We start from the raw sequence: 57671 nt of genomic DNA, 5'->3' as shown, positions 1-57671 counted from the left end.
AATATCCAGGAAAAGGGAGTAAACCTTTCAGGTGGTCAGAAGCAAAGGCTGGCATTGGCGAGAGGAATTCTGGCCGCCCGAAGTAGTGATATTGTACTGCTAGATGAACCGACCAGCAGCGTCGATCCTAAAACCGAAGCATTGATTTATGATAATATGTTTGCAGAATTTTCCGGGAAGGCGGTAATCTCCACCCTACATCGCCTCCATCTGTTAACCAAATTCGACTACATATATATCCTCCGTGACGGGCATATTGCAGATGAGGGTACATTCGCCGACCTCCGCAGGAATAGTACAGTTTTTCAGGACTTGTGGAGGCACCAGGAGGCGCTTGCGGGGAAGTGACTAACGGCGAATTGTGCTATTTTTATATTCCATTACTGAATACTTGATTTGAACATATTATATTTGAAGTTGGAATCTTACTCAACCTAATGAAAAAAATATCACTTACGCTCTTCTTCGTTTTGTTTCATTTTTGTGTTTTTTCACAGACTCGATACTTTAGGACGAACCTGAAGGGTATAGCCTCAATTACTTCCGACGATCAAGTTCCTTTTTGGATGAGGAGTATACAATACGGAAGTATTCCTCTTACCGGCCCATCTGTAAGCCTGATAGGTTCAATCCACAAGGATTATGATACTACAAAAGCAAGATTTGCAGATTGGGGCGCTGGAATTGAGGGTAGACTAAATGCAGGCAAAGGTTCAGAAGCGATTCTCGTAGAAGGTTATGCCAAGGCGAAACTCGGAGTTATCGAGTTAAAAGGTGGCAGGATGAAAGAATTTTTCGGTCTTACCGATACTCTTTTGACAACAGGAAATTACGCCATGTCTGGCAACGCGTTAGGCATCCCAAAAATTCAAATCGCTATACCCGAATTCTATCCCATCCCTATTTTTGGAGAAATATTTGCGATTAAAGGATTGTACGCGCAAGGCTGGCTGGGAGATAAAGGAATTCAGTTTAAAAGAATTGATCATGCAGTAACATACTTCCATCAAAAGGCATTCTACGTAAGAATTGGTAAGCCTGAATGGCGACTGAAGCTCTATGGTGGTTTCAACGACCAAGCCTTCTGGGGGCATGAGGCTGAAATATTCGAATCTTTCATCTTAACAGGTTGGGAAAAATACTGGTCTGTGGTATTTGGCAAAAACTGGGCTCAAAGCAAAGTTGGAAACCACGCCGGCAACATTGATTTCAGGATAGATTATGATTTTGATAATATTAGAGTTGGCGTTTACCGACAGAATTTCTACGAAGTCGGAGGACTTTATCACTTAGCCAATATCGCTGACGGAATTAATGGCTTAACTTTGCAGAATAAGGCGCCTCATGTAAATAATTTTTATTGGAAAAGGTTTGTGTTTGAGTTTCTTTACTCAAAAAATCAAGCAGGTGAAGCGTGGTCTAAACCGACAACAACGGGCAATGAAAACTATTTAAATCACGACCTTTATACCGAGGGTTGGTCATACAAAGGTCTAGGGCTTGGCACTCCGTTCATTACGCAGGCTGGTAACGCTGCGCCAGGCCAATATTCAATTGACAGAAATTTTTTTATTAATAATAGAGTGGCAGCTGTCCACCTGGGGATGGATTTGTCATTTGGACGATGGAGCTCACTTGCAAAGTTCTCCTTTTCTAAAAACTTTGGCACCCACGACACAAGGCTATTTAAAGAAGTTGATCAATTCTCCGCTTATTTAGACAATCGAAGAAAACTGAAAAACAACTGGGAGGTTGGAGGCACACTGGCTTTCGATTACGGGAAATTGCTTAATAATTCGACGGGCCTAATGTTCGTAGTTTCTAAGTCTTTCAATTAATTGCGCCAGAGGCTCCTTATAGATAGGCGACTTGCGTACGCTATACAAGCAAGACAAACACGACACTCATCTAACAATATTTGTTCCAGTTAATAGTTCTTGAAATATTAAAAATTACTCCGTTTCCCGTACACGAAAAAAAACTTCACTAACCAACTCAGAATAATGCTACAAGAAGCTCATATTTCTCAGCTAAAATTCAAACTGTTTCGAAGAAGATGGCGAGCAATTCCATTCTGCTGAGTGGCTTAAAATTAGGAAAATGCAGTTAAGAGCTGGTTGCATATGAGTTTTGATTGACATTTTAACTGCTGCTCCATACAGGAATGGTACAAAAGAATAGTGCAATTTTCCTCTTTTCCCCTTAACGATAAATTTTCCACATAAGATTCTGCAATGCCTACTTTTTTTTATATTAAATTTGCACAACTTTACGAAAAACAAAATTCCGGCTTCATTTGTGTGAAACACGTTTAGTCACAAAAAAGCCAACGCAACATGCTCAACTGGTTATTTGACACAAAGAAAAAGACAGAAGTTAATCTGGGTCATATCGGAATAGACATACATTCCCATATTCTTCCTGGTATTGACGATGGCGTTGAAACGATTGATCAGGCTGTAGCAATGGTTCGCAAGATGCAGGATTTGGGTTACTCGCATGTCGTTACAACGCCCCATGTGATGTGGGATTGTTATCGAAATACGCCGGACATAATTCTTGAAAAACTAGAAGAAGTGCGTCGCGCATGCCTTGTGGCTGGCGTTCACGTTCAAATTGACGCAGCGGCCGAATATTTTATAGATGAGCATTTTAACGAGCTTCTCTCCAAAAACCAAGAACTTCTAACACTGCCTGGAAATCGGTTATTGGTAGAATTGCCATATTCAACCCCTCTACTTAATACTTCCGAAAACCTATTTTCTATTATATCAAGAGGCTACCAGCCAGTATTAGCACATCCGGAACGTTACACCTATTTTTATTCTGATCCCTCAATTTATAAAAAGTTAATCGATCAAGGCTGCGAACTACAAGTAAACATCTTGTCACTAACTGGTTACTATGGTGAGAACATTGCTAAGATGGCCGAGTGGCTTTTAAAAAACAACTTGATAACATTCATTGGCACTGACGCCCATAAAATACAACATCTTGAAATGATACAAAAGGCAAATAAAAACAACTGGCTGACCAAATACTCATTTGGAAATAAAAAACTTATAACTATTTAATGATGCTAATTGAATTTATTCTATATTTGTCCAGACGAACGAATATTGAATAATTGCACATAACTAAGAATATCAAATAAAGCTTGGTGCCGTGTATCATCATCGTAACGTCTTCAAAAAATTTGGCAAGATTCTATTCTATTGTAAAATTTTAGCTATACCAGGCAAAAGCAGCCATTTATATTCAACGTTCTTACTACATCATTTGTTTATGAAATTTCACCCCAAACAATTAACAAAGATTTCCCTCGGCGCAACGTTAGTTTATTTAGCGATTTTCGGGGGAGCTTCCTCATGTATATCCTCAAAGTCAATTGTATATTTCCAAGGCGATTCTCTGCAATTTTCTTCCCAAAATATTACTCAGAAATATACGCCTACAATACAGGCAAATGATATTTTATCCATCATAGTCGGAAGTTTAAATTCTGAGGCTAACGAAGTATTTAACACCCCAAATGTCTTTACGACAGCTAGTACAAACTATTCGACAACTGCCGGCGGAGCAAGAGTACAGCCTTTAGGATACCTTGTGAATTCAGATGGTTCTATTGAGATACCTCTGGTTGGAAAGCTTAATGTTCAGGGGTTGCGGACTACCGACGCTGCAGACTCAATACGGGTGCGCTTACAAAACTTTCTTAAGGAGCCGTCCGTGATCGTTCGTAATCTCAATTTTAAGGTGTCAGTTTTAGGTGAAGTGGCTCGACCGTCGATATATGTGATTCCTGACGAAAAAATAACATTGCCTGAGGTTTTGAGCTTGGCAGGAGATCTTACAATCTTTGGAAAGCGTGATAATGTGATGGTTGTGAGAGAAGAGGATGGAATTAGAAGTTATGCAAGAATTGATTTGACTAAAAGAGACATTTTTAATTCCCCTTATTACTACGTTCATAAAAACGATATAATTTATATAGAACCGATAAAAACGCGGATCAACGCCACCGATAGAAATGTTCAATTAGTTCCTATAGTTACCTCTATTGCAGCTGCTGTGGGGACACTCGGCATTTTAATTTTGAATTTCACTAAATAGGAAGTCGATTCACTTCATTATAGGAGGTCTACAAATCATGAATGGTCAAAACTCAACAATAGCATCTACCGATTTCTCCAACGAGGATCAGGACTTCAGTCTTAATGAATATATAGGAAGATATCTGAGGTACTGGTATTTATTCCCTATATTTTTATTCTTGTCATTAACCTTGGCGTTCTTCTATCTTCAAATAACACAACCCATATACAAGACAAAGACAAGCATCTTAATTAAGGATGAAAATAAAGGTCTAAGCGGGGCTCAAGGAGATATTTTATCGGAGCTAAGTACCCAATTTGGAGGCAATAAACTTGTTGAAAATGAATTAGAGATTATTAAGTCTCAAACCTTAATGGAACAAGTTATCAAAGAACTTGATCTGGATGTATCCTACACTGCCAAAGACGGATTGCGTACAGTAAGTCTCTATAAAAGGAGTCCTGTAAATATCAAGGCAGAAGTGGTGACGCCGTTTGCACTGGAAGAGCCATTAGTTATTCATATGGAAGACAGTACCCACTTCCGGTTCAATGATGAAGACAAAATCTTTACCTTTAATCAGCGATTTAATAATGCCTGGGGCGCTTTTGTAGTTACTAAGGGGGTTGGTTCCGATTATGAAGATGTTTCTGTCAAATTCACGGATGCCAAAAATCTGGCAGAAAACATGCTAAATCGCTTATCGGTAGAGCAACCGAATATTAAAAGTACGGTATTAGAGCTGAATTACGAAGACTCAGATATTCAGCGATCAAAAGACGTGCTAAACAAACTGTTGGATGTATACGTACAGTCATCTTTGGCCGATAAAAATAGTGAAGCAAGCAACACCTTAAAATTTATCGAAAACAGGCTGGGCCTGATAACAGGTGAGCTTGGTGATGTTGAAAAGGATGTTGAGTCTTACAAAACGAATCAAGGAATTACCGATATTAGCGCCGAGTCACAGCTATTTCTTGAAAATATCAAAGAAAATGACTCGAAGCTTAATGAGGTTAATACAAAAATCAGCATTCTTGAAAGCGTTGATAATTATATTCAAAATGCAGGAGAAGGTGCCGTGGCACCAGCTACCTATATGATCGATGATCCTGTGCTTGTCTCGCTTCTTACCAAATTCAACGAGCTCGAACTACAGCGGGAACGATATGCTCGTACCACTTCACCGAACAACCCTTTACTTCAGACAATTAATACTCAATTAGCGGGCACTAGGCAATCAATTCGCGAAAACGTTCAAAACCTTAAACGTGGGATGGCAGTAACCAAGAGAAATCTTGAAGGAATTAACACCAGATTTTCCGCAGGTTTAAGGAGTATACCAAAAAAGGAGAGAGAGTTTGTTGGAATTAAACGACAGCAGTCTATTAAGGAAGAGCTATACCTCTACCTGCTTCAAAAAAGAGAAGAAACTGCGTTAGCGTATGCCTCTACGGTTACTGACAGCAGATTGATAGATGCACCAATTGCTACTTTTAAACCTATAAAGCCACAAAAACTTTTTATATGGTCTGGAGCTATGGCAGCTGGCTTGATAATTCCATTTCTTCTTATTAACCTTCTTTACATGTTGAACAACACAGTTCAACGTAGGGAGGAGATCGAAAAAATAACTCATTCATCAATTCTTGGAGAAATAGGTGAAATGAAAACGGTTGTGAAAGGGCAACCTGGTGAAGAGTCAATCATTAAAATGACTAGTAGGGGTGCTGTCGCTGAGCAATTTAGAGCATTAAGAACAAACTTACAGTATCTGGGTGATGGAAGTTGCCGGATTCTTATGTTAACCTCATCTATCGGAGGTGAAGGGAAAAGCTTTGTTAGTATTAATTTGGCTGCCAGTTTAGCATACTCGGATAAAAGAGTATTGCTTATTGGTCTTGATTTAAGAAAACCGACGCTTCATGAACGATTAATGGTTCCAAATAAATTCGGAGCGTCGAACTGCTTGATTGGGCAAGGGCATTATGAGGATTTCATACAATCGACTGGTGTCCATCCAAAATTCGATGTTTTGACTAGCGGCCCTATCCCTCCAAATCCCTCAGAATTACTAAGCAATGGGAAATTACCTATCCTTTTGGGTCAATTAAGAACACAATATGACTATATTTTGATTGACTCGCCACCATATGGACTTGTTACTGATTCTGCGCTTATAGCTGAACATGTGGATGCAACCCTCTACATCGTCCGTTTTAACTACACGTTACTGGATCATTTGAAAAGAATTGGAGACTTACAAAGAGCACGGCGCTTCGCAAACCTTTCCGTAATATTTAATGGAGTTAATTACGGTGCTGGATATGGATATGGTTATGGATACGGTGGATATGGATATGGTGGATACGGATACGGCTATTATTCGGAAGAGTCTGATAACAAGAGCCAAAACGTCGGTTCAAAGCTAAAAAAGCTCTTAAAACGAAATTAGACATATGATGAGCCTAAATGACAATAAATCAAATAGGTTCATCAGTCTGAATAATGTTCTGCCTCGACTTTTTCCATTGACGAAGAAAAACTAAAGTTAATTACCAATAAAAAACTTACTCAACGAAAAATTATGAAAATCCGCTCTCTTTTAAAGCTTCTCGACAGACCTGGATTTGTGTTTTCTTCAACATTTAATTTGGTGTGAATAGCAGACTAGGGTTCTTGGATGGTTTTGCTCAGTTTCGCCCTTAATAAATTAGCATCTGCGCTAAGTAGGTCAATTGTTTTGCCGACTTACTTTTAATGCAGAAATCATCGCTAGCGTATAATATCGCAGCAGACTAACAAAGTTTGTCTTGGTAGGTACCTAACTATACTCCCAAAGCGCTGTTTTACGAAATTACTATTTCATCTGCTTGAAGGTTAATTCATTTTGGTGAAAAAATATACAATTGGGTAAAATGCTTTGAGTCCGATTAGTCAACTTTTCATCTAACATTAGTTTCCCAAAATTACTTTGGAGATATATTGATAGAGGACCTATCAAATATGAGGAAACAATCATTGATAAATTGTAACATACTCAACTATGAAAGTTTTAGTAACTGGAAGTGCTGGATTTATCGGTTTTCACACCGTCAACCAACTTCTTAAAGATGGTTTTGAAGTGGTAGGACTTGACAATATAAACGATTACTATTCTCCACAACTTAAATATGCAAGACTTAAGCAGGCGGGCATTGATCAGGACGAAATCAAATGGTACCAGCCTATACGAAGCAAGTTGAATCCTTCATATTCATTTGTGCGAATGAACTTAGAAGATAAACAGCAATTATTTAGTCTTTTTCAAGCTCAAAATTTTGACTACGTTATCAACTTAGCGGCGCAAGCAGGCGTACGCTATTCTATTGAAAATCCAGACGTATATATTCAGTCAAATATTTTAGGATTCCATTATATTCTTGAGGCTTGCCGATATTTTCCTCCACGCCACCTTGTTCATGCATCATCTTCCTCAGTTTACGGAGCGAACGCCAAGATTCCGTTTTCAGAAGAAGATAAGGTTGATACTCCCGTTAGCCTGTATGCGGCGACAAAAAAAAGTAATGAGCTGATGGCACATTCTTACAGTGACTTATATAAACTTTCGATAACCTGCTTAAGATTCTTCACCGTTTATGGACCCTGGGGAAGACCTGATATGGCTCCTATGTTGTTTGCTAAGGCTATTACGGAAGGAAAGCCGATCAAAGTCTTTAATAATGGCGAAATGGAGAGGGACTTTACTTATGTTGGCGACATAGTTACTGGCGTAGTTAGAACTACCACAACCGAATTTACTGGCAATTCCAAATACAGAGTTCTTAACATCGGTAATGGCTCTCCGGTTAACTTGATGGCCTTTATAGATGAGCTTGAAAGGGGCTTAGAGCGAGTGGCTGTCAAAAACTATTTGCCAATGCAAGCAGGAGATGTACCAAGAACATGGGCTAGTCAAGAAAAACTGAGAGAAATTACAAATTACACTCCTAAAGTAGGCTTAAGGGAAGGCATAGCTGAGTTTGCAGCATGGTTCCAAACGTTTTACGAACCCAAGATTCTAGCTGGGTAATTATACTTGTGACTGTCAACAAAATGCAATTTATAAATCAAATTCTGTGAAGGCTTCAAATAAGGTAATTTTAAATACCGGAATATTGTATGGCAGGATGTTACTCACTGTGGGTATTTCCTTATTTGCTACAAGACTTGTTTTGAATGCATTAGGCAGTACAGATTTTGGCATCTTTAATCTGATCGCCGGTATTATTGTGATGCTTTCATTTTTGAATGCTGCCATGGCAACCTCTACTCAGAGATATTTGTCCTATTATCAAGGAAAGAAAGATTTTGTCATGCAGCAAAAGGTTTTCACAAACTCCCTTTTGCTGCATGTTGTTATAGGAACTGTGATAGTACTAAGCCTGGAAATTGCCGGAGTTTACCTTTTTGACGGCTTTTTAAATATCGCAAATGATAGGGTTGATGCAGCTCAAACTGTTTATCACTTCATGTCTGTAACCGTATTTTTTACAATTATATCGGTCCCATTCACAGGTTCGTTGATAGCTCATGAAAACATGTTTTGGGTAGCCCTGGTCAATATTGTGGAAGCGCTATTGAGACTGTTGATTGCATTTCTTCTATATAAACTTTCGGGAGATAAATTAGTGATCTATGGAATACTAACCGCCTCGCTAAGTGTAGTTAGCCTACTAATGTACGCAATCTATTGTTTTAAATCATACAAAGACTGCACATTGGAAGGTCTTTTCAAGATTAATACGAGGCTTATTAAAGAGCTTAGTTCGTTCGCCGGGTGGAACCTTTTTGGCGCAGTTTGCTCATTAGGGAGAACACAGGGGTTGGCTATAATATTGAATCTATTTCTCGGAACGGTAGTCAATGCTGCCTATGGCATTGCCAGCCAGGTAAGCTCGCAATTAAATTTCTTTTCAGCCACTCTCCTAAGAACGATAAACCCCCAGATTATGAAGAGTGAAGGTGCTGGCGATCGGGATAGAATGCTACGGCTTTCAATGATTGCTAGCAAATATGGCTTTATATTGCTCGCATTGATAGGGATTCCCTGTATATTTGAAATGAATAATATATTGGTATTTTGGCTTAAAGATCCACCGAAACAATCAAGTACCTTTTGCCAACTTATCTTACTAGGTACATTGTTCAATCAACTGACAGTCGGTTTACAATCAGCAATTCAAGCTCGAGGAAATATCAAATTGTACCAAGTTCTGGTCGGTACGCTTCTAATTCTTAACCTACCGATAGCATATTACCTTCTTTATTTGGGAAAACCCGCATTCTGGGTATTAGCGAGCTATTGCTCGATGGAGGCAATCGCTTGTATTTGTAGGTTATTATTTGCGAACAAGCTATTGGGGCTCAAATTGATGACCTATATTAAACATGTGATTTACCCTCAACTGCTCCCTTCCCTGATTTCGTGTATTATCTGTCTGGGATCATTGTGGCTGCTCAAATTTGATTTTCGCTTTATAGTTACTGGCATATTGTCAGCAATTGGTTTTATTTTATCTCTTATCCTGTTTGGTTTCGATAAGAGTGAAGTCGCTATTTTTAATAAGTTATTTGATAAAGTACGATCTCTGACTTCTTTCACCACTAGCCGCAGCGTCTAAACACAACTCATGGAGTACGTCTATTATAAAACAAAAAACGGCAATTTCGGCGATGATTTGAATGGCTGGCTATGGCCTAAATTATTTCTGACAGAAAATACCGATGAAAATGATAGTTACTTTCTAGGAATTGGGTCTATACTCAACAAAAACATAGGGCTAATTAGAAATCTAGATTCGGAAAAGAAAAAAATAGTTTTTGGATCTGGCGTAAGACCATCTATAGATTATGATGAATTAAAAATAGATTCGAAATGGGATATAAGGTATTTGAGAGGCCCCCTATCTTCTTATCACCTAGGCAACCAGTATAAGTACATTACTGATGCTGCCTATGCAATAAGACACATACCAAATTTTGATGAGTTTCTGAATCTACCCAAAAAGTACGAGGTGAGCTTAATGCCATACTTCCAATCAGAAAGCTATTTTGATTGGAAGGCTTTGTGTCATAAGCTGGGCTATAATTACATTTCATCTCATTGCACTGATGATGGAGTTGAATATACGCTTAGAGAAATCGCAGCATCTAAATTATTAATAACTGAGGCGATGCATGGAGCGATTCTGGCAGACATATTCCGCGTCCCCTGGCATAGGTTTTCATTCTCAGCGGGACATCACGAGGGAAAACATGTTTCCGATTTCAAATGGAATGACTGGCTCTATTCGATTCAAAAATTTGCCACACCAGTTTCTCATGTACCCTTTTATAAAAAAACCTTTCTTAATTCAACAATCAAAAAACTAAGCGGAGATATACTTTCCGTTGAATTTTATAGAAAATCGAAGTCAAAAGAAGCAATTTTAAAAACGTTATCTTCAATAGATCAATTTACACTATCGAAGGAAGATGTGTTAAATAATATAGACAGCAGTCTACATTATGAGATTACCGATCTAAGGGAATCTCTTATATAGGGCAAAATTTGTAATTCAGACAATGACAAACAATATATGGGAATTCAGCTAGGGTACGTGGTCATTTTTGTCTATGCCTTTCGGTATTTAATTTTGTTAACAACCGGGAGAAATAGGAACTATATCTTCGTGAGTCTATTTCTTGTTTTGGCACCACTAGAAATTACCAAAGGGTTAACCTCATACAACGCAAATGTTGCGTACGGATCTTTCGGATCGACGGTGGTTATATATTTACCATTAGTTATTGCAGTATTCATTTTTGCTTCCCTAAAATGGAAGAATGAAAAAATTCAATATGATAGTAAGTATAATTTCGTTTCTATTACATTTCTCTTCATCGTAATTTCGTTTTTCAATCCATATAGCGTAGCCAATAATGCGACTCTAATTTTTCTAATATTTTTCGCCTCTCACATTTTTCTGTTCTACCTATTTAGCAGGCTAATGACAAAAGATATGATCATAATAGGTGCGTTTGATGGCCTAAAATGGTTAACAATATCTCAACTTTTTCTAGCTATTTGCTTTCCGTTATTGAATATAATCGCTGTAACGAATCTTTTCCATGAAGGTGGTGAAGTTTGGGCGACTCGGTTAGGTAGTCGAGTTGGAGCCGTTGGTTTCTTCAAACATCCGGGCAATTTGGCATTGTACACAATTATGTCCATGTCATTTTTTCTTTCTTGTTATCTATCTGGTTTTCAGCGCCGAATGAGTACGTTGTTAATTGCTGCTTGTGTAGCGACGGTAATTCTCACCTATTCCAGAACAAGTTTTATCGCGCTAATACTAGTTGCATTTTGCACATACTATATATACAAAAATTCCAAAAAGAACATATTCTCGCTAGGCAATATCTTAAAAATTGTCATTCCATCTACCCTTGCACTTTATTGGCTGATTTTCCTTTCCCCATTTAGTTCATCCTTCATAGAGTCAGATGCCAGTAGTCAATACGACAATCGAATGATTCACTTTTTCATGGCATTTAAAATATTCACTGACTCTCCGTTTTTGGGAGTAGGTCTAAATGCACACTTAGGATACATTACAAAGCATTTCGGAATTGTTCAGGCTTTTACGGCAGATGAATTCTATCTCCACAACCCAATTCATAACAGTCATTTGATAGTCTTAGCTGAAACTGGTATAGTCGGCTTTATATTATGGGTATACTTTCTTTTGGGTGGAATCATAAATGCCAAGAATCAAATTGCCGCCGGCTCAAACAGAATATTTTCTTCAACGCTAGTCGGAGTATTGATTGCTTATGTAATCTATGGAATGACAGGCTGGGCTCCAATGTCGCCCAGCATTTTTGCGTTCTTTCTTTTTTACGCATATTTTGCAAAAATGTATTGATCGTTGAATGCATAATTAATGCCCAACAAAAAGTATGAGATTAAAATGAGAGTACTATTTATTTCCATGCCTCCGTTCTTGGATGTTGATTTGTCGTTGGTCAATCATCTTTCAAAGCATTGTGACGTTCACTACTTAATGGATCTACCTCCATATTACCTGACATCCTCTGCATTGAAAATCACCAAAATTAAACCACAAGATGAAATACTCAGCGCCTCCGAATATCCAGAGCTACACCAATTTGCGAGCTTCATAGGACTTAACAAGTGGCATGTAATAAATAGAACTTCTCCAAAGAAATTTGCCTTATCCAATCTCAAACTACAATTTGAGATACGCAATTTCATAGAGAATCTGAATCCAGACGTTATTCATTGTGGGAATTATCTGGACGAAAACTTTTATCTCTTTTTACTTCGAAACAAAAGAAAAATTGTGCTCACTGTTCATGATCCATTTCCTCATAGCGGGGAGGGAACAAAAAGGAAAAGTTTGATATTTAAATTCAATTTCGCTTTCATCAAAAATATAGTTCTTTTAAATTCAACCCAAAAAGAGGCATTCATTGAATCTACTCCTTTCAATTTCTCATCTGTCTTTGTTTCGGCCTTGGGTGTCTACGAATATTTATCTTTATACAAAATAAACCAAACAAAGTCCGACGCTTTTAAAATATTGTTCTTTGGGAGGGTCTCCCCATACAAGGGAATTGACATCCTGCTAGAGGCGTTCTCTTCAATTGGAAGCCCTGTTAATGCCGAACTCATAATTGCAGGCAACGGAAAGTTTTGGTTCGATATTACAAAATATTCTAGCACTCCAAGAATAACAATTTTGAACAGGTACGTTCCAAACGACGAACTTGTACAACTGCTAAGTCAAGCCTCCGTGGTTGTGTGCCCATACAAAGATGCCACTCAAAGTGGTGTCGTGATGAGTGCCTATGCTCTAAATAAACCCGTAATTGGTACCAAGGTTGGAGCAATTCCTGAAATGATTCAGGATGAACATACGGGAATTTTAATTCCGCCTAATGACGTTGATGAACTAGCTAATGCGCTTAGAAGAGTTATAGGAGATTCTTCGTTACTAGCTAAAATGGAAAATAACATAAAAGAAACATACAGCACAGGTGAAAAAGGATGGGAGCGAATAACTCTTGATCTATCTAGTCATTATTTAACTCTATAATTATGAATGTCGTCCCTATCGTTTACGCTTTTAACTACAAAGTAACAATGCCGGCAGGCGTATGTTTTACTTCGCTTCTGAAGGCTGCCAATCCCGACACTTTCTATGATATCCATATCATGCACGGCCCAACTGAATTAGATACACCTTACCAGAGCGAATTAAAAAAATTAGAATCTCATTTCTCCAACTGCAAAATATCTTTTATAAATATCGGAGATATGTTTGACAATGTTTATGTGGCTCGCGGTATTCCTAGATTAACCTATTACAAAATTGTAATATCAGACATGATCCCTCAATACGACCGGGTGCTGTTTTCTGATATCGATATTTTATATACGGGTGATCTTTGGGAATATTACAGTAAGACCGATTTAGACGGCTATGTTATTGCCGCAGCAAAAGCCGCTTACGTAAATGACAAGTATACCAAAGAAATAGGGTGTGATGTAGATAATTATGTTAATTGTGGTTTCCTCTTGTATAATTTAAAGATGTTGCGAGAAAATCCTCAATTTATAGAAGAGCAAAAAAAACTATGTGGGAAAAAATGGGTATTTTTTGATCAAGACATTGCTAACATAGTTTTCAAGGGTAAAATTAAAATTGTGTCACCAAAGTATAATTCAACTTATACATTTTTTCTAAAGGCAAACCAGAAATCGGCAAGGGTCAGACGTATTTATTCCGAAGAAGAAATTCAAGAAGGTCTATCACCCTTGGTAATTCATTACACTGGGATCAATCCATGGCAAAGTTTCTGCCCTAGACACGATATATGGTGGCAAAACTACCGTGAGTCAATCTACTACGACCAAAATTACTATTACAAGCATTATTACAAACTACTTAATCCGCAGAAATCCGTCGTGATTAATCAAATGCTTAGTACATTTTTAACGAATCCAATTAAGAGCTGGTATAGAAAATTAAAACCTAATTCCTAGGTAATGAGAAAGATATTTAATTTAATTCATAGTTACATATCGCCAGTATCTTATGCTAAATCCATTGGAGTAAAATTTGGTGAGAATTTTAGAATTACCGGTCAACCAATTTTCGGTAGTGAGCCATATTTAATTAGCATTGGGAACAACGTGACTCTTACTAAAGGTGTGACTTTCTTAAATCATGATGGAGGAATGGGGCTGTTAAGACAAAAATATGCTGGAATAGAAATAATTAAGCCAATTAAAATTGGTAATAATGTTTTTGTTGGTAGTAATGCGATGATTATGCCCGGAGTTACTATAGGAAGCAATGTAATTATTGGAGCTTCTACCGTTGTCACAAAAAATATTCCAGATAATGTCGTTGTGGCGGGTGTGCCCGGCCGGGTGATAAAGACTTTCCAAGAATACGAAGAAAAAGCGCTCAAAGAGGCCATTTATATTAAAAGTCGTAGTAATGCGAAAGCTAGGATGGTCGAGATAAAACGGGCTTTAGGTATTATCTAATTACTTTTTTTATTATTATCTTGAAGTATTAATCAAGTACTTATTCATGATCCTTACCAGAAAAGACTATAATACATTCCTCGCTGCTGACGCGAAGGCAATGGATATTAACTATTTCTCCTTCAAGGAACGTCTGAAAGCGCATATAACAAATCCTAAATGGCGCTTTATCAAAAAATTGAGAAGAGCTGAATACTACAAAAATTCGAAAGGACCATTTGCTAAGTTGCTATTTGCATATTACTATATTGTGTATAAGCAATATGGTATGAAACTTGGTTTCACCATTCCCATGAATGTATTAGGAAAGGGAATGTCTCTGCCACATTACGGAACTATAGTAATTTCCAAATACGCAAAAATCGGGGACAATGCCCGGATTCACATCTGCGTGAATATAGGGGCGAGTAACGGGGGAGCCCCTGTGATTGGGGATAATTGCTATATGGGTCCCGGAGCAAAAATTTTTGGTGCGATTAAGCTGGGAAATAATGTTAAGATAGGGGCCAATTCTGTCGTCAATAAATCTTTCGAAGAAGATAATATACTCTTGGCAGGAGTTCCTGCTAAAATTGTCAAAAGATTATAGTAAAATAATTAATGTGACTGCTATTTAACCACATGGCAATTGATCTGTTTTGAAGAATTATGAAGGTTATTATCTTATGTGCGAATTACGAACCTGGTGGTGCTCAACGGGCGGCAATAAGGCTTCTTAACGAAATGAATGTGAAGGGACTTGTATGCCAATGTTGGTTTATGCACAAAAAGAGCACGGATTTTACTGAATCACCGCCGATTATGATGCACAACAGCAAAATAGCATCGCCTCTTGATGTTGTGCGAATATGTACTCGGCTTTATCGTAAATTCAGGGTCGAAAAGCCAGACGCGGTCATTTCATTTTTACCATATGCCAACATTTTAGGGCTGTTCGTAGCAATGGCATGCGGGATCAAAATTCGGGTAAGTTCTCACCGAAATCTTAGCGACAAAGAATTAAGCTTGCCTCTCAAAACGCTGGATTATTTGTGGGCAATACTTGGAATCTACACAGCCATAACGGCGGTTTCCAAATCCACAAAAAACTCCTTCAATTATTACGGCAAAAGAATTTTTGACAAAATCAGGGTTATCAATAATGGCATCTCCTTTTACCCATCTGCTCTGAGCAAAAGTGAATGCAGAAAAATACTACAAATACCCGATGCCGCATTTATCATCGGAAATATCGGCAGAATTGTACAACAAAAGAATCACAAATTGCTGATTGACATCTTGCCCAAACTTGGTGACACCTTACTTGTAATAGTTGGGAAAGGAGAACTTCGGGGGCAACTGGAAAACACTGCCAAAGAATTAGGTGTTTTAAATCAGGTGTTCATTATTGAGGAGCTAAGTACTGAATCGATACCTCATTTTCTTAAAGCTATTGATGTCTTTGTGATGCCATCTCATTTCGAAGGAATGAGCAACGCCTTAGCAGAGGCACTTTATGCCGGTCTTCCAATTGTATCTAGCGACGTAGAGTCGCAACGGGATGTACTGATCAGAGAAATTGACGGTTTACGTTCCGGCGTTCTAGTGTCGAATAAGGAGCCGAAAAAATGGATAGACGAAATACTGGCCATCCGCGACAATGATACATTAAGAAAAGAATTATCAGAGAGAGCTTTAAACAGATCAAAGGATTTCACAGTAGGACACATGGCTGATGGCTTCATTGCTACATTGACGTAGTGATAGTTGCGGTTATGGCTTTGCGTTAGAAAAGTTTATTATTCAAATTGCATAAAAAGAATGAAAGTCTTACACGTTGGAGCGAAAAACTATCCTCCCGCCCATGGAGGAACTGAGAGAGTAGTGTACAACATCGTCAACGCTATTGCTTCTGTAGATTTTTACCTCATGGTGGAATGGGATCAACCTCAAACGGATCGGATATCGGTTTTACCTGAGGGAAAAAATTATTTTGGCAAAATGAGTTACATCCTGAATTTTGCCAAAAAAAATGGAATAGATATAATTCATTTTCACAATGAAAAATACATTCCAATGGCAATGATGCTATCCCTGGTATTTCACAAAATTGTTCTTACAGTCCACGGAGTCCATTTTCGCAGCCCTAAGTTCAGTCTTTTTAATAGATTGGTATTTTGGGTTGTCGATATTCTAGGAACGGTCTTTCTGCCGAGAATGGTATATTGCTCAGAATATGATTCAATTGCGTTCTCTAAGTATATTTTTTTTAGAAAAACCTACTACATAAATAATGGAACGAATATTTGTGAAACACCACAAGAGAAAAACGATATCCAGTATCCCGACACTTATATTTATTTAGGCAGGATTACTCCCGCAAAAAACGTAGTCAGGCTTGTTGACGCTGCGACAGAGCAGAAAATAAAAGTTCATTTATACGGAGTTTTAGACAAACAGTGTCCAGACTACTGCGATCTAGTACTTGCAAAAGTCAACGAAAGTGATTATGTTGAATATAAAGGTACCGTTTCTCATGACAAAGTATTTGGAACCATGAAAAAGTATAGGGCGTTCCTTTATATTACAATTATGGAAGGCCTACCGTTAGCGGTATTGGAGGCAGGGTCATGTGATATCCCATTAATTTTATCAAATATTCCTCACCATACATACTTAAAATTTCCAAATGTTAAGTATGTAGATGTTAAAAATCCTCAAATTCCCCGCCCGTCGGAGATTACGTCTGAACGAGCAAACAGAAAACATGTGTTAGACCACTTCTCGAATGAGCAAATGGGTAAGGAATACTTAGAAATATATAATTCGTTCAGTTGATGAAATGGATCAGTTACTTTTTAGCATTTCTTTCTGCAGTATCTGCGTTGGCGCAAAACACCCAATCCAGGCCGCAGAGCCTGATGCCGGAGTATGTAAACTTTTATGGTATAAGCTGGAGAGGCTCAGCTCATGACAACCTAGCATACGCCAGGCAAATGAGTTACAAATACGTTTTTTATCAAAAGGGAATGGAGCTTGACCCCCTTTCAGATGGCATGTATTTCTACATTGAAACACCAGAATACAGCGTCTATAGGAGAGGAATTATTTCAAAAAAGACGTACTCAAAAGATGAGATTAATTTTTATGAATCTCATTGTGTGTTAAAAGACTCTGTTGCTGCGTTCCCCGCTAATCTGGCATCGGGTTGGATTGCTCAACCGGGTTCAGGCGATTTTACAGTATTACTAGACTTCCAGCAACAAGCCGTAATTTCGTGGGCGATCGATAGTATTCTCGATTATACAAAGGCTATACAACTAGTTAATCCAAGGTTTAAGTTTGCGGGTTTCGCCTGGGATGAACCAACTCCGGCTGGCGACTTCTGGGATATTGAGAATGGTAAAAGGATTCATGCAAAATTAGAGAAATGGAATAACGGTGACCACAGCGCAAGACTTTCATCCTCAGCCAGAGAAAAACAATTCCAATCCTATACAGATGGCCATCTGGAGTATTATAAACAGCTATTTTCGGCGACCAGGAAGCTCTATCCACATTCTCACTTTATTAGCGAGCCCTACTCTATTTATGACAGTTGGATTAAACTTATCAAAGATAGGAAGGACGCAAAAGATTTCTCTCCAGATATTCTTTGCCAAGAAGGATCGACTACAATGTTTGTTGATGATAAGAGAATTGCCGCATCAGGTCTGATCACCAAACAGAATATTCTTTGCACTACCCCAGATAAATTTGGTGAAGCAGTAAATCTATTGCTCGCTGCCAAAGCTGCTGTAAATGGATCCGGCTTCACTTGGTACGGCCGTTTCGGCGGGACTGGAGATATGCCTGACTATAAAAATATCACTGAGGTGCCTGCAAGGCTTAAATTAATCCGAGTGATACCTGCTTGGGAAAACAAAAATGGCTCATCGCTTATCAGCAGGGTCTGGGATGGGCAGACCTATAAAAGTAGTAACGCTTTCGCTAGTGCCGATATCATTTATGCTAAAAAGCCAGGGACACAACAGATTTTTGCCGTTTTCTTAACAAGTAATGGTACAATTCATATTCCATCCAATAAGAAGGTTGTTTCGATTTTTGCTGCCAATGACTTGTTCTCCGCAGAGGCGGATGCAATGAACGACTTTCAGATACATGGACAAACAGTAAAAACTAAAACTGATAAAAGTCTCAATAAGGGCTTTATCCTAACAATACGCTAAAAAATAAGATTCTAAACCAGTTTAAGTATTTACTCAAATAAACATATGTTATGTTAAAAGCAGGGATAATCGGATTAGGAAAAATGGGGCTTTCACACGCGGCCATCGTCGGCGCCCATCCTGAGGTCGATCTAGTCGCAGTATGTGACACTTCGTCTATGATATTAGACGGGTTCAAAAAATACACCAAAGTAGTGCCTTATAGTGATTTCAAAAAAATGCTGGATCAGGAAAATCTGGATTTTGTTGTAATCGCAACCCCTACCAAACTACATTACATGATGGTGAAGTATGCCCTGGAAAAAGGCGTACACGTTTTTTGTGAAAAACCATTTAGTTTACACTCTAACGAAGGAGATGAGTTAGCAAAAATTGCTACCAACAGGGGACTTGTTAACCAGGTTGGATATCACAATCACTTCATCGGTACCTTTCGGGAACTTAAAAGATTGATCAAAAGTGGAATTCTTGGTGAAATCGTGAATTTCACTGGCGAGGCCTATGGACCAGTTGTTATCAAAGAAAAAGGTGCTACCTGGCGATCAAAACCAGAAGAAGGCGGTGGATGTCTTTTCGATTATGCATCTCACGTTCTCAATCTGATTCAAGAGATTCTTGGAAGACCCACTGAGATTCACGGCGGAATTCTTAAAAGTATTTATTCCAATGGCGTTGAGGACGCCGTCTATACCTTAATGTCTCTAGAAAATAAAATGAGCGGGGCTTTACTAGTAAACTGGAGCGACGAAACACATCGGAAAATGTCTACGTCATTAACTGTGGAAGGTAAAAATGGGAAGATCATATGCGATGCCACAGAAATCAAAATTTACCTTAAAGAAGCTAGTGCAAAAGAAAAGCTAGATCGCGGCTGGACGACCAAGTATATTACAGATTATGCCATACCAGTCAATTTCTACTTGCGAGGTGAAGAATATAGCGCTCAAATAGATTATTTCGTGAACAACGTCCTTACTAAGGCGTCGGCGCAAATTAACACATTTGAACAGGGGCTATATACTGATAAAGTAATTGAAATGATCATTCAAAAATCGAAGAAACTATAAGATGGATAAGGTACTATTTGGAGATAATCAGTTTTTCGCAGTCAACCACATATCAGACGAAAAATCCCGCGCACAATCAATACGCTTTAAGGAGGATTCTGCGATCATCAAAGTGCTGGATCAGGCAATTGAATCAGGCATTAATACTTTTATGTGTACAACACATGACAGGATCGCAAATATCTGCGAGCATATGCGCCAGAACCCTGCAAAATACGCACATTTTAATGTTTATCCCTGCATGCCGTATGCTCATAAATATGCAAACGCAGTAACTGAACTTGGCATCATGGGGACCATCAAACAATATGTTCCTGGTAATATTTTTGGGACATTCGCAAAAGGAGGGTTAGCCTTTTTTAGTAAGGATTTCAGCAAACTTATGGAATTGCTTGTCGATGCAGAGATGAAAATGTTTAAGGGAATTAATACACCTGTCATTTTCCTCCAGAATGTATTGATCGATATGATATTAGGTTTAAAAATGTATGAGGTTTTTGCCGATTACGATGCTTACATCCGCAAGAAATATAATGCGGAGCCAGGATATATTACAATGAATATGCCGGCTTTGGTTGACGCCCTGCATTCAGTAGGAATCTCCAATCCGGTTATATGCTCGTCAATCAATAAAATTGGTTTTAGAATGTCTGGTGGTCAGGAGATATATGAAAAATATCTGAAAGAAAAGCAATTCCGTGCTATTGCCATGCAGGTATTGGCTGCCGGGGCATTGAGACCAAAAGAAGCCATCGAATATCTGGGCACCCTGCCCAACATCGAATCAGTACTTTTTGGGGCATCCTCAAAGGGCAATATTGACGAGACCAAAGGTCTTATAGAAAAGTATGTTGGATAAAAGATCACAAAGATTATGAATATACGCTCAACGACTTTAAAGGATGTAATTGAAATAATTCCCAACATTTTTTCAGATGAAAGGGGTTTCTTTTTTGAATCGTTTAACGAAAATACTTGGAAGAAGCAGGGACTTCCTTATAGCTTCAAACAAGATAACCAGTCTTACTCAATAAAGAATGTGGTGAGAGGATTACATTTCCAAACCGGTGAACATGCTCAAGGCAAACTAGTACGTGTTATTAAAGGACGCGTACTGGATATTGCTCTGGATCTCAGGCAGGAGTCTCCGACGTTTGGTAAATATGAGCTCTTTGACCTTGACAGCGAAAGTGGGAAGATGATATATATCCCTGAGGGATTCGCTCATGGTTTTGCGGCATTAGAAGACAGCATATTTCATTACAAATGTACCGGAGAATATTGCAAGTCAGCAGAGGCCGGCATACACTGGAACGATTCGTCTTTAAAAATACCATGGGAAGTAGATAGTCCAATTGTGTCTCTCAAAGACCAGATGCTTCCTACTTTTGAGGAATATCTTCAAGGTTCGTATTCAGTAAATTGAATAGCTCGCTATTTCGATTTTAATCCATTATCAAACTGCGCTTACTCAACGTTATGAAGACAATACTTATTACTGGTGGAGCTGGCTTCATCGGATCACATGTGATTAGACGTTTTGTTACTAATTTCCCGAACTATCACATCGTTAATCTTGATGCTCTTACGTACGCTGGAAATCTCCGAAATATAACGGACATTGAGAATTCATTAAACTACACATTCGTTAAAGGCGATATTGTAGATGTCCAATTTCTTCATGAACTATTTGCTCACTATGATTTCTATGGCGTGATTCATTTAGCAGCTGAGTCTCATGTAGACCGATCAATATCTGATCCTCTTGCTTTCGTAACTACCAATGTAATCGGAACAGCTAACCTGCTGGAAGCAGCGAGAAAGGCATGGCAGAAGAATCTCGGTGATCACTTATTTTATCATGTCTCCACCGACGAAGTTTATGGTGAACTACACAATCCTGACGAATTTTTTCTCGAAACGACCAAGTATGATCCCCGGTCTCCCTACAGTGCTTCGAAAGCTTCTTCAGATCATTTAGTACGGGCCTATCACAATACATATAAACTACCGATAGTTATATCAAACTGTTCGAATAATTATGGTCCGAATCACTTTCCGGAAAAGCTTATACCATTGATGATACATAACATCATTAATGAGAAACCTCTACCTGTTTATGGCAAGGGTGAGAATATTCGAGATTGGCTATTTGTGGAGGATCACGCCCGCGCTATTGATGTAATATTTCATAAAGGCGTCATTGGAGAAACTTACAATATCGGAGGCCACAACGAATGGAAAAACATCGACCTTGTTTTGTTGCTTTGTAAGACAATGGATTCAAAGCTAAAACGACCAAATGGACATTCTGAAAAGCTCATTCATTACGTTACCGATCGTGCAGGTCATGACTTACGTTATGCAATCGATGCCACTAAACTCAAAACTGAACTGGGCTGGGTTCCTTCTTTACAGTTTGCCGAAGGACTAGCACGCACTGTTGACTGGTATCTGAATAATACGGAGTGGCTTAATAATGTAACCTCCGGTGCATATCAGAATTATTATCAGGAAATGTACGAAGGCCGGTAGCGATTTTTGGTAGATTTTACAATTGTTATTAAACGTTAAATTAAAATGAAAGGAATAATTCTGGCTGGCGGATCTGGCACCCGCTTACATCCATTAACACTGGCTGTAAGCAAACAATTGATGCCCGTTTATGATAAGCCGATGATATATTATCCGCTCTCGATTTTGATGCTAGCCGGTATCAATGAAATATTGATTATTTCCACGCCTCATGACTTACCTCATTTTGAAAAGCTGCTGGGCGACGGAAGTAGAATCGGATGTAAATTTAGTTATGCAATCCAACCCAGTCCGGACGGATTGGCGCAAGCATTCATTATTGGAGCGGACTTTATAGGATCAGACAAGGTAGCGCTCGTTCTTGGAGATAACATTTTTTATGGATCGGGTTTATCGAAACTGCTTCAGTTAAATAACGACCCGGACGGTGGTGTCGTTTATGCTTATCAGGTTCACGACCCGCAAAGATATGGAGTTGTCGAGTTTGACAAAGACTTCAATGCCATTTCAATAGAAGAAAAGCCCGACACCCCGAAATCAAATTTCGCAATTCCCGGCTTGTACTTTTATGACAATGATGTTGTGGAAATCGCCAAAAATGTCAAGCCGTCTTCTCGAGGCGAAATAGAAATAACTGACGTGAACAAAAAATATCTAGAGGCAGGTAAGCTAAAAGTTAGTGTGCTGGATCGTGGTACGGCCTGGCTTGACACGGGTACGTTCGAATCATTGATGCAGGCCGGTCAATTTGTCCAGGTGATTGAAGAGCGCCAAGGTCTTAAAATTGGTTGCATTGAAGAAGTAGCGTACAGAATGGGTTTCATTTCAAAGGATGATCTGGTTACACTTGCGAAGCCATTGGTTAAAAGTGGTTATGGCAAGTATCTTCTGGGTATTGTTAGCGTCGAGTAAATTGATTTGGCTAGAGGTATGTAGGTTCTCCTCAGAAAAACTCACACAATATAGTCCTTCCAACGACTACAATGCCAGTGCGTAGGGAGTTAACCACCATCCCGCACTTACTCCCGGAAATTACAAGACACAAACATATTCGTAATCTGATTTATATTGCTCCCACTGACTAAAAAGGAGGAGGGTGTCTTCTATGTTGAAAAACAAGCTTAGGATTGATTTTTAGCCTACTTGTCGAAAATTTTGGCAGCACCATCTAACCTCCCGTTGAAATGTGTTAACCTGCAAGGTTATCGCATTTTAACGGGATTACTGTATCCGCCTAAGTAAGTGCATCTTTCCTGAGACTATCAAACGTCTTAATATCGCACAATGAAAACATTGGACGATTGATTATGTTTAAAGTTGCGGAAAAAGCGGAAGAGATGCTCCGACTGGTTACTGAACTGGAATCGGGCGAATATGACCGGCAGAGTTTTGCCCGGCTTCATGGGATCAGCGTTAGTAAATTGGACTATTGGCGGGCCCGGTATCGGCGTCAGCATAGCGGTCGATCTGGTTTCGTAGAAATTGTTAATGAGCCAGAACCGGTTTTGCTTGAAATTGTCTATCCGAGCGGAGTGTTGATCCGTGTTAAAGGGGAGCTGGCCACGGCGCGTTTACGTGAGTTAGTTACTTTATTGTAGCGCTGGATGTTTTCGCTGAGCTCTTCGGACCGGTATCTGCTCTATCAAGGTGATTGCGACATGCGCCGAGGTGCCTACTCATTGAGCGGCTTGGTTCGTAACGAACTTGGCCGTAATCCTTTGAACGGTGATGTTTTTGTATTTTTGAACCGCCGCCGTACGTGTATTAAATTACTCAGATGGGAGTCTGGCGGCTTCGTTCTTTTCATTAAGCACCTAGAGAAAGGCACCTACACCCGTCCGGTTCAGCATAGCAGTGAAGGTGTTTTGTCATGGGCCGAGCTGGTACTGATGATTGAGGGCATTGTAGTCAAAAAAAGTCTTCAAAAACCACGATACAAGCTTTTTTAATGGTTTATTAGGAGGATTTTGCGTATTTTTAAACTATGCAAAATGCACTGGAAAGCTTGTCTAGAACCGAGTTGATCGCCCTGATCGGCCAAAAAGATGCGCTTATCGAGCAGAAAGATGCTACTATCCAACAAAAAGATGCCAGCATTCAACAGAAGGAAAGACAGATAGCCAAGCTCCAGCGGATGCTATTTGGGCAGAAGCGAGAACGCTTCGAACAGTCGCCGATCCAGCTCCCGCTGGATTTTGGCGAGCAGCTTTCAGAGCAAGAGATCAAAGAGCTTGCAGAACTGATCAATACAAAGGCTCTGGCCCATAAGGGAGATCAGGCCAAAGAGCCCCGCCAGCCGCATCCCGGCCGTAGCCCGCTTCCCAAGCATCTTCCGGTCGAAGAGATTATCATTGAGCCAGCCGAAGACACCACAGGAATGGTGCTGATGGGCCAGGAAGTTTCCGACAGCCTGCAATATGTGCCATCCCGTTTTTATATCCAGCGCATCATCCGTCCCAAATACATCAAGGCTGCCCAAAGCATTGACCAGGCCTCTGGTTTCGCCATCGCTGCGCTACCGCAGTCCGGATTTGGCAAGTGCATGGCTGGCGCAAGTCTTATTGCACAGATATTGATTGATAAATTTTGGGACCACCTGCCATTATACCGCCAACAACAGCGCTTTAAGCGGGAAGGTATTGATATCGCAGCATCCACGATAGACCACTGGGTGAAGCTGGGTATGCAGCGGCTTGAATTATTGTACGAATACCAAAAGGGGTTGGTGCTACATAGCCCTTATTTACAGGTCGATGAGACGGTAATCAAGGTGCTGGACCATCAAAACAAGAGCGGCAACCGGGGCGCCGGCCGAGCACACCAGGGATACTTTTGGGCGTATCATGACCCTGTGGGCAAACAGACGTTTTTCAAATACGAGCCTACCCGGGCAGGCGCTTATCCTTCGGCTATGCTCAAAGACTTCACCGGATATTTACAAACCGACGGCTACGGAGGATATGGGGCCATATCCCAAAAGGAGAATATTGTTCACCTAGCCTGTTGGGCACATACCCGACGATATGTAAAGAAGAATAATATGCAAAGTTGACCGTACAACATACTGGATATCAGGCAATTGATTTCAATTAACTTTGCATAGTATTTCACTTACCAAACTCTTTGAGCCACCCCATCAAGTTGTTATTTCCCAGCCAGGAAGGAATATTTTCTGGCTTGACTTCCGAGTAAGCCCCCTCCAAAGCCTCACGCTTTTTCCTTGAATCAGCTCTGGCGTATATTTCAGTTGTTTTTACGGAAACGTGACCAAGGATGTCCCGTATATATACCAGATTTACACCAGCTTGCAGCAGGTGCATTGCTTTGCTGTGCCTGATAACATGAGGCGTGACGGCGCCTTTTACCATGTTTTTTATTCTCTGTCGAGCGAGCAATACATATTTTGACAGAATATGGGTGATTCCGGCCCGTGTCAATTTTTCCTTTCTGCTGTTACTGAATAGCGGATATTGGGCTGCATGGGGTTCAAGGAGAGCGTTTTCCGCCATGTAATCTCTAAGAAAACCTACTTGCGCATCCATCAAAGGGACTATGCGTGATTTATTTCCTTTGCCCCGCAATCTGACCGTACATGGGCTGTCAAGGCGTACCATGACTGGGGTGAGGTCGATGATTTCTTGTACCCTGGCACCGGTATCATACATAATCGATAGTAGTGCCAGGTCCCTTCTGCCCCGTTTCTGGGACAGATCTGGGCCATCCAGGATAGCCTTTATTGTATCCAGCGGGAGATATGTGACCGTGGGGGACGCCGTCTTTTTCAACGGAATAGAGAGAACCTGACCAGATGCGTGCAAATACATGGGATCTTCGTATTGAAGATACCTGAAAAATGAGTGCAGGGCTGTCAATCGTGCATTCCTTGTAGAATCGCTGCACCCTCTTTCCGATTGGAGCCAATCCAGGAATGCCAGTATATTGTTCCTGGTTATATCCCTTAGGTCAAGCCTTTCGGCAGCAATACCCTTTTCGCTTTTCATAAATATTACCAGCAAAAGGAAGGTATCTTTGTACGATAGCACCGTATTTGAACTACCCCCACGCTCTCCGGGGAGATACCGGGTCAGGAAGTCGGTCAGGTATTTGGAAAAGCCAGTACTCTTCATAGTGTTATTTTTTAGGGAATACATAGCTGCAGACAGCATTTAAGTCCTGTAAAAGTCCAGGATGCATTTCAGATGTGAGCCTGACGTACTGCTCAGTAGCATCCAAGGACCGATGTCCCAGACAAGCCGACAGTATAGGCAGTGCGTAGTAAAGATCCAGTCCATTTCCGACCATTGTATCCAATGCATGGACGCTGTAGGTATGGCGCAGGTCATGCACGCGAGGGCCCATGCCCTTCCCCCAATGGGGGATGTCCGACTTAGAAAGGATTCTCCTGAACCAATTGTAAACTGTCTTCCTAGGGCATACTTCGCCACTGTGTGAACGGAAAAACGCATTCGCTGACGGCTTCACGTATGCATAAAGATCGCGGTGGATACGGTAACCTTTGCATACTTCAGCGAGCGAAGCCGAAATCGGTATACGTCGGTCACATCCGTTCTTGGTGCCCTTGATAAAAATGGTTTTATCATTTAGGTTCACATCTATATCCCTAAGGGCCAATGCCTCACCCATACGCATACCTGTACCGTATAGCATCCTGAAAAGTGCAGGGATAGCGCTAAGGGAGGTTTCATGGCGACTGCATTTTAACATCAGCTTTTCAGATGCTGTAAAAATGGCTGCTATCTGCTGCCTTGAAAATATATAGGGTACATGACTGCTTTGGATCCTGGGCAGCTTGGGGATATGGGATTTGTATCCCAGCGTGCATAGGAACTCACAGAGTTGGGCAACATGTGCAATCCGGACATATCTGGTACGTGGGGATTCATTGGGTCGGGGCATCGCCCATTTGTCTGCCAGTTCCCGCGTTATGCCGATGGCAGATACGTTTTCGATCAAGATGAAGCGGTCAAAGAGGGAATAGGTGTATCCCATATTAAGGCATTTATAACCAAGCCCTCTTTTCAGGCTGATGTGCCGCTCCATAAACGGGGCGAAGATGCTTTGGTAGTTTCTCATCGCGTTTCCTGTTTTTTCTTTCCTAAAAAAAAGAAGTCGGTTACCCTATCATAGAATGTGGGGGCCACAGGCGGCACCTGTAATGCACAGGGTTCCATCGCCTTGGTGTCGATTCTCACGTAATGCCGTGTGGAATCCGCCGAGCTATGTCCCAATGTCCCGGATATCACATGGATCGGGGTCTTTTGGTCAAGTAATTTCGCAACCAGGCTGTGCCGGAGTATGTGTGTCCCATGTTTTCTTGTGGATGTATCTATCCCTGCAAGGGTGAGGTAATGGCTGGTTATGGTGCTTACTGTAACATTGGTCAACTGGCCATATGGCGGAGTTAGGCACAGGAAGACATAGGGCTGATTGGATACCGGCCTGCCATGTTTGAGGTAATCGATGATCGCCTCGCCGATTTCTGAGGTTAGGGGTAATTCCAGGTTCCGTCCGGTCTTTTTCTGGTCGAGTACAATCTGACACTCATCCCAACACAGATTAGCAAAAGTAAGACCCAGTATATCCGATGCCCTCAAGCCAAGCCGGGCACCGATCAGCATGAGGGCATAATCTCTTTTCCCTTTGGGATTCCCCCGGTCGATAACGGCCAGCAAAGACTGTATTTCCTCCCTGGAATAGACGGATGGCAATTTTGCCTGCCTGATATAATTGACTTTCGGGATGATGCCCGACAAGTCGCGGGTATCCGGGTAAACGCTATGCAGATGCTTTAGAAAATTCCTTATCACTCCGAACATCCCATATTTGGTAGTAACGCTCGTGTCTTTCTGCGATTCAACGAAGGCCACTAAATCCGTCGGCGTGATTGAACCGGCCAGCCCGACTCCTTTCTTTTCCAGAAACACAAACAGAATATGCAGATAAAGCCTGTTGGACGTCAAGGTGCTTGTAGAAAAACCCGACTCCTGCCTGGACGCGATGAAGCTTTCCATAAGATTGCCGATACTACCCGTAAAATAGGGACCTGGGCTTTTTCGCTTCACTGGCACGGAGCCTTTCTCTTGAAATTCGGTAAGATACTGGATCTTTCTGACAACCGATTTTTCATTACGGGTAAGTCCGGAATACGAAAACTGTCCGTAAAGATGTGTCAGAAACTCTTGGCCTACTTGTCTGTTGTAAACCTCCGAACCGGAAGCAGCCATGTATTTGGCAAGCTTACTCCATAAATGGTTGTACTTATCAACCGTACTCGGCGAAAATGCTTGGCCCCGCAGATGCCCATTCGCTGAGATTATCAGCGCGTGGATTTTTATAATGACTTCTGGCATTGTTGAACTTTTTAAATGATACGGGCAGTATTACCCGAACCAAAACGAAAAGTCCAGTTTATTATGTAAAGAAATCTACAGGTAAATAGCCATGAATCAGCAACTTAGATAGAATTGCTTTGCATATTATTCTTCTTTACATATCTTCGCGCGTGCGCCCAGCAAGCAAGATGGATAACATCTTTCCGTTTTCCGTGCTTTTCGTAAACTGCGTAGCCATCCGTCTGCAGATAGCCTCTGAAGCTTTCTAGCATCGTTTTCGCTCCTGCTGATCCTCTTGTGGGTTGATAATCAAAGAGAACTACGCCATCCAAGGGGCTGTGGTACACCCAATAGTATCCCTGATGACAAGCGCCCTTCTTCTCGCTTTCCAGTACTTTTATTGGACTCTCATCGACCTGGAGATATCCTTTTGTCTTGATATCGAAGACTAGTTGCTCGTAGAGCGGTTCGAGCTTGGTCAGGGCTTCTTTGGTCCAGCCTTCAATGGTTGAAGAAGCAATTTGGATGCTGTCCCGGGCAAAACGTTGCTTCTGCCGGTAAAGTGGCAGGTGGTCTTGATATTTATCGGTTAAAATACTGGCAAGAAGTCCGGCAGATGGTATGCCTTTCTCGATGACCCGCTCCGGAAGTTGACCGATTCTGACACCATCACCGTTTTTAGGCGCATACTTATAGCGTATATATCTTTTGATCAAAAAGCGGGCAGGTTCATAATCGAGCTCTTCGGTAACTTCCTTGCCGATACATACCATTTCAGAAAGATCACCAGCGGGGTAAATCTCGATTTCTTCGACAGGTAAATGAGAGGGCAGCGCCGCACGGCCCTTATGATTAGGCCTTTTACGGATATAGTTGATTTTTTCTTGCAGGATTTCTTCTTGCTCAGCAGTCTGCTCGGTAGTGGCTTCAAAGGGAAGCGCAATCTGTGCCGGGTCACCTTCGAAACGTTCACGCTTCTGACCAAACTGCATCCGGCGGTACATTTCTATCTGAGATTTCAGGTAGGCGTTCTCCTGCTCCCGCTGTTTGACCAGGGCGATCAACTCTTCTTTTTCCAGCGATTCCAGAGCCGTTTGCATACTTTAAAAGTACGAAAAAACTACCATTGGAGCTAAAAAAGCGACTTATTGCTGCAAATTAAACCGCTTTCTTCGGCGGCTTTTTAGTATCTGGATTCCCTCGATCATCAGAACTAAATCTGCCCAGAAGATGCTACCCGAGGAGACCTTTTTGGGTATTGGGAATGTACCACTTTCAAGTCTTTTATGATATAGTATGAAGCCTCCGGGCTCCCACCTAAGCATTTTTAGCTGTGTGCGCCTGCGGTTGACAAAAATGAAGACTTCCCCACTGGTGGCCACTCGGCCAAGCTCAGAGTCTACTATGCCACAAAGTCCATCGAAGCCTTTGCGCATATCGCAACTCCCTCGATAAAGAAAATATTGGTGGGATGAGCCCAGACCAAACATCAGTAGAGCCGAATCAGTTGTGAAAGTATAGTAAGATCGTTACCTTGATAACTTACCTTCACACCGTTGGGATAGACGACTTCATAACCTATACTTGGTGTACTATGCAGAGTAGATAGCTCTAAAAATCCAACCCCATTAACAGATTGTTTCTCTTTTCCGACCCAATAGCCAAGTTTGGCCACACCGATTTGGTGTTGTTTGCAAAATTCTCTCTGGCTAAGACCACTTTCACGCCATAACCGGACTAATTCGAACATCTTTTCTGACAGATCCATAACTGATTGTTTTCTGCCAAAAATAACTATCAGTGCTTAGCCGAAAAATATGCGCTTGGTAGGCCGGATACGATGTGCCGCACGAAGAGCCCTTCACAGTACAACCGGTGGATTTCGAAATAAGTTATAAACTTGGTTAAATACACGTTCATAAATGCCGTGGTTAGTAAGCCGGCAATTTAGGAGCACCCTTATTTACCAATCGTGGTGCATATTTATTTACCAGTTACAGCTAACATGCTTGTTTTGCCGATTACACTTAATTATTCTAACTAAGCAGCCCTTTCCTAATATTCAGATTTCTATTGTTCTCTGATTTGTAACAGGCCCCGTTCAAAGGGTAACTTTGGCAATTCATAGCTTTCATTTCTTCCAGCAAAGTGTAATTCTCTTCGGAATCATAATCAGCATCAGCTGTCAGGGATTTTAGGTGGTGCCAAAGCTTTTTTCATGCAGCTCTAAATGCCCCGCCAGGCGTATTGGTGTCACACCTGTTAGATCTTTTATGTGTATTGAGCCAAATAGACCCTTAGCACAAAGTACATATTTCTGAACGGTGAAATGAATCGCGAAAACCGTCTTCTGAAACACGACAAAATTTACAACAATTAGTAGTTGTGAATTCAAAAAATCAACAATTGCGTAGAATTACTTTGTAGTATACGTATAAGTTTGTTATTTTTGTATAGAAATTATATTTGGTAGTGCTCAATTTATTTTTAATATAACATGAGTTAATTATATCAATCCTAGAATTACTTAAATTTTGAACGATAGATACCAAAAGTATGGCATATTTAGACACCTATACCGCACCTTTAACCGCCAGCACCTCAGCGCACTTGCTCCGACGCGCGACGTTTGGACCTACACAACAAGAAATAGCTGATTTTACTGGAAAAACTGCTGTTCAGGCGGTAGAAACCTTGATAAATAATGCCGGTTACACGGCCACACCTCCACCACCTGTTGAGATGGACGAGTCTAGGTCAGATGCCGGTCAGACATTCTTAAATAAACCGTACAACGGTAGCAGGGCCTTCACATACTTTACGTACTTACAATATTGGTGGATAGGTTTGATGACAGAACAAAATGGTTATCCCTCCATTTTAGAAAAACTTACTGCTTTCTGGCAAAATCATTTTGTCGTTGCGTATACTGGTGTAGGTGACTATCGTTTTACCGATAGGTATCTCCGGTTTTTAAGATCCAATGCACTGGGAAATTTTAAGTCAATGACTATTGGAATTACCAAGGATCCCGCCATGCTGATTTTTCAGAATGGTAATGAAAACGAAAAAGCCCATCCGAATGAAAATTACGGACGGGAATTGCAGGAACTTTTTACTGTTGGTCAAAAGGATTTTGCGGGAAACCATAATTACACTGAGCAGGACGTAAAAGCAGCAGCTCAAGTTTTAACCGGTTGGCAGGCTACAAACCGCTACTCGACTTCTACCGCCTCCTTTGACGCTGTCTTTAATCCAGAACGTCATGATACTTCCGACAAGGTATTTTCTGCTAAGTATAATGGAACAATTGTAACTGGTAAAAGTGGGCCGACTGCAGGAGATGAGGAGCTTAGTGAACTGGTTAACATGCTCCTTCGTCATCCGGAAACACCAAAATCGATCTGCAGAAAATTGTATCGATGGTACGTAAATTCCAATGTTACACCAGAAATAGAGAACCAGGTTATAATTCCATTAGCTTCCTTTTTTTCCAGTTCAGAAAACAATTTTGAGATAGCCCCGGTGCTCCGAAAGCTGCTGACGAGCAACATCTTCTTTGATACCATTAACATTGGGGCAATTGTCAAGTCACCAGCTGAATTAATGATTGGCTCACTAAGATTATTCAATCAGCCTGTGCCAAACATAGTATCAGAATATGCGTCATTTCGGGTAATGATGGAGTTTCTGAGATCAAGTATGGTCTCGATGTCATTGAGTCTTCTCGACCAGCCATCTGTTTTCGGATCTCCGCCATATTATCAAACTGGCTATTCCAAAAATTGGATCAACGGGACAACTTTAGGGCTTAGAGGGTCACGGACTGACTCCCTAGTGTATCCTTATTTAATCATCAAACCTGGATACATACTAGGTATTGATATCCTGAGCAAATTAAAAGCAATCCAACCCAACTTCGCAGATGTAGCATCGACACCAGCAATCACTTGCGAGCAGGTTTTGGCAGAATTATCCAAAAATCTTTTCTCGACAACTTTATCTCAGAATCAGAAAAATTTCCTCATTGATTCCATTATGATGATGAACAGCAGTCCAAGAACAACTTGGCAAAGGGAATGGGACGCATACCGAACTACTCCCAATGACGCTTCAAAACAAAGTGTCGTATTATGGAGATGCCGAGCTATGTTTAAACACATGTTGAGAATGGCTGAATATCAAATATTTTAATTTCTGGTATATGAAAAGAAGAGAATTCTTTAGAGCGGCTTCATCAGTCATGGTTCCTGTGATGCTAAATGGTATCGGAGTTAAATCTTTTGCCAAGGGTTCTGCTCTAGTTCAGTCACTAAGAAAGACAGCGGCATTGGACAGTGATCGAATTTTAGTGATCATTTATCTGGGAGGTGGAAATGACGGCCTTAATACGGTAATCCCGCTGCAGTACTATTCGGAATATAATCAATTAAGAGCCAACATTGCAATTCCAGAAAATGACGTGCTAAAATTATCAGGGAATCTCGAGGCAGGATTGCATCCTGCAATGACCGGTATGCGTGCAATGTATGATGAAGGAAAGTTGGCAATTATTAATTCGGTATCCTATCCAAATGCTGATCAATCCCACTATCGATCGACAGATATTTGGATGACTGGAGTAGATTCAAATGCATATTCCACTTCTGGATGGGCTGGAAGGTATCTAGATGAACGTTTTCCAGGTTACCCGCAAAACTATCCTAATAGTGAAATGGAAGACCCTTTGGCAGTGCAAATCGGAAACATTAGCACCACTGCTTTACTAGGTCATACATTGTCAATGGGTATAACGCTTCAAGATCCAAACTCATTTTATCAGCTTATTGGGGAACCTAGCACTCCAGTTGATGTCGGTCTACCATGTTGTGATGCCGGGGATTTGATTTCTTATATAAGAGAGCAACAAGTTCTTACAGTTGGCTTTGCTTCTGAAATTAAAGCCGCCGCCGAGACAGGTACTAACATGGCAAATTATCCTGATTCATCGCAGAAAAACGAGCTAGCTGATCAATTGAAAATCGTCGCAAGACTGATACATGGAGGTTTAAGATCGAAGATTTATTACGTAGAATTAGGTGGATTCGATACTCACGCTAACCAGATTGGCACTACAAGTTTGGAAGGGACACACGCCCAACTACTAAAAAAATTGTCCGATGCTGTCGCTGCATTTCAAAAAGACCTACAATTGCAAGGTACTGAAGATAAAGTTGTAGGCTTAACTTTTTCAGACTTTGGAAGAAGGGCAACCTCCAATGCATCCAAAGGGACTGATCATGGCGTAGCAGCTCCAATGTTTGTTTTCGGTTCAGGCATAAAAAGGCAATTAATTGGTACTAATCCCGATTTAATTAACGGTTTAATTTTTTCACCCACGGCCGGCGCGAGCAACAGGGATATTAAAATGCAAATTGACTTCCGTCGAGTTTATGCCGATGTATTGAACGATTGGTTTGGAATAGACAAAGCAACAACAAATCAAATATTATTCAAAGGCTTCAATACAACATCGCTTTTTTCTGACACGGTACAGACCATATCGTCGGGTGCCTGGCCAAATCCAGAGATCTGGTCTAATGGTCGAGTGCCCAACCTCAAAGATATGGTTCAAATCAACTCAGGCCATATTGTCGAAGTAGGAGAAAATATTGTTGCTAAAAATGTCAAAGTGATGGCTGGTGGGGAACTAAAATTTCTTGGAGACTACAGTGTCAATATCACCGGCTAACTAAATCCAACATAGCCAGCAAAAACGATCTCTAAATTATCCTTATGTTCTATCTTTAGACATCATCATGAAGAACATCTTTACGTATTTTATCGGCTTTATGTTTGTTCTTACCAGCTCTCTGTATAGTTTTGGTCAAACAGGAATAGTAAAAACAGAACGATCGTCGCCGACAGGAATTGTTAGTTTTGGCCAAAACTCTAAGTTGAATGGGATTTCTGATAGTAAACATATCGACGGATATGTCAAAAAGAATGGAAGCTCCTTTTTTATATTCCCAGTTGGCCATAAAGGATTTTACAGGCCTTTTGCGGCGTTAGCCGACGGTACTACCGGTGCCTATTTCCAAGAAGATCCGGGGGCTGCTACCGCCCCGTCAAGTGCACCGTTCAGCCCTTCAAACAAAGAGGAAGGAATTGAAAATGCCTCTCAAAAAGAATTTTGGGATATTAATGGCTTGAATTCTACGCGTATTACCTTGACTTGGAATGAAGCTAGCAACATTGGACAGTTAACCGAAAACTCGCTTAATTTATTAAGTATAATAGGTTGGAATTCTAATACTGGACGTTGGGAAAAAATAACTTCTATCGTTGATGAAATATCTCTAACAGGAGGATCTAGCTCCGTATCATCCGGATCAATTACCACAGCGCTAAGTATTGTACCTAGTACGTACAGTGTGTACACATTTGGAAAAATTGACTCTGCAATTCAGCCAGCAGACTACAAGGGAAATCTCGAAGTTGTAAGTTGTACGGAAATCAGGGGTTGGGCTTGGGATGAAAACTATCCTAGTGCAAAACTTACAATTGAAATTGTAGAAGGTAATACAGTGTTCGCTACCACGACAGCCAGCATTTATAGAGATGATTTAAAAAATTCAGGAACAGGCACAGGTAATTATGGCTTCAGTGTTTTAACGCCGGCCATTTTAATGGATGGAAAGGCCCATCAATTGAGTATACGCGTAAAAGGGAGCACCCTGATTCTCTCGGGGTCGCCAAAAGCCTTGAACTGTGAATATGATGGAAAGTTCGATACAGCTGACTGTTACAATATTAAGGGGTGGGTCTGGGACAAAAATAATTCTAACGAATCTCTTATTGTTGAACTTGTAGAAGGGACAACCGTTCTTGCTACTGCTGTTGCCAATACATACAGCCAGTCTCTTAAGGATTTAGGCATCGGTACCGGTAACTATGGATTTTCAATACCATTGCCAGCTGCCTTAAAGGACGGCAAGAACCACGAAATAAGTGTTAGGTTAAGAGGTGTTGACTATGTGTTGGCTGGTTCTAATAAAAACTTAGTCTGCGCTATGCCTGAGTACGATGGACGGTTCGAATATGCTAGCTGCACAATCCTCACAGGATGGGCCTGGGATAAAAATTACGCAAATGCCGCCCTGACCGTGGAACTCATGGAAGGCAATAACGTATTGGCCAGTGGGGTTGCCAACATATTTAAACAGACCCTCAAAGACCAGGGATATGGCTCAGGGAACTATGGGTTTTCAATTGCACTGCCCGCCTCACTTAAGAATGGACAGCCGCACCAGGTCAGCATCAGGGTCAATGGCACCTCCTATATCCTGCCCGACTCACCCAGGTCAGTTACCTGTGCAGCCAATGAGTATGCAGGCAGGGTCAATTCTGCCGATTGTAATACGGTCCGTGGTTATGTATTGGATAAGCTTAATCTTAATGCAGCGCTCACAGTCGAGCTTATGGAAGGAAGCACGGTCATCGCAACCACTGTGGCCGATATTTTCCAACAGTCTCTCAAAGATGCTGGATATGGGACAGGCAATTACGGGTTTGCCATCACACTCCCTGCGAGTGTCAAAGACGGCCAGGCACACCAGCTAAGCGCAAGGGTCAAAAACACTTCCTATGTGCTGATGGATTCACCTAAATCTGTTACGTGCGCTGTCAATGAGTATACCGGGCGATTTGAGGCCGCCAATTGCAGCGTCGTCAGTGGATGGGCCTGGGATAAAAACAACCCTAACACAGCCCTGACTGTCGAGCTCATGGAAGGCAATAACGTATTGGCCAGTGGGGTTGCCAACATATTTAAACAGACCCTCAAAGACCAGGGATATGGCTCAGGGAACTATGGGTTTTCAATTGCACTGCCCGCCTCACTTAAGAATGGACAGCCGCACCAGGTCAGCATCAGGGTCAATGGCACCTCCTATATCCTGCCCGACTCACCCAGGTCAGTTACCTGTGCAGCCAATGAGTATGCAGGCAGGGTCAATTCTGCCGATTGTAATACGGTCCGTGGATGGGCGTGGGACAAGATCAACCCTAATGCGGCGCTTACAGTCGAGCTTATGGAAGGAAGCACGGTCATCGCAACCACTGTGGCCGATATTTTCCAACAGTCTCTCAAAGATGCTGGATATGGGACAGGCAATTACGGGTTTGCCATCACACTCCCTGCGAGTGTCAAAGACGGCCAGGCACACCAGCTAAGCGCAAGGGTCAAAAACACTTCCTATGTGCTGATGGATTCACCTAAATCTGTTACGTGCGCTGTCAATGAGTATACCGGGCGATTTGAGGCCGCCAATTGCAGCGTCGTCAGTGGATGGGCCTGGGATAAAAACAACCCTAACACAGCCCTGACTGTCGAGCTCATGGAAGGCAATAACGTATTGGCCAGTGGGGTTGCCAACATATTTAAACAGACCCTCAAAGACCAGGGATATGGCTCAGGGAACTATGGGTTTTCAATTGCACTGCCCGCCTCACTTAAGAATGGACAGCCGCACCAGGTCAGCATCAGGGTCAATGGCACCTCCTATATCCTGCCCGACTCACCCAGGTCAGTTACCTGTGCAGCCAATGAGTATGCAGGCAGGATCAATTCTGCCGATTGTAATACGGTCCGTGGATGGGCGTGGGACAAGATCAACCCTAATGCGGCGCTTACAGTCGAGCTTATGGAAGGAAGCACGGTCATCGCAACCACTGTGGCCGATATTTTCCAACAATCTCTCAAAGATGCTGGATATGGGACAGGCAATTACGGGTTTGCCATCACACTCCCTGCGAGTGTCAAAGACGGCCAGGCACACCAGCTAAGCGCAAGGGTCAAAAACACTTCCTATGTGCTGATGGATTCACCCAAATCTGTTACGTGCGCTGTCAATGAGTATGCCGGGCGATTTGAGGCCGCCAATTGCAGCGTCGTCAGTGGATGGGCCTGGGATAAAAAGAACCCTAACACAGCCCTGACTGTCGAGCTCATGGAAGGCAATAACGTATTGGCCAGTGGGGTTGCCAACATATTTAAACAGACCCTCAAAGACCAGGGATATGGCTCAGGGAACTATGGGTTTTCAATTGCACTGCCCGCCTCACTTAAGAATGGACAGCCGCACCAGGTCAGCATCAGGGTCAATGGCACCTCCTATATCCTGCCCGACTCACCCAGGTCAGTTACCTGTGCAGCCAATGAGTATGCAGGCAGGATCAATTCTGCCGATTGTAATACGGTCCGTGGATGGGCGTGGGACAAGATCAACCCTAATGCGGCGCTTACAGTCGAGCTTATGGAAGGAAGCACGGTCATCGCAACCACTGTGGCCGATATTTTCCAACAGTCTCTCAAAGATGCTGGATATGGGACAGGCAATTACGGGTTTGCCATCACACTCCCTGCGAGTGTCAAAGACGGCCAGGCACACCAGCTAAGCGCAAGGGTCAAAAACACTTCCTATGTGCTGATGGATTCACCTAAATCTGTTACGTGCGCTGTCAATGAGTATGCCGGGCGATTTGAGGCCGCCAATTGCAGCGTCGTCAGTGGATGGGCCTGGGATAAAAAGAACCCTAACACAGCCCTGACTGTCGAGCTCATGGAAGGCAATAACGTATTGGCCAGTGGGGTTGCCAACATATTTAAACAGACCCTCAAAGACCAGGGATATGGCTCAGGGAACTATGGGTTTTCAATTGCACTGCCCGCCTCACTTAAGAATGGACAGCCGCACCAGGTCAGCATCAGGGTCAATGGCACCTCCTATATCCTGCCCGACTCACCCAGGTCAGTTACCTGTGCAGCCAATGAGTATGCAGGCAGGGTCAATTCTGCCGATTGTAATACGGTCCGTGGATGGGCGTGGGACAAGATCAACCCTAATGCGGCGCTTACAGTCGAGCTTATGGAAGGAAGCACGGTCATCGCAACCACTGTGGCCGATATTTTCCAACAATCTCTCAAAGATGCTGGATATGGGACAGGCAATTACGGGTTTGCCATCACACTCCCTGCGAGTGTCAAAGACGGCCAGGCACACCAGCTAAGCGCAAGGGTCAAAAACACTTCCTATGTGCTGATGGATTCACCCAAATCTGTTACGTGCGCTGTCAATGAGTATGCCGGGCGATTTGAGGCCGCCAATTGCAGCGTCGTCAGTGGATGGGCCTGGGATAAAAAGAACCCTAACACAGCCCTGACTGTCGAGCTCATGGAAGGCAATAACGTATTGGCCAGTGGGGTTGCCAACATATTTAAACAGACCCTCAAAGACCAGGGATATGGCTCAGGGAACTATGGGTTTTCAATTGCACTGCCCGCCTCACTTAAGAATGGACAGCCGCACCAGGTCAGCATCAGGGTCAATGGCACCTCCTATATCCTGCCCGACTCACCCAGGTCAGTTACCTGTGCAGCCAATGAGTATGCAGGCAGGATCAATTCTGCCGATTGTAATACGGTCCGTGGATGGGCGTGGGACAAGATCAACCCTAATGCGGCGCTCACAGTCGAGCTTATGGAAGGAAGCACGGTCATCGCAACCACTGTGGCCGATATTTTCCAACAATCTCTCAAAGATGCTGGATATGGGACAGGCAATTACGGGTTTGCCATCACACTCCCTGCGAGTGTCAAAGACGGCCAGGCACACCAGCTAAGCGCAAGGGTCAAAAACACTTCCTATGTGCTGATGGATTCACCTAAATCTGTTACGTGCGCTGTCAATGAGTATGCCGGGCGATTTGAGGCCGCCAATTGCAGCGTCGTCAGTGGATGGGCCTGGGATAAAAAGAACCCTAACACAGCCCTGACTGTCGAGCTCATGGAAGGCAATAACGTATTGGCCAGTGGGGTTGCCAACATATTTAAACAGACCCTCAAAGACCAGGGATATGGCTCAGGGAACTATGGGTTTTCAATTGCACTGCCCGCCTCACTTAAGAATGGACAGCCGCACCAGGTCAGCATCAGGGTCAATGGCACCTCCTATATCCTGCCCGACTCACCCAGGTCAGTTACCTGTGCAGCCAATGAGTATGCAGGCAGGATCAATTCTGCCGATTGTAATACGGTCCGTGGATGGGCGTGGGACAAGATCAACCCTAATGCGGCGCTCACAGTCGAGCTTATGGAAGGAAGCACGGTCATCGCAACCACTGTGGCCGATATTTTCCAACAATCTCTCAAAGATGCTGGATATGGGACAGGCAATTACGGGTTTGCCATCACACTCCCTGCGAGTGTCAAAGACGGCCAGGCACACCAGCTAAGCGCAAGGGTCAAAAACACTTCCTATGTGCTGATGGATTCACCTAAATCTGTTACGTGCGCTGTCAATGAGTATGCCGGGCGATTTGAGGCCGCCAATTGCAGCGTCGTCAGTGGATGGGCCTGGGATAAAAAGAACCCTAACACAGCCCTGACTGTCGAGCTCATGGAAGGCAATAACGTATTGGCCAGTGGGGTTGCCAACATATTTAAACAGACCCTCAAAGACCAGGGATATGGCTCAGGGAACTATGGGTTTTCAATTGCACTGCCCGCCTCACTTAAGAATGGACAGCCGCACCAGGTCAGCATCAGGGTCAATGGCACCTCCTATATCCTGCCCGACTCACCCAGGTCAGTTACCTGTGCAGCCAATGAGTATGCAGGCAGGATCAATTCTGCCGATTGTAATACGGTCCGTGGATGGGCGTGGGACAAGATCAACCCTAATGCGGCGCTTACAGTCGAGCTTATGGAAGGAAGCACGGTCATCGCAACCACTGTGGCCGATATTTTCCAACAGTCTCTCAAAGATGCTGGATATGGAACAGGCAATTACGGGTTTGCCATCACACTCCCTGCGAGTGTCAAAGACGGCCAGGCACACCAGCTAAGCGCAAGGGTCAAAAACACTTCCTATGTGCTGATGGATTCACCTAAATCTGTTACGTGCGCTGTCAATGAGTATGCCGGGCGATTTGAGGCCGCCAATTGCAGCGTCGTCAGTGGATGGGCCTGGGATAAAAAGAACCCTAACACAGCCCTGACTGTCGAGCTCATGGAAGGCAATAACGTATTGGCCAGTGGGGTTGCCAACATATTTAAACAGACCCTCAAAGACCAGGGATATGGCTCAGGGAACTATGGGTTTTCAATTGCACTGCCCGCCTCACTTAAGAATGGACAGCCGCACCAGGTCAGCATCAGGGTCAATGGCACCTCCTATATCCTGCCCGACTCACCCAGGTCAGTTACCTGTGCAGCCAATGAGTATGCAGGCAGGATCAATTCTGCCGATTGTAATACGGTCCGTGGATGGGCGTGGGACAAGATCAACCCTAATGCGGCGCTTACAGTCGAGCTTATGGAAGGAAGCACGGTCATCGCAACCACTGTGGCCGATATTTTCCAACAATCTCTCAAAGATGCTGGATATGGGACAGGCAATTACGGGTTTGCCATCACACTCCCTGCGAGTGTCAAAGACGGCCAGGCACACCAGCTAAGCGCAAGGGTCAAAAACACTTCCTATGTGCTGATGGATTCACCTAAATCTGTTACGTGCGCTGTCAATGAGTATGCCGGGCGATTTGAGGCCGCCAATTGCAGCGTCGTCAGTGGATGGGCCTGGGATAAAAAGAACCCTAACACAGCCCTGACTGTCGAGCTCATGGAAGGCAATAACGTATTGGCCAGTGGGGTTGCCAACATATTTAAACAGACCCTCAAAGACCAGGGATATGGCTCAGGGAACTATGGGTTTTCAATTGCACTGCCCGCCTCACTTAAGAATGGACAGCCGCACCAGGTCAGCATCAGGGTCAATGGCACCTCCTATATCCTGCCCGACTCACCCAGGTCAGTTACCTGTGCAGCCAATGAGTATGCAGGCAGGATCAATTCTGCCGATTGTAATACGGTCCGTGGATGGGCGTGGGACAAGATCAACCCTAATGCGGCGCTTACAGTCGAGCTTATGGAAGGAAGCACGGTCATCGCAACCACTGTGGCCGATATTTTCCAACAATCTCTCAAAGATGCTGGATATGGGACAGGCAATTACGGGTTTGCCATCACACTCCCTGCGAGTGTCAAAGACGGCCAGGCACACCAGCTAAGCGCAAGGGTCAAAAACACTTCCTATGTGCTGATGGATTCACCTAAATCTGTTACGTGCGCTGTCAATGCCCGGACAAATTTTGAAAATTGGACGGACACAATCGCTGTATCGAAAGTTCCGCGTATGAATTTTGAACATTGGGAATTAATTGCTGCACCGAATCCGACGACTGGAAAAATTACAGTCACACTGCCAGTTACGACTGGGCAACCAACAACATTATCAGTCACTAATATTTGGGGGCATGTTGTGTCAAAACAGATTATAATCGAGACCGGAGAATTTTATCAAAATCAGATTGACCTAAGCAATCTTATCGACGGTATATATATTATCAAGGCCCAAACCAACAGAAGCATCAAAATAAAGCGAATTGTCCTTACAAGATAGTGCTTAGAACTAGTGAAACCAAGATTAATCAACGGTGTGTTTATTACAGTCTTAACCTTGGTTTATTGCAATCGATCACATTGAAGGTTCTGAAGTTGTGATTTCCAAATGATTGAATCATTCCGCGTAACCAGACCGGGTCAACGGCTGTTTGACCCGGTCTGGTTATATAAACTAAGTCAGACCACAATGAATATCAATAATTGAATTATTAAATGATATCGTTGTTATATGCCAACCCAAATTTACCACTAAGTAATTCATTTACAATTATTTACAAAAAATTCATTCGATTTTAGTGGGAACTTTCAAAGATATGTTGTATACTTGTATTGCAGACTAAAGTAGGATTGTTATTATAAAATATTCATTTGACAATAACAATCCTACTTTTCGGTTTGACTAAAAATATGCATCTTAGCTACCTCAACGTTAACAATTATGAAAAATCACTACCCGGGAATTCTTCCCAAAGGTCATTTATGGACCGATGTCTTTCATTTAAACCTAGCGTTTTTCCTGGCGTATTTTTTTCGCTTCGATGACCTTTCTGCAATTCTTGAGAACCAGTATGTTAATTTGCTGTTGGTGTCCAACTTGATGTGGATTTTCACCATTTACGTTTTCAAGACATATCATTTCACTCGACTCTCCTATCACTTCAGTACGCAGTTGACCAACTTTCTCAAAGCAGTTGCAATTCACGCTTCTGTCATGATGGGTTTTTTATATCTTAGCAAACAAGGTGAAGAGTATTCCCGTTATCAATTTTTGATGACCTTCTGCTTGTTTATCGTCTTGTCGACTACATTTCGTGCAGCAACCGTGATTTTTTTAAAAATGTATCGTCAAGCAGGATATAATTATAATCGTTACGCAATTTTTGGAAAGGGTGATTTGGCATACTTGATACGTGAATTTTACAGTGACCGTAAAGAGCTCGGTTACAGATTTTGTGGGATGTTTGAGGTTGCAGATAGCAAAGAACAGATTGCCTCTCTTGAATCTTTTGTGAAAGACAAACAATTGGATTATCTGTATTGCTGTCTTTCGGAAATGAGTGATGACCAAGTTAAAGAAGTTATCAAGCTTGGTGAAAGGTTGCGTACACAAATTCGCCTTGTTCCGGATTTTCGTGGCTTCATGACAAATATGGCTACGATAGAATATCATGACATGTATCCAATTATCCAAGTAAACACTAAGCCTTTCTCGAGCCTAAAAGAGCAGACCACAAAACGCATCTTTGACCTGGTTTTTTCAGTAGTAGTGATGGTGCTTGGACTCCCAGTATTCTTTTTGGTATGGGCAGCGATCAAAATTTCCTCGCCCGGCCCTGTGTTTTTCAAGCAACAACGTTCTGGCCGCTGGGGAGAACTGTTCTACATCTACAAGTTCCGTAGCATGTATACCGATGCAGACAAAATGGGCTTGAAGCATTCACAAGGAGATAGTGATCCAAGGATTACCCCGATAGGTCACTTATTGAGAAAATCAAGACTTGATGAATTGCCTCAGTTTATAAATGTACTCAAAGGTGAGATGTCAGTAGTTGGCCCACGCCCGCTGTATAAGTATGACGTGGATATGTTGATGGAGGCTGCACCTCATGAATTTCAAAGACTGTTGACTGTGAAACCTGGCATCACTTCTATTGGTCAGATTAATGTAGGATATGCTGATACTGTAGCTTTGAACGTTGAACGACTGAAACATGACCTACAATATCTTAAATCATACAGCGTTTTTGATGACGTTCAACTCATCTTCAGAACAGTACAAGTAATGGTTCTGGGCAGAGGGCAATAGGAATGTTTTCATTGGTTTTTTATATCCGTCTAAATATCCAGCAAAAAATAGCTAAAATGCCTGTCGGATTGATTTCGTCAGGCTTTTATATTTTTGGTTTCATTCCATACTTATATTTATTGATAAATCTTCACAATCCATGAGAATAGTAGTACTTGGCGCGTCTGGTCAACTTGGTAGTTGCCTTAAAAAAGTCTCAGCCGAAAGAAACATAAATGACATTTCCTTCCCGTCGGAAGAAGCTGGAAATATTTTGAGCTCCGAGCTTTTGGATATTCTGTTTTCCGAAGAAAAGCCTTCTTTTGTCATTAATTGCGCCGCGTATACAGCCGTGGACAAGGCTGAGGATGAGCAGGAAATTTGCCGTAAAGTGAATCGGGATGGAGCACAATATATAGCTGCAGCCTGCAAACAGCATCATGCTACCCTCATTCATGTTTCAACAGATTTTGTTTTTAAAGGAAATGTACCTCAGCTTTTAAGTGAGACAGATCCGGCTACTCCTGAGAACATCTATGGACTTACTAAGTTAGAAGGTGAGGCAGCTATAGCTGAGACTTTACCTGAATATTTTACTGTAAGAACCAGCTGGCTCTATTCGGAATATGGGAATAACTTTGTAAAAACGATGCTTCGCCTCGGAAAAGAAAGGGAACAGTTGGGTATTATTGTAGATCAGGTTGGCTCACCTACTTATGCTATCGACTTGGCAGGTGCTATTATCGATATCATTGAATCAGACAGCAAAGAGTATGGTATATACCATTATAGTAATGAAGGCGTTACCTCTTGGTTCGATTTCGCAAAGGCAGTGTTTGACCTCAGTACAACCCATGTAAAAGTAAACCCGGTGAAGACCTCTGAATATATAACCAAGGCAGTAAGACCCGCATACTCAGTGATGGACAAAACTAAAATTAAGCAAACATTTAGTATCGCCATTCCTTACTGGAGAGATAGCCTAGCGACCTGCGTTGATCGCATCCAAAAAAATCTTGAAATATCCAATTGAATCTTGCAAATAAGCATGGCAGTTCGAATTGGCGGACATTCAACCACGCGGAGAGTCAAAGAATAGGCGTTGAATGCGATGGCAATAAAAAAGCTGAGGCTGACAGAGTACGTATCGATAATAATCAATGAGCTTGGTAAATGGATATTCGAGCAAATAAATAAAAGGCATGCCTCCAAAGAGCCAAATAGAAACAGCAATGCAATACAGCTACGCTCGCTAGGATGCGTTGAGCGTATTCCTTCATGACGGAAATCAATAGATCGATACGGATGGCGAACCATAATCAAATTGAAACGTAATTCGCCCTTTTTACCGGGTCACACGATGCAGCACAGCGAGCTGTCAAGTTTTCGGGCTGATCCGTAATTGGGATACACCGCTCCAAGTGGTACTATCGTAGCAGAACGGATGATTGGCTGGCAATTGAAAATTAAAAGGCAAATGCGGAAATCCATCCAACAAAGGGCTTTGATGATTACTATGGAGAACTTCGCGATGAAGGCTATTTGGAATCGCAAATGGATTTTGTCGGATACCCGATACAAAACGAGTACAACGAAAGGTTAAAATCGTACCTATCGAGACGACATGTTAGATGCTTATTTGTTTGAAACACTGGCAAGTTCGTATTTTGTCAGATGATTACAATCGCTTTTATCCGTATCAAGCGTTTGCTGGGCTGTATTTAGTAACGTTTGCCAAGAAACTAGAAATTAACAAAGGTCTAAACAGCTCAAGCACTTTTTTGGTTGAGGCTACACGATAATCCACTTTTTTTGCACTCTGCAAAAAGCACAGTGTTACTCCATACAGCTGGTTGAAACACACCTGGAGAACATCTCCACCATTAATCACAAAAACATCATCTACATTTATTCACAAAACTTTAACAAATTTCCGGAATTAACCAACATGTAGTTCACAGGCTGGACACGATTCTCGCAAAGCTTGTTAGTCAGCCCAATGATGTCTAGGTATGGCTAGGCGCACTTAGAATAGCAGATTCTTTCTGATTGATAGCATTGCTCCAGCAGAATTTTTAAACAAGGTTCCATTATCCGAGGCAATTGAAGCGCTAATCGTCGATCCGCCAAACCATTTTACCGGTTTTGAAACCGAAAATAAACCTGAGAATTGATACTCTTTCTCAGGGAATGGCTGGTCGTATGTACCCTGATTACTGGAAAGTGAAAGCTTTGTCATCCAAATATAGGATCCAAATTTGCCTTTCATCCCCATATGAGTTACCCAAACTCTATTATTATTCGTGAAGAAATCAGCATACTTGGGCCAACCATTTTCTCCAGTTGCGGTTATAAAAGGAGTGCCGATACCCCGATCGTAGTAGGACCATCCGTCTCTAACCTGCGCATTATTAAAATAATCATCCTTTCCCCGAATTTGATTTCCATCAACTGCCTCGCTTCCTCCTTGGCTTTTGGTATAAAGCAATTCTAGTGTCAACTTAGTTATATCAAAGACCTTATCTTTATTCCCTTTCCATTTAAAGCTAATGCCATTTAGACCATCCTTAATGTTGTTAAGATAAAATAAAGACCCGTCTTCTATAAGGTGTTGTCTATACATCAAAATTTCGACAGAACTCAAACCTAATTCAAGGCCAACGTCTAAACTTGCAACATGATTACCGACTCTATTGTAGTTGTCGAAATTTGATCCCCCGACTGTTTGTTTATCCTTTGGTTTAAATCCAGTAATAACGTACCAATAGTTGCTTAGTCCTCTTGGCATTCGGCCGTCTACAGTATTATAAGGCGACTTGCCACCCCATTGAACTGCATGGTTAAATCCCCCATACAATTTCACTTTGCCATACGGCCTGCCTAACCTGATGTATAACGCCTTATTATGTAATTTCAACTCACTCGTAACTGGTCTTCCATTTTCGAAGAGACCATCAGAATAAAAACCTTTGAAGTACAAAAAATTTTTGATTAGTGGAGTGTAGTTTAAAAACCCAAATTGCAACTTTGGCATCGGCAATGCATTTCCGGACCACATGTAAGATCCCGTACCCAGCTCCGGATCGCAAATTCCCGCAAATTGCTTCCATCTTCCAACAGTCACTTGAAAGCCCTTGTAATTGATCCCACCATAAAGTTGCGGGATGAGTACCTTACTGTTCTCGCTCAAATTGCCGATTAGCTCGGTACCATAAACCAAAGACCATTTAGTATTAGTAGTGTCTACGGAAAGTACCTTGATTCCTTCCAGGCCAGCACGAACGCTAAAGATTTGACCTGAGGTAGGTACAACTCCCCACTGATTTACGTGAAGCCAAAAAGGTGTACGATCTCCAGTCGCACCGAATCCTGCAACTTCTACCCACGCTTTTTTTCGAGGGATTACCTCTGTGCTATCTAGGCTGTCAGAACTAGCCACAGCATAATGGCAAAAACTTAATGTTACTGGTATTGCTAGCGCCTTCATTAAAACAGAAGAAAGCCAGGGATAGTTGACGTTGAGTAGCATATTTAATAGGTAATTGAAAATGGGGGCTTGCAAATATATGACAGGGTTGATAAAATGCCTTTATAAGACACGTATCCTCACTGACTGTGGTATCCCTTCTAGCAAAAATACAAATTTTTTCTAAACGGACGGAGAAAATTCATATTTGCAGCCTGGAAAAAAATATCGAAATTATCGGCCAACCGAAACCCCAAACCGATACGTCCCCGAGCCCACTTTAACAAACATATACCCTCTTCCCGTACAATCTTTCCTTCCTTCGAGACCGAAAGACTCTGCCCATTCAAACGAATACTGTTCAGTGACTTCGCAGGTACATATATATATGGGCAATCGTGTTCACAGGAACTTTGACCATCAAATTCAAGCCTTCTGCTCCCTTTTTCCACTCGGACATAATTTCACCACTCATCGTCCGCAGTGACGCATTCAGGTAGTTGATGCCGTCTTTACGCATTCCGTCTGGCGCGATTTCTGTACGGATATCAAAGGTTTCAAACCCGGGCTTTGTCGCCTTGATACCAGCAGCATTACCAAACATCCATTCACAGACCGCGCCGAATGCGTAGTGACTAAAGGAGTTCATGGCCGCGTTGTATTTGAAGCCGTCTTCTTTGGTAAAACTGTCCCAACGCTCCCAAATAGTTGTCGAGCCGTTCTCTTCTTCAAAACCCCAGGACGGAAACTCTTTGCTTAAAAAGTTTGTAGGCCATATAGGAGCCCCCCTCTATCGCTGACCGATTTGACAGGCAATGTCTACATGATTTTGACCGGCGAGCCCGGATATACCTACATTTTCGGCCCGGTTTGTCGGGATATACCTGAACAGATTTCCATTTTCTGTCATCAAAATCTACCATCTGCCATCCTTTTACTTCCAGACGGGCGTCATAGGTCTCTCCATTGAGCAGATCAGGTTCCAAAAGTGCGCCCTGATCTGCTTTTCAGCCCTGATCCGTTGTAAAAACATCTTTGGTTCCGTCCTGGTAAGTGACTCCCAATTGGGCTTTCAAAAAGCGGCTCTTTGCCGCAAAATGAACGCACAACCGAATTTTGAACCAATAGTGAATAACACAAGTAGCCCGCATACCAGCCGTAGGAAAGCTGGGAAGCCAGCGTATTGGCACTTCCGGGTTTCAGGCTCGAAGTCAAATCATAAGTCTGATAGTAGACTCTTATCGTAATCCGTCCAGCCCGGCGTAAGAAAAGCGTCGCCTGCTTTTTTACCATAGATACTGAATTCATAAAGGCGCAAAGCACTCACATACAGCCGCGCGTTTGTCATGGTATTTTTAATGAAAATCTCTTTTCGCAAGTAGGGGGCTGGCGGCAAATGGTAAGTTTTTCCCTTTCCTAAATGGTCCGGATCAACACCGATCCATTGCGCCTGCCAGTCGTTTTTGGATAAAAGCCCCATTTCCCAGATCGCCACTTTGCTCCACTGGCCCACCCTGCCATTCTGATCCCAGCTACGGACTTTCCAACAACAAATCTGTCTGGATTCCAGTGGCTTTCCTTTGTAGTCAATCTGACAGGTGGCACAGCCCGGTACATTTCCTGAATTCCACAGGTCCGCTTTACTTTCCGTCAGCAGTTCTGGCGCGCTGGCTACCAGGATTTGGTAGGCGGATTGTTGCTGATTATTTTCAGCAGACGTCAGCTCAAACGCGGACTGGTGACATCAGTGGCAGGATTTTCTTTGTATTCACAGCAAAGATATACCGCGCCAAGTCTCTGGGTATTTACATTCAAAACGCCCAAAGTCGCTATTAAAAGCAAATAATATTTTCATTGAAGGTTCCTATAAGTCTTAACGTAACACTTTAACTCCTTTGGGCGCGTCAATGGTCGATTTAATGCTTCCGTCCGCCTGCTTTTCGTGACGGATTTTAACCACACCCATCGGTGTGGGGTAGGTACCTTCCACCCAGGTCAAATCTCCCAGATTGGGCTGAATCCGGATCGTTTTGCAGCCAGGCTCTACAATGCTGACGCCGAGTACGTGCTCGGAAAGCCAGGAAGTGGGTCCAGAGGCCCAGCCGTGGCAGAGGCTGTGACGCAGGTTTTTATAACAATATGCACCGAAATCACCATGAATATCGTCTTTACCTTCTGGTACCAGCTCATCGATCGGCTCGGCATTCTTGGTCCAGGCCAGGTCAAAATCTTCCCAAAAAGTGCTCGCGCCCATGTCCAGCATACCGCCCCAATAACTGCGGATGCAGTTGAGGGCCCCGTTGTAATCCTTTGCCTTGGCTTTTGCCTGCAACATATAATATCCGTAAAAGGTGGAAAAACGCTCACAATCGCCCTGGGATATCACTTCCGCATTCGCCTTTTCGGCAGCTACCAGCCCGGAAAGTGCCAGCAGCGCGGCCGCCTGTTTGGAGCCATTCGCATCTGGCACATATAGTTTGAGCTGGGTGGCGGTATTTTTACACTTCAAGGCCTGAGCAGGCTCATCCAGAATCGTGCAGAGCTCAACGCCCGCTTCCAGGGTCATGACCATCATCGCGTGCAGGCCGGCGTGGACGCCCTTTGGGTTTTCACTGGATGGCCAGTCCAGAAAACGCATCCCATCCAGGTTTTCTTTATTGTCTTTGGTTTTCTCAATCAACTGATCAAGCAAGCCCACCAAATATTTTTGCTGCTTACGCAGATACTGCAGATCACCCTGGTTCTTATAGAGATCTCGGTGAATGAGCACCCACCACATCGAGTAAGCACTGATCCCGTTCATCCAGCCCGGCAATGGTGTAATATCGCGGGCGTGGTCAAGGCTTTTGGCAACCACTTCATTTTTACCAAAAACAGTATTGATCGTCATCACCTCAGGATGCATATCCCCCACCCAAACCAGCCGGTCACGCTTGATGCCGTCCCAGAGATACTCCTGCATATTCAAATGCACCGTGTATGCGCCGGTGTTCCAGATCTTATTGAGCCTGTCATCATTGCTTTTAAATGAGCCCAAATATGGAATGTCGCGGTACTCAAAAATCGCCCTGACCTCTTTCAATTGCAGTTCCCGGTTTGGATCGACCAAATCAATTCTCGCGAAACGAAAACCCGAATTCCCTACCTGCATCACGCCCAGCCAGGGTACTTCTACGGTAAAATCGCGCATCGCGTGATCATTGGTCGCCCCCTGAATGCTGTCAATGCTTGACATGGCCTCACTAACCGATTCGCCAAAACGAATCCTGATCTTGATCGGCTTTTGATTGGCTGGCTGGTCGGTGACGATCTGTATTCCCCCTTGAATTTCTTTTCCAAAGTCAAACAAAATGCCAGGCTGCTGGCCATCATTGCTGATGAGTTTACAAAAATTCTGATGGACCAGGTCCGCCTGTCCCGTCCCTTCACGCAGCAGGTTCTGCGCATCGACGATGCTACCACCGGTTTTGTCAGATGTCCACACAATTCTCCTGGGCGTCAGATACCGCCTTACCCGTGAGTCTTGCTGGCTTTCATAACTTTGGTCAAAAACAGGTGGAAGTTGTTGCGACTGGCCGTCGTGGCTTACAACCGATAGTGCGCAACCGAGCAGCGCCAGGTACTTTCTCACGATGAAGCGTTTAGATTATTTGTAATATTTCAGGAAAATAAATAATTATTATTTAGCAAACTAGCCTGCACTATCCTGCTGGATGCAACTGAGCCCCTACTTTCAGCCGCTTGTCCATCTTCGGCTGTTAAATATGCTAAAACTAATCGAAAACCGTTCTAATTTTGCTTGTGGTACAATACCCTTATTTTTTTAACCTATTGCTAAACTCTGCTCCCCCATGATCATCAATGAAGATAGCTCGCAGGACCGGGTCCCGAGTGACCGCGACGGGCTGCCTCCCTTTGTCAGTAGCTGGAATCAGCTGTATGCTGTACTGATTGGCGCCCTTCTACTACAAATTGTCCTCTTCTATGTATTTATGACCCATTTTCAATGAGCTCCCTTGATTGGATTGTACTCTCTCTTACCCTGATATTTGTGGTTTCGTATGGCATCTACCGCAGCCGCGAAAAGCATACGATTGATTCGTTTCTGCTGGCAGGCCAGTCGATGCCCTGGTACCATGTCACCCTTTCGTTGATGGCCACCCAGGCCAGCGCCATTACTTTTCTTTCGGCGCCCGGCCAGGCTTACACCGACGGGATGCGTTTTGTGCAGTTTTACTTCGGGCTTCCTTTGGCGATGGTGGTACTCTGCATCACTTTCGTACCCAAGTTTGGCAAGCTAAAAATATTTACCGCCTATGAATTTTTAGAAGGACGTTTTGATCTGCGCACACGCGGGCTGACGGCTTTTCTGTTTCTTCTTCAACGCGGGCTCTCTACGGGCCTTTCCATTTACGCGCCATCATTGATTTTGTCGGCGATTTTAGGCTGGGATATCACCTGGACCAATATTATCTCGGGCGGTATTGTAATGATCTACACCATTTCTGGCGGCTCCCGGGCCGTATCCCATACGCATTTACAGCAAATGGGCATTATTACGGTGGGAATGGTAGTTGCCGGCGTGATGGTCGTCAAGTTTCTGCCCGACAATGTCTCTTTTACCGATGCGATCCATGTCGCCGGGAAAATGGGAAAGATCAATCTGATCGATTTTACATTTGATCTCAACAGCCGTTATAACGTATGGTCGGGACTGATCGGTGGCTTTTTTCTGCAATTATCGTATTTCGGTACGGACCAGTCACAGGTCGGGCGTTTTCTCACAGGCAGCTCTCAGGGGCAAAGCAAGCTAGGACTGGCTATGAATGGTCTGCTGAAAATCCCCATGCAGTTTCTGATTTTGTTGGTGGGCGTGCTTGTTTTCGCATTTTACCAGTTCACTAATCCGCCGTTGTTTTTCAATCAAACACTCGTCAACCAAGTCAAGTCCACACCCTATGCGGCTGAATATGCAGCATTGGAACAAAAACACGAACGCATCCAGGCTGGCAAGCACCCACATGTGATGGCGCTGACCGACGCGCTCAAAAAAGATGACCAAAAGGCCATTGAAGAATCCAGGACTATACTGGCAGGCATCGAAACCCAGGTGAAAGAGGTTCGTAAGGAGGCTGAAACGGTACTTTCCAAGGCCAACGGTGGCGCAGTCAATGATGTCAACTATATTTTTCTACGGTTTGTGATCGATTATCTGCCGGTCGGCATGGTCGGGCTGCTGATCGCTGTCATTTTACTTGCCTCCATGGGCTCAGTCGCATCGGCTTATAACTCGCTGGCCTCCTGCACGATTGTCGACATTTATAAAAGGATGATCCAAAAGGACAGTGATGATCGGAACTATGTAACCGCCTCTCGCTGGGCCACCTTCTTCTGGGGTATTTTTTGTATCGCTGTGGCGCAATATGCTTCCCGTCTGGGCAGTATGATCGAGGCGGTCAATATCCTGGGCTCACTTTTCTACGGGGTTATCCTGGGGATCTTTTTGGTCGCCTTTTACTTCAAAAACATCCAAAGCAGGGCCGTTTTCTGGGCGAGTGTACTGGGAGAGATCTTTGTGATCATCAGCTACACCCTGGATCTGACCGCTTTTCTTTGGCTGAACCTGATTGGCTGCGTGCTGGTGATCGCTTTCGCTTATATCATTGAAAAGATCTGGCCCGAACCTACCGTCGGGGCGCAGACTACCTAATAAGTACAAGGCCGGTTACTTCCGTGCAGGCAGTAACCGGCCTTGTTAAGATACTGCACTGACTAACAATTCGGTATAATTCTTTTGTCAAATTTAATATTTTAAAGAAAATGGATCCTGCGTCCGTTTTTTTACCTGCTCAGGTGAAACTATTCCTGCATATAAATCCTTAATAAGTACAATCGGGTAGCTTGAATGGGTAATCTTGGAGCCATTTATGTCACCGATTGTTACAATTACTCTTTAATCACAACACTTTATGTCGTTGTTTTCCAATCCTTTGCCGGAAGGTATTTTTCTCATTTTCATTCCCAAAGACAGCTGACCCGAACGGGTCTTTCCAACCTCTGACCCTGCCTGGTTTTCGGCATGGTTTCATCAATTCTCTATCCAAATCAAACCACAATTACATGAATTATTGCTCTAAGCCACAAAAAACAATGCGTTTGGCGCTTAGCTCGGCATTCCTCCTATTGATTTCATCTTGCATTGCCACGGCCCAGGGGATTCAGCAGGCTTCTCAGCAGACGCCGGTCTTGGAGCAGGCCACATTGCAGCAGGTCGTTGATTATGCAATCAAAAACCAGCCTGTTGTGCAGCAATCATTGATCGATGAAAGGATTACCGAAAATCAGGTACGCAGCAAGCTCGCTGATTGGTACCCTCAAATCAATTTTAATTACAATTTGCAACGTAACTTCATTGTGCAGACCAGCATCATTGCGGGTAATCCCGTGAAGTTGGGGGTTAACAATGTTTCAGCAGCCCAGTTCACATTATCGCAGCAAATTTTCAACAAGGATGTTTTGTTAGCCAATCAGACCAAAAAAGAGGTACTTTTGGCCGCAAGCCAGAATACATCCAGCAGCAAAACGGATCTAGCGGTGAGCGTTTCCAAAGCATTTTATGATGTGCTGGCCACCACCCAGCAGATCAGCGTGGCCGACGAAGATATTATCCGGCTGGAAAGAAGTCTGAAAGATGCCCACAACCAATACAAATCGGGCATTGCGGACAAAATTGACTTTAAAAGGGCGACTATTTCGCTCAATAACACCCGTGCCAATAAGAAAAGCAACGAGCAGGTCCTGAAAGCCAAGCTGGAATACCTCAAATCGTTGATGGGCTACCCTATTGACAAAGCGTTACAGATCAGCTACGATACCTTGCAAATGGAAAGGGAAATTGCCCTGGACACCTTGCAGAACGTGGATCTGACAGGCCGGATCGAGTACCAGATTCTGAGCACCCAAAAGAAGCTGCTGGAAGCCAATCTTCAATATAACAAATGGAGCTACCTGCCTAACATTTCATTGAATGGGGCATATAACCTGAACTTTCAGAATAACCAGTTCACTGATCTTTACAGTAAAAACTATCCCAACTCTTTTGGCCTTTTGACCCTGTCGCTTCCGCTTTACCAGGGGGGCAAGCGCAAAGCCAATACCAAACAGGCTGAATGGCAGCTCAAACGGCTGGACTGGGATATGAAAGGGCTTGAAAATAATGTGAACTCCGAGTACGCTTCGGCGCTGGCCAGCTATAAAGGCAACCTGACCAACCTTTTGGCCCAGAAAGAAAATACGGATCTGGCCAAAGAGGTTTATGATGTGATTCAACTGCAATATAAATCAGGTATCAAAACCTATCTGGAAGTGGTTACTTCTGAGACTGACCTGCGTCTGGCCCGCATCAATTATTACAATGCACTTTATCAGACACTGGCCAGTAAAATTGATGTCCAGAAAGCATTGGGACAGCTTAATTATCAGTAGCCCAGTTATTAAAACCCGTTATCACCTCTTTTGCTATACCAATCGAAAAAATCTTTGATATGTTTTTAAATAAAATGAAGTATTATTCAGCCGCCTTATTTGCCTTTGTGGTCTTATCCTGCGGAAAAAAAGATCAGCAGCAGCCCACCCAGCCGCAGGCCGTAGCAGTCACCCTTAGCGACGTGACAACCGCTGAGGCTTCTTATCATGAAGAGTATCCCGGTACGGTTGTGGCCCTTAACGAAATCGAGCTTCGCCCGCAGGTGACCGGATTTGTGACAGGTATACACTTTACGGACGGGGCGCGGGTTAGAAAAGGTCAGCTGCTTTACTCCATTGACGCGCAGCTTTATAATGCCAACTACGACCAGGCGGTGGCCAACCTGAATGTTCAGGAGGCTAATTTGGTCAAGGCGCAAAAGGATGCGGACCGTTACCACGAGCTGGAAAAAAATGATGCCGTCGCCAAACAGCTTGTCGACAATGCAGACGCTGCATTGGAAGTGGCCAAAAGGCAGGCAGAGGCTGCCAAAGCCAACATTAAAGCGGTCCAGACCAGCGTTCGGTACACCAAAGTCACAGCCCCATTTGATGGCGTGATCGGCATTTCAGCCGTGAAAGTAGGCGCAGCGGTATCGGCAGGGCAAACCGTGCTCAATACCGTTTCGACCGACGGTCAACTGGCCGTGGATTTCAATGTAGACCAAAAGGAAATTTACCGCTTCACGAATCTACTCAAAAACCAGAAGGCAGCCGATTCGACATTCACATTGAAATTCGGAGAGGAAATTTACCCGGCGTCCGGCAAGATTGCACTCATCGACAGGGCCGTAGATCCGCAAACAGGAAGCATCAAGACCCGTCTGGTTTTTCCAAATAAAGACAACCAGCTGCGCGCCGGTATGAGCGGCACCGTGCGCGTGCTCAACAACGCGAAGGCTAAATCAGTTTTAATTCCTTACAAAGCGGTGACCGAGCAGTTGGGCGAGTATTTTGTATACGTCGCAGGTGACAGCAGCAAAGTCAGTCAGCGCCGTATCGTGCTGGGAACGGCGATCGGCTCCAACGTTATTGTCAAGGAAGGGCTTAAAGAAGGAGAAAAAATTGCCATAGAAGGTGTTCAGAACCTTCGTGAAGGAGCAGTTATCAAAGAAGGCAAATAATCCCGGTGCCCTTACTATCTCATAAACCAGTAAAAAATGATTGCAGATATTTTTATAAAAAGGCCGGTAACAGCCATTGTGGCCTCTATCGTACTGGTCCTGGTGGGTTTGATTTCGGTTACGACCCTGCCCGTTGCCCAGTACCCTGACGTTACCCCTCCTACCGTGTCCATTACCGGTAACTTTACGGGCGCCGACGCCCAGACCGTCGAGCAGACCACGACCACACCCATTGAAACACAGATCAATGGTGTTCCTGGCATGACCTATATGTCCAGTAACAGCACCAGCAGCGGACAAAGCAGTATCAACGTGACCTTTGATGTGGGTACTGACGTCAACATTGCGGCCCTGGACGTACAAAACCGGGTAAGTGTGGCCGAACCTACCCTGCCTGATGCGGTCAAAAGATTGGGGCTCACCGTCCGCAAACGCCAGCCCAGTATCATGATCGCATTGGCGCTTTACTCGCCCAATGGTACCCATGATGCGCAGTTCATTGGTAATTACGCCAATATTTATCTCAAAGATGCCTTGCAAAGGGTAAAAGGTGTGGGTGATATCGTCTCCCGTGCCGACGACTTCGGTATGCGGATCTGGCTCGACCCGGACAAGCTGGCGACCTTACGGATGACGCCATCGGATATTTCCGCCGCGCTGGCCGAGCAAAACTTACAGGTTGCCGCAGGTACTGTGGGCGGTAACCCCCAGCCCAATACCCAGAGCTTCGAATACAGCGTGCTGACCAATAGCCGTCTGAATACCAAAGCGCAGTTTGAAGAGATCATTGTCAGGTCCAATCCAGCTGACGGCAGCATCGTGTATTTAAAGGATGTAGCAAGGGTTGAATTGGGGAAATTTGACTATGGTGTCAATGCGTTTGTGGCCGGTAAACCCGCCGCATTTGTACTGATCTATCAGGCTCCTGGCGCTAACGCCCTGGATACCTACGAAGGTGTGATCAAAACATTGACGGCGCTGAAAAAGACTTTCCCCAAAGACATCGATTATGTAATTCCAGTCGAGACTGCATCGGTTGTGAAAGTCTCCATTGAAGAGGTGCTCCACACTTTTGCCGAAGCCATGATCCTGGTAGTCATTGTCGTGTTCCTGTTCCTTCAAAACTGGCGTGCGACATTGATCCCGATCCTTGCGATCCCGGTTTCGTTGATTGGTACATTCATCTTTTTTATTCCGTTTGGCTTTACGATCAATACCCTGACGCTCTTTGCGTTTGTGCTAGCGATTGGTATTGTCGTCGATGATGCCATTGTGGTCGTCGAGGCCGTCCAGCACAACATTGACCATGAGAAAATGTCCCCCAAAGATGCGACCATCAAGGCAATGAAAGACATTTCCGGGCCTGTCATAGCGATCGCGTTGATTCTGGCTGCAGTTTTTGTGCC

Annotated in this window: 42 protein-coding genes and 2 pseudogenes (2 of these 44 cut by a window edge); 33 read left to right on the top strand and 11 right to left on the bottom strand. The window is 43.1% G+C overall.

Annotated features, from left to right (window positions below; translation table 11 throughout):
- The 24 genes from ON006_RS04565 to tnpC (ON006_RS04450) all read left to right on the top strand — a co-directional run.
- On the top strand, positions 1-348 hold the end of the coding sequence (locus ON006_RS04565) for an ABC transporter ATP-binding protein (protein WP_244825030.1). Its footprint begins 1422 nt before the window's first position; only the last 348 of its 1770 coding nucleotides appear in the window; its start codon lies off the left edge, out of view; it ends in the stop codon at positions 346-348.
- Positions 349-437: 89 nt separating this feature from the next.
- The gene (locus ON006_RS04560) at positions 438-1838 is read left to right on the top strand and encodes a capsule assembly Wzi family protein (protein WP_244825029.1); all 1401 of its coding nucleotides are present in this window, start codon (positions 438-440) and stop codon (positions 1836-1838) included.
- 498 nt (positions 1839-2336) lie between these two features.
- Entirely contained in the window at positions 2337-3074 is a 738-nt protein-coding gene (locus tag ON006_RS04555) for a tyrosine-protein phosphatase (protein ID WP_244825027.1), read from the top strand.
- A 211-nt stretch (positions 3075-3285) separates the two neighbouring features.
- The gene (locus tag ON006_RS04550) at positions 3286-4113 is read left to right on the top strand and encodes a polysaccharide biosynthesis/export family protein (RefSeq protein WP_244825025.1); all 828 of its coding nucleotides are present in this window, start codon (positions 3286-3288) and stop codon (positions 4111-4113) included.
- 37 nt (positions 4114-4150) lie between these two features.
- Positions 4151-6550: a GumC family protein gene (locus ON006_RS04545; RefSeq protein ID WP_244825018.1), complete on the top strand. Its 2400-nt coding sequence runs from the start codon at positions 4151-4153 to the stop codon at positions 6548-6550.
- 591 nt (positions 6551-7141) lie between these two features.
- Complete coding sequence (locus ON006_RS04540) at positions 7142-8167, top strand: NAD-dependent epimerase/dehydratase family protein (RefSeq protein WP_244825017.1); 1026 nt, start codon at positions 7142-7144, stop codon at positions 8165-8167.
- Positions 8168-8213: 46 nt separating this feature from the next.
- A complete protein-coding gene (locus ON006_RS04535) occupies positions 8214-9758 on the top strand; it encodes an MATE family efflux transporter (protein WP_244825015.1) in 1545 nt (514 codons plus the stop codon).
- A 9-nt stretch (positions 9759-9767) separates the two neighbouring features.
- A complete protein-coding gene (locus tag ON006_RS04530) occupies positions 9768-10679 on the top strand; it encodes a polysaccharide pyruvyl transferase family protein (RefSeq protein WP_244825013.1) in 912 nt (303 codons plus the stop codon).
- A 447-nt stretch (positions 10680-11126) separates the two neighbouring features.
- Positions 11127-12044 carry an O-antigen ligase family protein gene (locus ON006_RS04525; protein ID WP_244825011.1) on the top strand — a complete coding sequence of 306 codons (918 nt, stop codon included), beginning with the start codon at positions 11127-11129 and terminating at the stop codon, positions 12042-12044.
- Positions 12045-12062: 18 nt separating this feature from the next.
- On the top strand, positions 12063-13238 hold the full coding sequence (locus ON006_RS04520) for a glycosyltransferase family 4 protein (RefSeq protein WP_244825003.1): 1176 nt from the start codon (positions 12063-12065) through the stop codon (positions 13236-13238).
- Between the two features lie 2 nt (positions 13239-13240).
- The gene (locus ON006_RS04515; protein WP_244825001.1) at positions 13241-14188 is read left to right on the top strand and encodes a glycosyltransferase family 8 protein; all 948 of its coding nucleotides are present in this window, start codon (positions 13241-13243) and stop codon (positions 14186-14188) included.
- A gap of 3 nt (positions 14189-14191) precedes the next feature.
- Positions 14192-14698: an acyltransferase gene (locus ON006_RS32100; RefSeq protein ID WP_279680758.1), complete on the top strand. Its 507-nt coding sequence runs from the start codon at positions 14192-14194 to the stop codon at positions 14696-14698.
- Positions 14699-14744: 46 nt separating this feature from the next.
- A complete protein-coding gene (locus ON006_RS04505) occupies positions 14745-15287 on the top strand; it encodes a serine acetyltransferase (protein ID WP_244825000.1) in 543 nt (180 codons plus the stop codon).
- Positions 15288-15346: 59 nt separating this feature from the next.
- Positions 15347-16438, top strand: coding sequence for a glycosyltransferase family 4 protein (locus ON006_RS04500; RefSeq protein ID WP_244824998.1), 1092 nt, complete (start codon positions 15347-15349; stop codon positions 16436-16438).
- Positions 16439-16498: 60 nt separating this feature from the next.
- Positions 16499-17515, top strand: a complete 1017-nt coding sequence (locus ON006_RS04495) for a glycosyltransferase family 4 protein (protein ID WP_244824997.1) — start codon at positions 16499-16501, stop codon at positions 17513-17515.
- The gene (locus tag ON006_RS04490) at positions 17515-18906 is read left to right on the top strand and encodes a hypothetical protein (RefSeq protein ID WP_244824996.1); all 1392 of its coding nucleotides are present in this window, start codon (positions 17515-17517) and stop codon (positions 18904-18906) included. Before ON006_RS04495 ends, ON006_RS04490 begins: the two co-directional genes overlap by 1 nt.
- A 50-nt stretch (positions 18907-18956) precedes the next feature.
- On the top strand, positions 18957-19973 hold the full coding sequence (locus ON006_RS04485; protein WP_244824994.1) for a Gfo/Idh/MocA family protein: 1017 nt from the start codon (positions 18957-18959) through the stop codon (positions 19971-19973).
- Between the two features lie 193 nt (positions 19974-20166).
- Positions 20167-20832 carry a hypothetical protein gene (locus ON006_RS04480; protein WP_267609957.1) on the top strand — a complete coding sequence of 222 codons (666 nt, stop codon included), beginning with the start codon at positions 20167-20169 and terminating at the stop codon, positions 20830-20832.
- Between the two features lie 15 nt (positions 20833-20847).
- Entirely contained in the window at positions 20848-21399 is a 552-nt protein-coding gene (gene rfbC / locus ON006_RS04475; RefSeq protein WP_244824990.1) for a dTDP-4-dehydrorhamnose 3,5-epimerase, read from the top strand.
- 53 nt (positions 21400-21452) lie between these two features.
- Positions 21453-22508 carry a dTDP-glucose 4,6-dehydratase gene (gene rfbB, locus ON006_RS04470; protein ID WP_244824988.1) on the top strand — a complete coding sequence of 352 codons (1056 nt, stop codon included), beginning with the start codon at positions 21453-21455 and terminating at the stop codon, positions 22506-22508.
- 45 nt (positions 22509-22553) lie between these two features.
- Complete coding sequence (gene rfbA / locus ON006_RS04465) at positions 22554-23420, top strand: glucose-1-phosphate thymidylyltransferase RfbA (RefSeq protein ID WP_244824986.1); 867 nt, start codon at positions 22554-22556, stop codon at positions 23418-23420.
- Between the two features lie 395 nt (positions 23421-23815).
- Positions 23816-24106, top strand: a complete 291-nt coding sequence (gene tnpA, locus ON006_RS04460; RefSeq protein WP_244824978.1) for an IS66 family insertion sequence element accessory protein TnpA — start codon at positions 23816-23818, stop codon at positions 24104-24106.
- A 6-nt stretch (positions 24107-24112) separates the two neighbouring features.
- Positions 24113-24457 carry an IS66 family insertion sequence element accessory protein TnpB gene (gene tnpB / locus ON006_RS04455; RefSeq protein ID WP_244824977.1) on the top strand — a complete coding sequence of 115 codons (345 nt, stop codon included), beginning with the start codon at positions 24113-24115 and terminating at the stop codon, positions 24455-24457.
- Positions 24458-24513: 56 nt separating this feature from the next.
- Entirely contained in the window at positions 24514-25560 is a 1047-nt protein-coding gene (tnpC, locus tag ON006_RS04450; RefSeq protein ID WP_244824975.1) for an IS66 family transposase, read from the top strand.
- Positions 25561-25615: 55 nt separating this feature from the next.
- On the opposite strand, the gene ON006_RS04445 is transcribed toward tnpC (ON006_RS04450), so the two are convergent.
- The 6 genes and pseudogenes from ON006_RS04445 to tnpA (ON006_RS04425) form a co-directional block, all read right to left on the bottom strand.
- A complete protein-coding gene (locus tag ON006_RS04445; protein WP_244824967.1) occupies positions 25616-26635 on the bottom strand; it encodes a site-specific integrase in 1020 nt (339 codons plus the stop codon).
- A 4-nt stretch (positions 26636-26639) separates the two neighbouring features.
- The gene (locus tag ON006_RS04440; protein WP_244824966.1) at positions 26640-27602 is read right to left on the bottom strand and encodes a tyrosine-type recombinase/integrase; all 963 of its coding nucleotides are present in this window, start codon (positions 27600-27602) and stop codon (positions 26640-26642) included.
- Complete coding sequence (locus ON006_RS04435) at positions 27599-28879, bottom strand: site-specific integrase (RefSeq protein ID WP_244824964.1); 1281 nt, start codon at positions 28877-28879, stop codon at positions 27599-27601. Before ON006_RS04435 ends, ON006_RS04440 begins: the two co-directional genes overlap by 4 nt.
- Before the next feature lie 131 nt (positions 28880-29010).
- Positions 29011-29961 (bottom strand): annotated as a pseudogene (tnpC, locus tag ON006_RS04430) (IS66 family transposase); the annotation flags it as partial.
- A 45-nt stretch (positions 29962-30006) separates the two neighbouring features.
- Positions 30007-30351 carry an IS66 family insertion sequence element accessory protein TnpB gene (gene tnpB / locus ON006_RS32235; protein ID WP_374757887.1) on the bottom strand — a complete coding sequence of 115 codons (345 nt, stop codon included), beginning with the start codon at positions 30349-30351 and terminating at the stop codon, positions 30007-30009.
- The gene (gene tnpA / locus ON006_RS04425; RefSeq protein ID WP_244824962.1) at positions 30351-30629 is read right to left on the bottom strand and encodes an IS66 family insertion sequence element accessory protein TnpA; all 279 of its coding nucleotides are present in this window, start codon (positions 30627-30629) and stop codon (positions 30351-30353) included. Before tnpA (ON006_RS04425) ends, tnpB (ON006_RS32235) begins: the two co-directional genes overlap by 1 nt.
- Before the next feature lie 788 nt (positions 30630-31417).
- On the opposite strand from tnpA (ON006_RS04425), the gene ON006_RS04420 reads away from it, so the two are divergent.
- The 5 genes from ON006_RS04420 to rfbD all read left to right on the top strand — a co-directional run bounded on the left by ON006_RS04420 (position 31418) and on the right by rfbD (position 45184).
- Positions 31418-33055: a DUF1800 domain-containing protein gene (locus ON006_RS04420; RefSeq protein WP_244824960.1), complete on the top strand. Its 1638-nt coding sequence runs from the start codon at positions 31418-31420 to the stop codon at positions 33053-33055.
- A 10-nt stretch (positions 33056-33065) separates the two neighbouring features.
- The gene (locus ON006_RS04415) at positions 33066-34592 is read left to right on the top strand and encodes a DUF1501 domain-containing protein (protein WP_244824959.1); all 1527 of its coding nucleotides are present in this window, start codon (positions 33066-33068) and stop codon (positions 34590-34592) included.
- Between the two features lie 67 nt (positions 34593-34659).
- Positions 34660-42363 carry a T9SS type A sorting domain-containing protein gene (locus ON006_RS04410; protein ID WP_267609956.1) on the top strand — a complete coding sequence of 2568 codons (7704 nt, stop codon included), beginning with the start codon at positions 34660-34662 and terminating at the stop codon, positions 42361-42363.
- A gap of 441 nt (positions 42364-42804) precedes the next feature.
- Entirely contained in the window at positions 42805-44172 is a 1368-nt protein-coding gene (locus ON006_RS04405) for a sugar transferase (RefSeq protein WP_244824696.1), read from the top strand.
- Positions 44173-44311: 139 nt separating this feature from the next.
- Complete coding sequence (rfbD, locus tag ON006_RS04400; protein ID WP_244824695.1) at positions 44312-45184, top strand: dTDP-4-dehydrorhamnose reductase; 873 nt, start codon at positions 44312-44314, stop codon at positions 45182-45184.
- A gap of 993 nt (positions 45185-46177) precedes the next feature.
- On the opposite strand, the gene ON006_RS04395 is transcribed toward rfbD, so the two are convergent.
- The 5 genes and pseudogenes from ON006_RS04395 to ON006_RS04380 form a co-directional block, all read right to left on the bottom strand.
- On the bottom strand, positions 46178-47680 hold the full coding sequence (locus ON006_RS04395) for a capsule assembly Wzi family protein (protein WP_244824694.1): 1503 nt from the start codon (positions 47678-47680) through the stop codon (positions 46178-46180).
- A gap of 298 nt (positions 47681-47978) precedes the next feature.
- Entirely contained in the window at positions 47979-48395 is a 417-nt protein-coding gene (locus ON006_RS04390) for an alpha-L-rhamnosidase-related protein (protein ID WP_267610001.1), read from the bottom strand.
- A complete protein-coding gene (locus ON006_RS32225) occupies positions 48346-48603 on the bottom strand; it encodes an alpha-L-rhamnosidase N-terminal domain-containing protein (RefSeq protein ID WP_374760251.1) in 258 nt (85 codons plus the stop codon). Before ON006_RS32225 ends, ON006_RS04390 begins: the two co-directional genes overlap by 50 nt.
- Positions 48593-49295, bottom strand: a pseudogene (locus tag ON006_RS32415) (alpha-L-rhamnosidase N-terminal domain-containing protein). The gene ON006_RS32225 and the pseudogene ON006_RS32415 overlap by 11 nt, the downstream one beginning before the upstream one ends.
- A gap of 195 nt (positions 49296-49490) precedes the next feature.
- Entirely contained in the window at positions 49491-51248 is a 1758-nt protein-coding gene (locus ON006_RS04380) for an alpha-L-rhamnosidase-related protein (RefSeq protein WP_244824690.1), read from the bottom strand.
- A gap of 375 nt (positions 51249-51623) precedes the next feature.
- Between ON006_RS04380 and ON006_RS04375 the strand changes: the two genes are divergently transcribed.
- The 4 genes from ON006_RS04375 to ON006_RS04360 form a co-directional block, all read left to right on the top strand.
- Complete coding sequence (locus ON006_RS04375; protein ID WP_244824689.1) at positions 51624-53327, top strand: sodium:solute symporter family protein; 1704 nt, start codon at positions 51624-51626, stop codon at positions 53325-53327.
- Positions 53328-53737: 410 nt separating this feature from the next.
- Positions 53738-55102, top strand: a complete 1365-nt coding sequence (locus ON006_RS04370; protein ID WP_244824688.1) for a TolC family protein — start codon at positions 53738-53740, stop codon at positions 55100-55102.
- Between the two features lie 59 nt (positions 55103-55161).
- Positions 55162-56265: an efflux RND transporter periplasmic adaptor subunit gene (locus ON006_RS04365; protein ID WP_374760250.1), complete on the top strand. Its 1104-nt coding sequence runs from the start codon at positions 55162-55164 to the stop codon at positions 56263-56265.
- A 36-nt stretch (positions 56266-56301) separates the two neighbouring features.
- A protein-coding gene (locus ON006_RS04360; protein WP_244824686.1) for an efflux RND transporter permease subunit crosses the window boundary here: on the top strand, positions 56302-57671 show its 5' portion. The gene runs 1807 nt beyond the window's last position; only the first 1370 of its 3177 coding nucleotides appear in the window; the start codon lies at positions 56302-56304; its stop codon lies beyond the right edge, outside the window.

It is taken from the genome of Dyadobacter pollutisoli, assembly GCF_026625565.1.
GTDB classification, from domain to species: domain Bacteria; phylum Bacteroidota; class Bacteroidia; order Cytophagales; family Spirosomataceae; genus Dyadobacter; species Dyadobacter pollutisoli.
Note: the sequence above shows the minus strand (reverse complement) of the source record. Positions and strands in the feature narration are given on the sequence as shown.

Bases quoted from the DNA above. Each gene is read 5' to 3' on its own strand.
- rfbD (WP_244824695.1), top strand. From the start codon at position 44,312: ATGAGAATAGTAGTACTTGGCGCGTCTGGTCAACTTGGTAGTTGCCTT.
- ON006_RS04445 (WP_244824967.1), bottom strand. From the start codon at position 26,635: ATGAAGAGTACTGGCTTTTCCAAATACCTGACCGACTTCCTGACCCGG.
- ON006_RS04515 (WP_244825001.1), top strand. From the start codon at position 13,241: ATGAATGTCGTCCCTATCGTTTACGCTTTTAACTACAAAGTAACAATG.
- ON006_RS04490 (WP_244824996.1), top strand. From the start codon at position 17,515: ATGAAATGGATCAGTTACTTTTTAGCATTTCTTTCTGCAGTATCTGCG.
- ON006_RS04485 (WP_244824994.1), top strand. From the start codon at position 18,957: ATGTTAAAAGCAGGGATAATCGGATTAGGAAAAATGGGGCTTTCACAC.
- ON006_RS04375 (WP_244824689.1), top strand. From the start codon at position 51,624: ATGAGCTCCCTTGATTGGATTGTACTCTCTCTTACCCTGATATTTGTG.
- tnpB (WP_244824977.1), top strand. From the start codon at position 24,113: ATGTTTTCGCTGAGCTCTTCGGACCGGTATCTGCTCTATCAAGGTGAT.
- ON006_RS04370 (WP_244824688.1), top strand. From the start codon at position 53,738: ATGAATTATTGCTCTAAGCCACAAAAAACAATGCGTTTGGCGCTTAGC.
- ON006_RS04505 (WP_244825000.1), top strand. From the start codon at position 14,745: ATGATCCTTACCAGAAAAGACTATAATACATTCCTCGCTGCTGACGCG.
- ON006_RS04365 (WP_374760250.1), top strand. From the start codon at position 55,162: ATGTTTTTAAATAAAATGAAGTATTATTCAGCCGCCTTATTTGCCTTT.
- rfbA (WP_244824986.1), top strand. From the start codon at position 22,554: ATGAAAGGAATAATTCTGGCTGGCGGATCTGGCACCCGCTTACATCCA.
- ON006_RS04435 (WP_244824964.1), bottom strand. From the start codon at position 28,879: ATGCCAGAAGTCATTATAAAAATCCACGCGCTGATAATCTCAGCGAAT.
- ON006_RS04410 (WP_267609956.1), top strand. From the start codon at position 34,660: ATGAAGAACATCTTTACGTATTTTATCGGCTTTATGTTTGTTCTTACC.
- tnpA (WP_244824962.1), bottom strand. From the start codon at position 30,629: ATGGATCTGTCAGAAAAGATGTTCGAATTAGTCCGGTTATGGCGTGAA.
- ON006_RS04525 (WP_244825011.1), top strand. From the start codon at position 11,127: ATGACAAAAGATATGATCATAATAGGTGCGTTTGATGGCCTAAAATGG.
- ON006_RS04495 (WP_244824997.1), top strand. From the start codon at position 16,499: ATGAAAGTCTTACACGTTGGAGCGAAAAACTATCCTCCCGCCCATGGA.
- ON006_RS04420 (WP_244824960.1), top strand. From the start codon at position 31,418: ATGGCATATTTAGACACCTATACCGCACCTTTAACCGCCAGCACCTCA.
- tnpA (WP_244824978.1), top strand. From the start codon at position 23,816: ATGTTTAAAGTTGCGGAAAAAGCGGAAGAGATGCTCCGACTGGTTACT.
- ON006_RS04530 (WP_244825013.1), top strand. From the start codon at position 9,768: ATGGAGTACGTCTATTATAAAACAAAAAACGGCAATTTCGGCGATGAT.
- ON006_RS32100 (WP_279680758.1), top strand. From the start codon at position 14,192: ATGAGAAAGATATTTAATTTAATTCATAGTTACATATCGCCAGTATCT.
- rfbC (WP_244824990.1), top strand. From the start codon at position 20,848: ATGAATATACGCTCAACGACTTTAAAGGATGTAATTGAAATAATTCCC.
- ON006_RS04560 (WP_244825029.1), top strand. From the start codon at position 438: ATGAAAAAAATATCACTTACGCTCTTCTTCGTTTTGTTTCATTTTTGT.
- ON006_RS04545 (WP_244825018.1), top strand. From the start codon at position 4,151: ATGAATGGTCAAAACTCAACAATAGCATCTACCGATTTCTCCAACGAG.
- ON006_RS04415 (WP_244824959.1), top strand. From the start codon at position 33,066: ATGAAAAGAAGAGAATTCTTTAGAGCGGCTTCATCAGTCATGGTTCCT.
- ON006_RS04405 (WP_244824696.1), top strand. From the start codon at position 42,805: ATGAAAAATCACTACCCGGGAATTCTTCCCAAAGGTCATTTATGGACC.
- ON006_RS04550 (WP_244825025.1), top strand. From the start codon at position 3,286: ATGAAATTTCACCCCAAACAATTAACAAAGATTTCCCTCGGCGCAACG.
- ON006_RS04540 (WP_244825017.1), top strand. From the start codon at position 7,142: ATGAAAGTTTTAGTAACTGGAAGTGCTGGATTTATCGGTTTTCACACC.
- ON006_RS04555 (WP_244825027.1), top strand. From the start codon at position 2,337: ATGCTCAACTGGTTATTTGACACAAAGAAAAAGACAGAAGTTAATCTG.
- ON006_RS04480 (WP_267609957.1), top strand. From the start codon at position 20,167: ATGCGCCAGAACCCTGCAAAATACGCACATTTTAATGTTTATCCCTGC.
- ON006_RS04440 (WP_244824966.1), bottom strand. From the start codon at position 27,602: ATGAGAAACTACCAAAGCATCTTCGCCCCGTTTATGGAGCGGCACATC.
- tnpB (WP_374757887.1), bottom strand. From the start codon at position 30,351: ATGTTTGGTCTGGGCTCATCCCACCAATATTTTCTTTATCGAGGGAGT.
- rfbB (WP_244824988.1), top strand. From the start codon at position 21,453: ATGAAGACAATACTTATTACTGGTGGAGCTGGCTTCATCGGATCACAT.
- ON006_RS04520 (WP_244825003.1), top strand. From the start codon at position 12,063: ATGCCCAACAAAAAGTATGAGATTAAAATGAGAGTACTATTTATTTCC.
- ON006_RS04500 (WP_244824998.1), top strand. From the start codon at position 15,347: ATGAAGGTTATTATCTTATGTGCGAATTACGAACCTGGTGGTGCTCAA.
- ON006_RS04395 (WP_244824694.1), bottom strand. From the start codon at position 47,680: ATGCTACTCAACGTCAACTATCCCTGGCTTTCTTCTGTTTTAATGAAG.